44 protein-coding genes (2 of these 44 cut by a window edge) are annotated in these 57671 nt (G+C 44.2%); 31 read left to right on the forward strand and 13 right to left on the reverse strand.

What is annotated here, in order from left to right; genetic code table 11:
* The 9 genes from CALK_RS02795 to CALK_RS02835 all read left to right on the forward strand — a co-directional run.
* On the forward strand, window positions 1-934 hold the 3' portion of the coding sequence (locus tag CALK_RS02795; RefSeq protein WP_022636129.1) for a 1-acyl-sn-glycerol-3-phosphate acyltransferase. It extends 209 nt beyond the left edge of the window; 934 of the gene's 1143 nt are visible here — the last part of the coding sequence; its start codon lies off the left edge, out of view; it ends in the stop codon at window positions 932-934.
* Window position 935: 1 nt separating this feature from the next.
* Window positions 936-2321, forward strand: coding sequence for a diadenylate cyclase (locus CALK_RS11975; protein ID WP_022636130.1), 1386 nt, complete (start codon window positions 936-938; stop codon window positions 2319-2321).
* A 1-nt stretch (window position 2322) separates the two neighbouring features.
* A complete protein-coding gene (locus CALK_RS02805) occupies window positions 2323-2616 on the forward strand; it encodes an FtsB family cell division protein (RefSeq protein ID WP_022636131.1) in 294 nt (97 codons plus the stop codon).
* Window positions 2616-4415: a DNA primase gene (dnaG, locus tag CALK_RS02810; RefSeq protein WP_022636132.1), complete on the forward strand. Its 1800-nt coding sequence runs from the start codon at window positions 2616-2618 to the stop codon at window positions 4413-4415. The genes CALK_RS02805 and dnaG overlap by 1 nt, the downstream gene beginning before the upstream one ends.
* Window positions 4402-5940: a sigma-70 family RNA polymerase sigma factor gene (locus tag CALK_RS11980; RefSeq protein WP_022636133.1), complete on the forward strand. Its 1539-nt coding sequence runs from the start codon at window positions 4402-4404 to the stop codon at window positions 5938-5940. The genes dnaG and CALK_RS11980 overlap by 14 nt, the downstream gene beginning before the upstream one ends.
* Window positions 5941-6047: 107 nt before the next feature.
* Window positions 6048-7172, forward strand: a complete 1125-nt coding sequence (gene proB, locus CALK_RS02820) for a glutamate 5-kinase (protein WP_022636134.1) — start codon at window positions 6048-6050, stop codon at window positions 7170-7172.
* Between the two features lie 50 nt (window positions 7173-7222).
* Window positions 7223-9367 (forward strand): cation:proton antiporter domain-containing protein, encoded by a 2145-nt coding sequence (locus CALK_RS02825; RefSeq protein ID WP_162146694.1) that lies wholly within the window; start codon window positions 7223-7225, stop codon window positions 9365-9367.
* A gap of 80 nt (window positions 9368-9447) precedes the next feature.
* Entirely contained in the window at window positions 9448-9618 is a 171-nt protein-coding gene (locus tag CALK_RS02830) for a 4Fe-4S binding protein (protein ID WP_022636136.1), read from the forward strand.
* Window positions 9619-9900: 282 nt separating this feature from the next.
* A complete protein-coding gene (locus CALK_RS02835; protein WP_022636137.1) occupies window positions 9901-10137 on the forward strand; it encodes a hypothetical protein in 237 nt (78 codons plus the stop codon).
* Between the two features lie 63 nt (window positions 10138-10200).
* On the opposite strand, the gene CALK_RS02840 is transcribed toward CALK_RS02835, so the two are convergent.
* From CALK_RS02840 to CALK_RS02850, 3 genes are all read right to left on the reverse strand, one after another.
* Window positions 10201-11583, reverse strand: a complete 1383-nt coding sequence (locus CALK_RS02840; RefSeq protein WP_022636138.1) for an aspartate kinase — start codon at window positions 11581-11583, stop codon at window positions 10201-10203.
* 101 nt (window positions 11584-11684) lie between these two features.
* Window positions 11685-11948: a flagellar motor switch protein FliN gene (fliN, locus tag CALK_RS02845; protein ID WP_022636139.1), complete on the reverse strand. Its 264-nt coding sequence runs from the start codon at window positions 11946-11948 to the stop codon at window positions 11685-11687.
* A 50-nt stretch (window positions 11949-11998) separates the two neighbouring features.
* Window positions 11999-12820 carry a YIP1 family protein gene (locus CALK_RS02850; RefSeq protein WP_022636140.1) on the reverse strand — a complete coding sequence of 274 codons (822 nt, stop codon included), beginning with the start codon at window positions 12818-12820 and terminating at the stop codon, window positions 11999-12001.
* A 131-nt stretch (window positions 12821-12951) separates the two neighbouring features.
* On the opposite strand from CALK_RS02850, the gene CALK_RS02855 reads away from it, so the two are divergent.
* From CALK_RS02855 to CALK_RS02910, 13 genes are read left to right on the forward strand one after another with little or no spacing between them, the layout of a single operon-like run.
* Window positions 12952-14847, forward strand: coding sequence for a tetratricopeptide repeat protein (locus CALK_RS02855; protein WP_022636141.1), 1896 nt, complete (start codon window positions 12952-12954; stop codon window positions 14845-14847).
* Window positions 14837-15217: a flagellar export chaperone FlgN gene (gene flgN / locus CALK_RS02860; protein ID WP_022636142.1), complete on the forward strand. Its 381-nt coding sequence runs from the start codon at window positions 14837-14839 to the stop codon at window positions 15215-15217. The genes CALK_RS02855 and flgN overlap by 11 nt, the downstream gene beginning before the upstream one ends.
* Window positions 15192-16457 carry a two-component system sensor histidine kinase NtrB gene (locus CALK_RS02865; protein ID WP_022636143.1) on the forward strand — a complete coding sequence of 422 codons (1266 nt, stop codon included), beginning with the start codon at window positions 15192-15194 and terminating at the stop codon, window positions 16455-16457. Before flgN ends, CALK_RS02865 begins: the two co-directional genes overlap by 26 nt.
* Before the next feature lie 2 nt (window positions 16458-16459).
* Window positions 16460-18634 (forward strand): replication restart helicase PriA, encoded by a 2175-nt coding sequence (gene priA / locus CALK_RS02870; protein WP_081697963.1) that lies wholly within the window; start codon window positions 16460-16462, stop codon window positions 18632-18634.
* Between the two features lie 7 nt (window positions 18635-18641).
* On the forward strand, window positions 18642-19610 hold the full coding sequence (locus CALK_RS02875) for a lysylphosphatidylglycerol synthase domain-containing protein (RefSeq protein WP_022636145.1): 969 nt from the start codon (window positions 18642-18644) through the stop codon (window positions 19608-19610).
* A 27-nt stretch (window positions 19611-19637) separates the two neighbouring features.
* The gene (locus CALK_RS02880; RefSeq protein WP_022636146.1) at window positions 19638-21623 is read left to right on the forward strand and encodes a hypothetical protein; all 1986 of its coding nucleotides are present in this window, start codon (window positions 19638-19640) and stop codon (window positions 21621-21623) included.
* Between the two features lie 33 nt (window positions 21624-21656).
* Complete coding sequence (gene asnS / locus CALK_RS02885) at window positions 21657-23030, forward strand: asparagine--tRNA ligase (RefSeq protein ID WP_022636147.1); 1374 nt, start codon at window positions 21657-21659, stop codon at window positions 23028-23030.
* 14 nt (window positions 23031-23044) lie between these two features.
* Window positions 23045-23191 (forward strand): hypothetical protein, encoded by a 147-nt coding sequence (locus CALK_RS12760; RefSeq protein WP_022636148.1) that lies wholly within the window; start codon window positions 23045-23047, stop codon window positions 23189-23191.
* Window positions 23181-23621 (forward strand): hypothetical protein, encoded by a 441-nt coding sequence (locus CALK_RS02890; RefSeq protein WP_022636149.1) that lies wholly within the window; start codon window positions 23181-23183, stop codon window positions 23619-23621. The genes CALK_RS12760 and CALK_RS02890 overlap by 11 nt, the downstream gene beginning before the upstream one ends.
* Window positions 23602-25986, forward strand: coding sequence for an FtsK/SpoIIIE family DNA translocase (locus tag CALK_RS11985; RefSeq protein ID WP_022636150.1), 2385 nt, complete (start codon window positions 23602-23604; stop codon window positions 25984-25986). The genes CALK_RS02890 and CALK_RS11985 overlap by 20 nt, the downstream gene beginning before the upstream one ends.
* Window positions 25987-25997: 11 nt before the next feature.
* Window positions 25998-27338, forward strand: a complete 1341-nt coding sequence (locus tag CALK_RS02900; protein WP_022636151.1) for a GH1 family beta-glucosidase — start codon at window positions 25998-26000, stop codon at window positions 27336-27338.
* Between the two features lie 16 nt (window positions 27339-27354).
* Window positions 27355-28437 (forward strand): histidinol-phosphate transaminase, encoded by a 1083-nt coding sequence (gene hisC, locus CALK_RS02905; protein WP_034636537.1) that lies wholly within the window; start codon window positions 27355-27357, stop codon window positions 28435-28437.
* Window positions 28434-28955: an adenine phosphoribosyltransferase gene (locus CALK_RS02910; protein WP_022636153.1), complete on the forward strand. Its 522-nt coding sequence runs from the start codon at window positions 28434-28436 to the stop codon at window positions 28953-28955. The genes hisC and CALK_RS02910 overlap by 4 nt, the downstream gene beginning before the upstream one ends.
* Here CALK_RS02910 and CALK_RS02915 read toward each other — a convergent pair.
* The 6 genes from CALK_RS02915 to nifJ all read right to left on the reverse strand — a co-directional run bounded on the left by CALK_RS02915 (window position 28927) and on the right by nifJ (window position 37145).
* The gene (locus CALK_RS02915) at window positions 28927-29700 is read right to left on the reverse strand and encodes an SDR family NAD(P)-dependent oxidoreductase (protein WP_022636154.1); all 774 of its coding nucleotides are present in this window, start codon (window positions 29698-29700) and stop codon (window positions 28927-28929) included. The two genes, CALK_RS02910 and CALK_RS02915, sit on opposite strands and share 29 nt — an antisense overlap.
* A 13-nt stretch (window positions 29701-29713) precedes the next feature.
* Window positions 29714-29902 (reverse strand): hypothetical protein, encoded by a 189-nt coding sequence (locus CALK_RS13175; protein WP_022636155.1) that lies wholly within the window; start codon window positions 29900-29902, stop codon window positions 29714-29716.
* A 132-nt stretch (window positions 29903-30034) separates the two neighbouring features.
* Window positions 30035-30598, reverse strand: coding sequence for an SPFH domain-containing protein (locus CALK_RS13180; RefSeq protein ID WP_022636157.1), 564 nt, complete (start codon window positions 30596-30598; stop codon window positions 30035-30037).
* Window positions 30595-32562, reverse strand: a complete 1968-nt coding sequence (ligA, locus tag CALK_RS02925) for an NAD-dependent DNA ligase LigA (protein WP_022636158.1) — start codon at window positions 32560-32562, stop codon at window positions 30595-30597. The genes CALK_RS13180 and ligA overlap by 4 nt, the downstream gene beginning before the upstream one ends.
* A gap of 54 nt (window positions 32563-32616) precedes the next feature.
* Entirely contained in the window at window positions 32617-33483 is an 867-nt protein-coding gene (gene nfo / locus CALK_RS02930) for a deoxyribonuclease IV (protein ID WP_022636159.1), read from the reverse strand.
* A gap of 116 nt (window positions 33484-33599) precedes the next feature.
* Window positions 33600-37145 carry a pyruvate:ferredoxin (flavodoxin) oxidoreductase gene (nifJ, locus tag CALK_RS02935; protein WP_022636160.1) on the reverse strand — a complete coding sequence of 1182 codons (3546 nt, stop codon included), beginning with the start codon at window positions 37143-37145 and terminating at the stop codon, window positions 33600-33602.
* Between the two features lie 228 nt (window positions 37146-37373).
* Between nifJ and CALK_RS13260 the strand changes: the two genes are divergently transcribed.
* The 4 genes from CALK_RS13260 (at window position 37374) to tsaE (ending at window position 41946) form a co-directional block, all read left to right on the forward strand.
* Entirely contained in the window at window positions 37374-38387 is a 1014-nt protein-coding gene (locus tag CALK_RS13260; RefSeq protein WP_034636540.1) for a peptidylprolyl isomerase, read from the forward strand.
* Window positions 38388-38599: 212 nt separating this feature from the next.
* Window positions 38600-39955 carry a sensor histidine kinase gene (locus tag CALK_RS02945; RefSeq protein WP_022636162.1) on the forward strand — a complete coding sequence of 452 codons (1356 nt, stop codon included), beginning with the start codon at window positions 38600-38602 and terminating at the stop codon, window positions 39953-39955.
* Window positions 39939-41510: a T9SS response regulator signal transducer PorX gene (porX, locus tag CALK_RS02950; protein ID WP_022636163.1), complete on the forward strand. Its 1572-nt coding sequence runs from the start codon at window positions 39939-39941 to the stop codon at window positions 41508-41510. The genes CALK_RS02945 and porX overlap by 17 nt, the downstream gene beginning before the upstream one ends.
* Before the next feature lies 1 nt (window position 41511).
* Window positions 41512-41946: a tRNA (adenosine(37)-N6)-threonylcarbamoyltransferase complex ATPase subunit type 1 TsaE gene (tsaE, locus tag CALK_RS02955; protein WP_022636164.1), complete on the forward strand. Its 435-nt coding sequence runs from the start codon at window positions 41512-41514 to the stop codon at window positions 41944-41946.
* On the opposite strand, the gene CALK_RS02960 is transcribed toward tsaE, so the two are convergent.
* The 3 genes from CALK_RS02960 to clpB form a co-directional block, all read right to left on the reverse strand.
* The gene (locus CALK_RS02960; RefSeq protein ID WP_022636165.1) at window positions 41928-42758 is read right to left on the reverse strand and encodes a response regulator; all 831 of its coding nucleotides are present in this window, start codon (window positions 42756-42758) and stop codon (window positions 41928-41930) included. The genes tsaE and CALK_RS02960 overlap by 19 nt on opposite strands.
* A complete protein-coding gene (locus tag CALK_RS11990) occupies window positions 42649-45783 on the reverse strand; it encodes a PAS domain-containing protein (protein ID WP_022636166.1) in 3135 nt (1044 codons plus the stop codon). Before CALK_RS11990 ends, CALK_RS02960 begins: the two co-directional genes overlap by 110 nt.
* A gap of 83 nt (window positions 45784-45866) precedes the next feature.
* The gene (clpB, locus tag CALK_RS02970) at window positions 45867-48452 is read right to left on the reverse strand and encodes an ATP-dependent chaperone ClpB (RefSeq protein WP_022636167.1); all 2586 of its coding nucleotides are present in this window, start codon (window positions 48450-48452) and stop codon (window positions 45867-45869) included.
* Between the two features lie 304 nt (window positions 48453-48756).
* On the opposite strand from clpB, the gene CALK_RS02975 reads away from it, so the two are divergent.
* The 5 genes from CALK_RS02975 to leuS all read left to right on the forward strand — a co-directional run bounded on the left by CALK_RS02975 (window position 48757) and on the right by leuS (window position 57319).
* Window positions 48757-49971, forward strand: a complete 1215-nt coding sequence (locus CALK_RS02975) for a family 8 glycosyl hydrolase (RefSeq protein WP_022636168.1) — start codon at window positions 48757-48759, stop codon at window positions 49969-49971.
* Window positions 49972-49999: 28 nt separating this feature from the next.
* A complete protein-coding gene (locus CALK_RS02980; protein WP_022636169.1) occupies window positions 50000-51490 on the forward strand; it encodes a family 8 glycosyl hydrolase in 1491 nt (496 codons plus the stop codon).
* Window positions 51403-52203 (forward strand): hypothetical protein, encoded by an 801-nt coding sequence (locus tag CALK_RS12765; protein ID WP_155851775.1) that lies wholly within the window; start codon window positions 51403-51405, stop codon window positions 52201-52203. The genes CALK_RS02980 and CALK_RS12765 overlap by 88 nt, the downstream gene beginning before the upstream one ends.
* 114 nt (window positions 52204-52317) lie before the next feature.
* Window positions 52318-54630 (forward strand): glycoside hydrolase family 9 protein, encoded by a 2313-nt coding sequence (locus CALK_RS02990; protein ID WP_022636171.1) that lies wholly within the window; start codon window positions 52318-52320, stop codon window positions 54628-54630.
* A 136-nt stretch (window positions 54631-54766) separates the two neighbouring features.
* Window positions 54767-57319 carry a leucine--tRNA ligase gene (gene leuS, locus CALK_RS02995; protein ID WP_022636172.1) on the forward strand — a complete coding sequence of 851 codons (2553 nt, stop codon included), beginning with the start codon at window positions 54767-54769 and terminating at the stop codon, window positions 57317-57319.
* A gap of 39 nt (window positions 57320-57358) precedes the next feature.
* Here leuS and CALK_RS11995 read toward each other — a convergent pair whose 3' ends face one another.
* A protein-coding gene (locus CALK_RS11995; protein WP_022636173.1) for a DUF1573 domain-containing protein crosses the window boundary here: on the reverse strand, window positions 57359-57671 show its final stretch. The gene runs 629 nt beyond the window's last position; 313 of the gene's 942 nt are visible here — the last part of the coding sequence; its start codon lies off the right edge, out of view — the gene reads right to left on this strand; its stop codon occupies window positions 57359-57361.

Raw genomic sequence — 57671 nt, forward strand, 5'->3', positions numbered from 1 at the left:
GTTTATTCGAGAGGGGGTTCAGAATCTTCGTTTTGCTGCGGGAGATAATCTCACAGGACTTCCTTTTATTGGTATTCTCTTTCGTAAGGTCGGCTCTTTTACAGTACAGAGAGGTCGTGTACATAATCGACAGTATCTTTTTCGTTTGGCAGAGTTTGTAAAACGTCTGTTACAGCGGGGACAGAATGTACTTGTGTACCCAGAGGGGGGGCGAAGTTATTCTGGACGTATGCTGGAGATAAAAAGTGGTCTTATTGGTTCCACGATTATGGCGCAAAAGGAAAATCCCGAACGAGACTACTATATTTTGCCCATGGCTTGTTCCTATTCAGCAGTTCCTGAAGCGCAGTACTTTCATATTCTTCTTCGGGGTAAGGAGTGGCGAACCAAGAAGGGCTTTTTTATGAAAAGCCTTGGTTCACTTTTGTATTATGGTGCTGATGTGTGGACCTTTTTACAATTATGGTTATTTCCGCCAAAGAAAAATGAGATATACATAGATGTGGGTACTCCCGTTCGTGTAAAAGATATTACCGATGTTGAAGGGTTATATCGCAAGAATGCAAAGAATGAATTCTTTGCGAATGGGCGAGCAACCAAGGAGTGCTCGGTTTTTATTAGGAAGCGTCTCTTACAGCTTTATCGAGTCCTTCCCCATAATATTGTTGCATACCTTATGGATACAAAGCTATATTACCAGGGAGAGTCAGCATCAATAGAAAAGATTGAAGAGATTATTTCCTTCTTATCAACAAATGAGTGTAATACAAAGGGGCTTGATCATTTGTCTCCACAAGAGATTCTTTTGCAGGGGGGAGAGACGTTACGCTCTATGAAGGTTTGTCGAGAGAGAGGCAAGAAGGGTGTTGTGGTAAGAAAAAAAGACTTACTGCGGTATTATGCTAATACAGTATATGATGTAATGGGAGAGTAGCATGGGGTTTAGCGAGTTTATCAGTTGTGACGATATTATTGAGTTGGAGTCGGAAGATAAGGTTTCCGCCATAACCGAACTTGCCGAAGCCTTTTGTGAGATCCAAAAATGTGACAAGGCAAAACGTCTTATCAAAGATATCATTGCGCGGGAAGAGGCGGCATCGACCTTCGTTGGACAGGGTGTTGCCATACCACAGGCTGTAATGAATATGAAAGATGAGTATGCCATTATGGTGGGACGGAGCGCCATAGGCATCGATTATGGTGCGGTGCGTAATGCTCGGGCTCACATTATTGCCTTGGTTATTTCTAAGAAAAACATTGACGATGATGATACCTTTGAAGTTCTTTCGGAAATTTCAACATTCTTCCGTAATGAGACGGTAAATAAGCTTATTCGGAGTGCAGAAGTTGAACGCCTTTCTGAGGTGATTTCAGAAGTTCGCAAAGAGGGTGATGATGACAAGGTACTGCCCGGTAAGAAAAAGACGACTACCAAGGGTAAGAAAGAACCGTTACTTTCTGCGGCAACAGCTCTTGCACGAGATGTGAATGCAAAGGCGGTAATGGTTTATGCCGATGCAAAAAAAGATAATGAATTTATAAAAAATTTACGTACCCGTCGTCAAGTTATCGTTGTTACTTCAAATAAAACGCGTTTTAAAGATGAAGATTCGAAATATTATTTAATTCAAGCCCCGCCTGCCCGTGGAGGATTTGGGTATGGGCAGGCAAAAATTGGGGTTCTTCTTGGGGTGTCAAAGGGCTTTTTGGGAAAAAATGATACGGTTGTGTGTGTAACAGGGGACGAACATCAGGGGATTTTTAACTCCGTGGTTGTGATTGATATCGCTCATGAATTTGATTTCTTCTTCAATGCAACCAGTTCCATTGTTCCTGATGATGTAAAACCGGAAATTTTGGAGCGTGTACTCGGGCTTGCCTCAGAGATCAGTCTCGAAGGGCGTGAAAAACATCCTGTGGGAACTATTTTTGTTGTCGGTGATACAAACCGCGTAAATACCTACGTGACCCAGCTGATAATTAATCCGTTCCGCGGACTGAGCGAGTCTGAACGGAATATCCTTGACCCAGGCCTGCAAGAAACGGTAAAGGAGTTTGCCGCTATTGACGGGGCTTTTGTTATTACCGGGGACGGAGTTGTTGTTTCTGCGGGAAGCCATTTGCGCCCCGAGCTTTCATCGGAGCAGAAAGAGAATCGTCGTGATCTTCCCAGTGGACTCGGTGCACGCCATGCTGCAGGTGCAGACATTACAGCTTGTTCTAATTCAATAGCTATTACCATTTCCGAATCAACCGGTCAAATTACGGTGTTTAAAAATGGGGATATTGTACTTACCCTTCAGCGTCCTTTGATACCATAATATGAAGTCCCTACTCAAATATATACGTATTCGGGATATTCTCTTATTATTGTTCCTTTTATGGGGGGGGAATTTTATATTCGGTACTCGTGGTGTTATTGCCCTCCAGCGTATTGAGAGGGCGAATGAACGGCGACAACAAGAGATACACCGGTATACTCAGAAATTAGACTCTCTTACAACTTATGCAGAGCTCTTAGAAAAGGATACAACCTATATTCGACGAATGGTGAAACAAAACATGGGGTATATCGATTCCGGAGAACGAATAATCCGCTTTGTTGACGAGGAATAGTGGATTCATCCCGCTTTCATGAAGTAAAAGAGCAGATTCGCGGCTCCATTGATATTGTATCATTTATTGAACGATACATTCCCTTACGGCGAGCTGGAGAAAACTACAAGGGCTTATGCCCATTTCACAATGAAAAATCCCCCTCCTTTGTGGTAAGTCCGCATAAGGAGATTTATCACTGTTTTGGCTGTGGAGCTGGGGGCGATCTTTTTGCCTTTATTATGGATATTGAAGGGTGCTCTTTTCGGGAAGCCTTAGAGATTGCTGCCAATGAAGCCGGGATCGATTTACAAAAACATGAAATTCCGGGACGGAGAAGGGGGGATTCCCCCAATTATGCCAGTACCGTACCTAAAGACTTTTTGTATCGGGCAAATTCCTATGGGGCGCATTATTTTTATGCCAACATACGAAAGAGTGAACGGGCTATTTCCTTTTTCAAACACCGAGGTCTTTCAGCAGAAATTGTACGTGAGTTTAAGCTTGGATATGCACCAGATCACTGGTCTGACTTTTCACAGGTAGCACAGGAAGACGGGTATTCTCGGAAAGTTCTTATTGCAGCTGGTCTTTCTTTGTCCCCCGCTCGGGGCAGCAGTATTTATGATCGCTTTCGTCATCGTATTATGTTTCCTATTTTTGATGTATCAGGGAGGGTGATTGCCTTTGGAGGAAGGGCTTTGGAAGACGATCAGCAACCCAAATATGTAAATTCTCCGGAAACAGAAATATATCGGAAGAACAAGACGCTCTATGGCCTTAATTTTGCGCGTCCATTCATCCGCGATTCCCAAGAGATACTGATCGTTGAAGGATATATGGATATGATATCTCTCTATGCGCGGGGCGTGTGTAATGTTGTTGCCACATGCGGCACTGCCCTTACAGTAGAGCAGGGCCGAATCTTGCGCCGCTTTGCTCCGCGGGTGTATCTCATCTTTGATGGTGATTCTGCGGGGATTGCTGCAGCCAAGCGAGCCATAGAAACTTTGATATCCCTGGAGTTGGATCTACGTATCGCCGTTCTTCCGCAGGGAGAAGACCCTGATACGCTTATCCAAGAAAAAGGGAAAGAGGGGTTTTTATACTTTGTACATAAATCGCAAGAGGCTTTAGGGTTTTACATGGAATTTCTTAAAAAATCTCTTGATACGACGACTCCCCAAGGTCGATCTCAAGCGGTAGAACACTGTATTAGCCTCATAAGCCGAGTGGATAACCAAATTTTGGCATCGGAGTATGCACGCGAGGTCGCATTTATGTTTTCGGTTGATGAATCTCTTGTGATATCACGACTTACCGGAAAAAAGCAAAGTGGAAATATACGAAGAGTGTCCTCTGAAGATGTTTTTCAACACAATGAGGGTGAGGGTTTTGAGACAACCGAAGAGGGGTCTTTGCTCCATTTTCTCGTTCAATATCCAGAATACGTCGAGCGCTATGCCTACCGTATTCAAGAAAATTTATTTATTGACCCTACCCATAAAGAGGTGTTTTCATGTATCTTGAAACATGGAAAAGAGTTAAATAAGAATGTGGGTGCTGTTGAGAAGGAGTCTTTGCGGAAACTTCTTTCATATTTATTTATGAAAGAAATAGCAGTACAGCAAGATCATGATGAGTGGATAGAGTATAAACTTTCACGCTTGGAGAACTCCTTGGTGGCACGAAGAAAGAATCGTTTGGTAGAAGAGATTGCACGAGCTCGTGATGCAGATACAAAACAGGCGTTACTAGCAGAATTAAATTCACTGACCGTACGGAAAAGCAGCGAGGAAGATATTCGTGGTGAGCAATAATACCAGTGGGAATGAAAAGATTATCAAACATTTTCGTAAACAGGCTCGGGTACAGGGGTTTGTCAGTGAAATAGAGATTAATGAGAATATTAGTTCTGAGGAAGAACGAACTCGCATTAAAGATCTTCTTACTGCTGAGGGCATAGAGATTAATCCCTTTGTTAAACGCCATAAATTGCGGAGCCCCAAAGATAAGCCGTATAGCGGGGGTGGTCGTGGGAGTGCATCAAATGCTGCAATTATGTCCTATTTAAACCAAGTGGGGAATATTCCTCTCATGGATAAGGGACAAGAAATACACTATGCTCGGCAAATGGTCTTTGCAAAGAATAAGCTTCTCGAAAGTGCCTTTGGGTCCTTGGTTATTCAAGAATTTCTTTTTCGTCTATACAATGAAATGCGTGACGGTGTCCTTTCATGGTATGATATTTTTGACCTTGATAGGGTTGCTCCCGATGGAAATGATGCGACGGAAGAAGAAATAGAGCACGCTCGGGAAAATTTCTTTGCCCGCATAGAACAAATTGATGAGCTATCTGAACAAATCACCGCCCTACGTCGTGACGCAGAGGAGGTTACAACGCCCGAAGAGCGGCACGAGTGTGCAGAGAAAACTCGGGGGCTTCTTGATTCTCTTGTTGAACATTGCTTCTTTCTCCACTTAAATTATAAGCAGAAAGAAAGTATTATTGAAAAATACCGTCAATGGTTATGTAAGAACAGTTTCTCTACAGAGCTTCGCAATTTTGAGTCGTGGCAGAAGGTATACTTTGATGCCAAATACTCCATTGTTGAGGCGAATGTGCGGTTGGTTATCAGTATTGCAAAGAAATATTCCTATAGCGGTATGGAAATGCTTGATATCATCCAAGAGGGGAATGAAGGGCTGATAAAAGCGGTTGAGAATTTTGATTATCGGAAAGGGTATAAGTTTTCTACCTATGCAACGTGGTGGATACGGCAGTCTATTACGCGTGCTATTAATGATAAGGGGAAAGCCATTCGCATACCTGCAAACACCCTTGAACAGATAAATCGTGTGAATCGTTATATCCAAAATTGCGTCATGCGCACCGGCTCTGAGCCGGCTATTGAAGAAATTTCCCAGGAGTTGAAGATTCCTGAGAGAAAAATCCGTATGATTCTACAGTACAATGGAGACCCCATATCCCTCGACTGGCAAATTTCTGAAAATGGAAATTCCACCATCGGAGATTTTATACCTGATGAACGAATGGGTGATCCCAGTACTTCAGCAACGATAAAATGTTTTAAAGAAAATATCCATGCCTTGCTTGAAGAGCTTGACCCTTATGAGCGAGAGATTCTATTCCGTCGCTTTGGCCTTGATGGGGCAAAACGTAAGACCCTTAATGAGATTGGTGAAATGTTTAACATTTCCCGTGAGCGGGTTCGTCAGATTGAAACTGGTGCTCTGGAAAAGCTTCGTCACCCCAGCAGAAACAGTGTGCTTCGTGACTGGGAGCATAGCCGTGATGAGTTTGAGTCACTCCCGGATTATTAAGAGAATTTATCCTCCTCAGATATGTAAATCCCTGATTTTATGCACCATTTACGGTCGGTGATATACTATATTTACTCTTTTGTAAAAAGGGGCCCACTGTTTTAATTATGAAGATACCGGGGTGCATCATAGATACGGATATTAAGCGTGTTGTCGTGAAGATTGGCAGTAAGATTCTTACACCAACCTCACAGGGAGAGCACATTGGGCGTATATCAGCTCATATAGCAGATATACTCTCTCTTATGGAACAAGGTGTTTCTGTGGTTCTGGTTTCATCGGGAGCTGTGTCCCATGGACGTGTAAAGCTACAGCTTTCCCAACGGCCTCGGACAATTCCCCTAAAACAAGCCTGTGCCGGTGTCGGGCAGATAGAACTGCTAACTCTATACTCTCGACTGCTCGAGAAAAAGGGTGTGCAGTGTGGCCAGATTTTACTTACGTGGGATGATATTGCAGATAAAAAACGCTATAACAACTTACGTAACGCCTTGTTCACCATGCTTGATAACGGTATTCTTCCTATTATAAATGAAAATGATAGTGTTGGTGTTGAAGAGATTACCTTTGGGGATAATGATACCTTGGCAGCGCAGATTGCAACAATACTGAATGCTGATCTCTTTGTAATGCTTACAGATATCAATGGCGTGTATACGGCAAATCCGCAGAAAGATCCTGAGGCTCAACAACTTCAGCAAATAGAAAAAATAGATAACTCCCTACGTGCCATGGCCGATGCAGACGGAAGTGATGTAGGAACGGGGGGGATGGTGACCAAAATAAATGCTGCAGATATGGTGACTCGAGCCGGTATTGCCGCGGTTATTGGGAATGGATACGATTACTCTTTGCTCTCTCTTTTGCGTATGTCCGGGGTCAGTACGTTTTTTGTGCCGACGCAGAAACGAATGAGTGGCAAAAAAAGATTTCTTGCCTTCACTGATACCCCTACGGGAACTGTTTACGTAGATCGCGGGGCGTATACCGCCATTGCGACCAAGGGGAAAAGTCTTCTTCCAGCGGGAGTACTCTCTGTTTCAGATGGCATTCAACCGGGAGATACTGTTGATATCTGTTGTGAGGGGCGTTCTTTTGCCCGGGGGATATCAAACTATGCGACGGAAGATATACGAAAAATCAATGGAAAGAAAACAGAGGATTTAGCTCGTATTTCCGGTGAAGGAACGTATAATGAAGTAGTACATCGAAATAATCTCGTTGTATTATAATCATTGTCCTATAATTTTTTCGTAAAGAGGTACGTAGGATGCGCTTAGTTTTGGCGATAGTTCTCGGGATTCCTGTTATCCTTTCAGCAACCACCTATGGGGGGAATGGCGCTGAGGTGCATACGCATGACCTAATGACTCTTCTTATGATACAGCTCGGGATTATTATCTTTGCTTCGCGAGTTGGGGGAGCTCTCTTTACACGTTTTCGTTTGCCCTCGGTACTGGGAGAAATATTTGCAGGTGTATGTATTGGTCCCCACATGCTTGGGGGGGTACCTCTTCTTGGGTTTCATAATGGCCTGTTTCCTCTCAGCTCATCTAACGGGATTCCTGTTTCGCCTGAGCTGTATGGTCTTGCTACGGTTGCATCAATTATACTTCTCTTTATGGCGGGGCTGGGTACAGACCTGAAGATGTTCTTGCGGTTTTCCCTTGCGGGAAGTGTGATTGGAATCGGAAGTGCTCTTATTGCCTTTTCTGCTGGTGCGGGGATTGCTGCTTTTTTCTTAAATTTGCCTATTACAGCTCCTTTACCGCTTTTTCTTGGTGTGGTATCCACAGCGACCTCCGTTGATATTACCGTGCGAATACTGTCAGAAAATAAAAAGCTTGATACTCCCGAGGGAGCAACTATTATTGCCGGTGCAGTGGTTGATGATATTTTCAGTATTGTTTTACTTGCCATGATAACCGGGTATGCCGTGTTGGAGGGGGTTCATGTCTCTTCGCAGTGGTTTCATGTTGGTATTATCGGGATTCGTGCTGTTTTTGTGTGGATCTTTTTTACTGTGCTGGGGCTTCTTTTCTCTGAAAAGATAGCTTTGTTTTTAAAGAAAAGCAAAAGTATTGACACTATTGCCATACTGAGTTTTGGTTTGGCCCTTATTCTTGCAGGGGTATTTGAGCGTGCCGGTCTTGCCATGATTATCGGGGCCTATATCATGGGTCTAACTCTTTCTAAAACAGATCTCAGTCTTTCAATTCAAGATAAATTGCAAAGTTTAGAACATTTTTTTGACCCCATATTCTTTACGACCATTGGAATGTTTGTAAATGTGTTTAGTTTTTTGTCTCCCACGATACTTCTTTTTGGTATTGTTTTCTCTCTGGGAGGTATTATTGCAAAGCTTGTGGGATGTAGTATTCCCTCCTATTTTCTCAATTTTACTCACTTAGGAGCCGCACGTATTAGTTTTGGTATGATTCCCCGGGGAGAAGTGGGCTTGATTTTTGCGGGCTTAGGGTTATCCACGGGCATTTTAACACAGGATACCTTTGCCGTATCAGTTATGATGGCGGTTTCATCAACGGTTGTGGGGCCTGTTGTTCTTGAACGTCTCTTGCGTAAAGATAAAAAAGGTACGCGTCATGATATTGTTCTTGTGGAAAAAGTGCAGGTGCGGTTTCATTGTAGTAGTAGTGATTTAGCAGACTTAGTAGAGCGTAATGTTATTGATGCATATAGCAGTGAAGGGTTTTATGTTACCCGTCTTGAATCTGACCATGGGACGTATCACTTTCAAAAAGAGGATAGCTTAATTACCCTGTATCGTGATGGAGTTGAAATGATTTTCGAAACTCCCGTGGATGATGAATCCTATGTTCGCAATATTCTCTATGAGACCATGGCAGATTTAAGTAGCCTTGTAAATACGGTAAAAAAGCTCGTGCGTCCAGAAGAGATGAAAAAGGAGTTTGCTCAAACTGCACAGCGGGTTAAATTTAATTTGGGCCATGTCTTTCGCCCTGAATTAATTGAGATGGATCTTCGAAGCGATACAAAGGAAGGGATTTTGCGCGAGCTTGTACACATCCTCACTCTCAATGGCTATATTGTTGATGAAGCGGGAGCTTTAAAGGTTGTGTGGGATCGTGAACATGCCGTGAGTACAGGTATGGAAAATGGCGTCGCCCTACCTCATGGTCGGTTTTCTGGAGTAAATGAATTGACTTCAGTTATCGGCTTTCATCGGGAGGGGGTTGATTTTAACTCCATGGATGGTAAACCAGCCCATGTTTTTGTTCTAACTCTTGTTCCTTCAGAAGTACAGGCTCCATATGTTCAATTTTTGGCGGCCATTGCCTCAGCACTAAATGGACCGCAGCGAGTAGCAACACTCTTAGAAAAGAAAACAAAAATTGAAGTTCTTGACTTTCTTAAAGAGTGCAACGATGATTCAAGAGAAAAATAAGAGCCTTATCATTCTCTGTGTGGCATGTTGTATATTCTTGATACGGTCTTATATGTGTTTTTTTAAAGGAGTGTCTTAGTATGGCTCATCTTATTAATGACGAATGTCTTTCCTGTGGGGCGTGTGAACCGGAGTGCCCAGTAAGTGCAATTAGTGAAGGTGATGGTAAATACATCATTGATGCTGATACTTGTACAGACTGCGGTGCATGCGTTGAAGTTTGCCCTGCTGATGCTATTGAAGCAAATTAGTGCACAGTGTTGCACAATCTAAAAAGGAGGTTCTTAGGAGCCTCCTTTTTTTGTTCTGTATAGTTGGTTACATATTGCTCTCGTAGTCTTGGTCTCTCCATGCGTGTCTCGGTTGTTTCCTATGAGGTTTCCACACAAAGGGGTGTTTTCTTATACGATTCTTATGTGCATACGGTCAGAATGTGTTTCGTGTTTTTGTTGTCTGAGTTTAAAAAAAATGGAAAAAATTGCATATGTACGATATACTAATCAAAGAAGACTACTTCTTTGATGAGGGTAATGATGAACTATGTTACATATATACAAGCTGAGCGAGAGTTTATCTTACGAAAAAAAGGGCAATACGGGGAGCAAATTAACCAAGATCCTGGAGAATCCTTTGTTATGGAGTGGGTACGAAACCATGCAAAAGATTTTCGTGCCGCGTGGGTTACATATAATTGCGAAACCTGTATGAATAAAATGAATTGCCCCACAGATTTCCAAGGCTGTACTCGACAAAGTCATAATAGAGGGTAGGGGCCTACTGCATAGCAGATAGCCCCCGCGTATCGCAGGGACTCCCGTAGTTATTTAATCATCTTACTCGTCATCTGTGTCGTCGTTAAAGAAAGAGTCGTACAGAACACGTACGGCCTTATCTTCGTCTGCAGAGTCAATTCCAAAGATAATACTGATTTCAGAACTTCCCTGGTTTACTATGTTAATATTAATACCTGCATCAGCAAAAGCTTGTGCGGCTGCAGCGAGAACCCCAATTTTGTGCAAAAGTCCTTCACCAACAACCACAATTAAAGAGAGTCCAAACTCTGTTCTGATACTGTCTGGTGAGAGCTCATCCTCTATTTTACGAATAATTGAATTTACCGTTCCCGGTTGCAGCTGGTTTTGATCCAGAACAACGGAGAGATCATCTACCCCCGACGGCGAGTGCTCGTAGGATAGTCCCAGCTCTTCAAATATCTGCAACGTTCTTCGACCAAAACCTTTTTCACGGTTCATGAGGTACTTTTGAATATTGAAAAGGCAAAATCCCGAAGCCGCGGCTATACCAATAACATCGCGCTCGTCGGGAAGACGATCGGAAACAATGAGGGTCCCTGGGTTTGATAGATTATTTGTATTACGCAACCGTATGGGGATTTTCTTTTCAGTAACAGGTTTCACTGCTTCCTCATGAAACACGTTAAAGCCCATGTAGGACAGCTCTCGCATTTCTTTATAGGTTAAGGCTGGTATTTGTTCAGGGTCTGAAACCACCTTGGGGTTTGCGCTCAGAATGCCATTTACGTCAGTCCAGTTTTCATACTCAATTGCACCAATAGCTTCTGCAATTAGGGCTCCTGTAAGGTCTGAGCCGCCGCGCGAAAAGGTGGCAACACTCCCATCTTCGGCGATACCATAAAATCCGGGAAAGACGACAACTTTTCCTGAATCAGCAATGGCAGCAATTTCTTCAAGGTTTTTCATTCCTTCTTCTGTCGGTTGAGCATCTCCATATACAGAGCTGACTCGCAGTCCAATGGATTGTGGACAGACAAATTCAGCGGGAGTGTCGCAGAGATTGAGATATTGGCTGAAAAGATTTGCGTTAAATTCTTCGCCGCAGGCGACAATTGAGTCGCGTAGCTTTTCAGGATGTTCTTTATTTTGGGTAATACGAACGTCGAGCTCTGAGAGAACCTCCAGAATCACCTCTTCTGACAGTCCCAATTCGGTATAATTGGTAATAAATCGTTTTTTTACAGCTCCCACGTCGCGGCGTACATCCTTGTTTTTGAGGGTTTTTTCCGCAATAGTAATAAGGTGATCCGTCACTTTTGTTACAATGCCGGAAGAAAGTCCCGGTGCAGAAAGTACAAGGATTTTTCTCCGAGTGTCCAGGTCAAGAATTTTTTTTATCTGTGTTAAAGCTGACGCCGTGGCAACTGAAGTACCGCCGAATTTACATACAAGATAGGACATCTTCGTGTCTCCTCAAATGGATATTGTAGTATGAAACATTTCGTTGTAATATATACTATGAAGCGCTTATTTTAAAGATGTGCGTAAATAAATATGGTAGATTAAAGGTGTTGAAACCGCTCTTTTGAGCTATAGAGATTACTGATTCTCACATTTATTTTATCACTATCAACGGTGATCTCGCCTTTTGCAAGAAGCTTGTTATTTACTAGTACGTCAACGCTTTCACCGGAAAGGCGGTTGAGGAGTACAAGCTTCCCCTTTTTCAATTTCAAAAGCTTTCGAACACTCATGCGGGTTTGGCCGAGTTGTACAGAAAGTTTGACTGGTACATCAAGGAGCATATTAATTGAGTTTTCTGACATGACACCTCCTCTCTCTCTTTCGTATCGGTGTATTTATGGAAAATATTTAGTTATGACGTAAATAAAAGAGAAACTATTCCTGAAAATAGGTTCGTACTAATGCTGTTTCCACGAAATAGCGCTGTTTGTACCGTAAAGGAAATGCAGAGAATCAAGGGGATCCCTAAGGGAAGAATCATCCGTCGCACTACGGCTCTAACCGGTTTGTCGAGAAGTATCGATAATCCTTTAAAGTAGTATATAAGAGCCCCCCCTATGGCGATAGGCGGGCCCAAAATCGGTATAAAGGAAACGAGCATGGGCATACTACCATATGCATACACAGCAAAGAAAGCGGAGAAGGACAGTTGTGATTTTGCTGGTTTGAGGAATACAAATGTAATGAGGCTAAGCAGAAACAGAGAGAGAATACTTCCGGCAAGAGTCAAGGGGATGTTGAGTATGTAGAGCCCTGTTTGTATTTCTTCTGGAAAGCTCGAAAGCCCGATACGGTGTTCTATATCATAGGCAGAAACGTGCGGGCTTTGCTGGTGAATACGTTGATGAAATCGTCCTTGGGCAGATTCCGTGAAAAGCGTATTTCCGGAAAGAAGCCATGCATTGGTATGAAAAGTTAGAATAAGAAGAAAGAAAAATAAGGGAGGGGTGATACGTTGTACCGATGAAAGGGGAGAAAAAAAAGAAGAGGGCGTTTTGAGGAGACTCAGTAGTATGGAAAGAAAATCCTGTGAGCGAGAAACCGTTGTAAGACATGATGCAGATGCCTGAGGCTGGGTGGTTGTGTGGCAATGGGTGAGCGTTGTTGCCGTTCCACAGGTAGGACACTGAGAATGCGGTTCAAAAAAAGGGGTGTCGCATTTACAGCATTTCATTGTGATTACTATACCTTTTACTTATTGTATATACTATTTTCTTGTACGCAGGTTTGTGAGTAAAATACTACAATTTCAAAGGCAAATTGCCTTCTTTTCTGCGGAATGGCCATTTTTATGTTGGAGTACCTATGATTGTAAAACTCTTTATGATTCTTCTTTTCGCAGGGCAGATACTCTTTTCCCAAGGGGCTATTAATTATCGCCTCGGTAAGCAATATTACAATTCCGGAGAGTATGATTTGGCCTTGACTGAGCTTCATAGGGTGGTTACAGCATATCCTGATCACTACAACGCACATTTGACTATCGGGGAAATTTATGTTGCAGAAGGGGAGTATGACTTAGCTGAGCAGAGTGTAAAAAAAGCTCTACGACATAATCCGAATTGGTCTACGGCCTATGAGTTACTTGGATCAATTTATGAAGAACAGGGGAGCATTGATCAGGCAATTCAAGCCTATGAAGGTGCCTTGGGAGGTGCCGATTCCCTTCAGAAAGAACAAATAGAAGATGCCATTGATCGTTTATCTGGTCGCCGTACGGTTTCAGAGGGAGAGCTTGAAGAGCCTGCGGAGGATACTGTCGCAGAAAAGCTTCCTCGGTCGGAAGAAATTTCCGTGGATCGTCGTGATATACCAGCTCAAGCACAAGAAAAACTGGAAAAAGCAATCGACCTCTATCGGCGTGGTGTACGTGAGGATAGTCGCAGCGATTTGGAAGAGTCATTACAATATATCCGCCGTGCCATTGCACTACATCCAGGATATCCCGCGGCATATTATTATGGTGGAGTGATTCGTCGTCGCTTTGGTCAAAATGACATGGCACGGGTGAATTTTGAGCGGGCGTTGCAAGATCCTGATATGGGGTATAATGCTCACTTTTATCTTGGCAGAATTCATGGCGATATGGAAAACTACGATACTGCTATTGATCATCTGCAGTCCTATATCTCCCTTACAGACTATGCTCCGGGTATTCGTCAGGCTCGTGCACACATAGAAGAGTATGAAGAAGCTCGGCAGGATCGTTCTCGCCGTGAAGATAAAGAGCGCCAATCGGTGTTTCGTGATCCCCTGGATGATGAGATCCGACGAGTACCACCACAGCGATCTCTCCCACAGTATTTCCTGCGTATTGACAGTCTATTGGCAATGGTTGTTGTGGATACACTTACTGATGAGGGCCAAGCTATGTTACGCGGGTATCGTGCCTATCATGATGATAAGCTTGACACAAGCATAGAAGCATTTTATGAAACCCTTGATGAGCATGCCAGCGGACAAGTTGCAGAATATTCTCTTTTTAATATTGGTATTGGGAGAATGTTGTTGCGTGATTGGGCAGAAGCAGCTCGAGTTTTTCGTGATTATCGAAACCGATTTCCCCAAGGTGAGCTTTTAGAGAAGGCGTCCTTTCTTGAAGCTCTCGCCACATATGAGATGGGCGACTTTGAGCAGAGCAGAACGCTTTTTACAAACCATGTGCGAAGTTTTTCCGAAGGATCCTTTGAAGGGAAATCTCAGGAAAAAATTGGAGATATTTATCGTCGTTTAGACGAGCCTGCAGATGCACGTACGGCCTATAGGAAAGCCGTGCAACATGCAGTGGGAACACACGATACGGTACATGCTCTCTACAAGAAGGGGTATCTACTTGAAACAATGAAAAATTCAGAACAAGCTCGTCATTTCTATGGAAAAGCAATCGCTGCTGCTGATGCTGGAGGTATCTCAGAACGGGTTCCTCACTCTTTATACCGCATGGCTGATCTCTATTACGATGCGGAAAATCTTGAGCAGGCAAAGTTGGCCTACACCCGTGGAGTTCGCGAGTTTCCTGAATATCCCGATACGCCGTGGGGGTATTTTCAACTTGGTAATATTGCCTTAAAACGGCAAGAGTATGAAAAGGCTATTGAGTTGTATGAACGGGTAATGCGTGATTTTCCTGATGACTACTGGTCTGAGCAGGCTGAGTGGAGAAAACGCAATGCCATTTGGGAGTATCAGTATGGGCGATAAGCACATAAATGCATGTGGAGAGCGTTTGTGTACGGTTTTTTCAGAACAGGTTTCCTGTTATGAAGCACTCTTACATATCACGAAAAAACTATCCGGCTCCATTGCTGTATCCAAGGGAGATCTTACTTCTCTTATGTCTGTCATGGAGGAAAAGCAGCAGCTCATGCAGCATCTTGATACGTTAACGTCTGAGAATCAGACTGAAATGACCCTGTGGCAGGCAGAGCGGGAACATGCTTCTGAATCTGTGAGAGAGCAGGTGAATTCCTCCTTGGATAGAGTAACCCAGGCCATAGAACGATTTCTTCAAGCGGAGAAGCAATTACAAAAACAACTGGAGTTTTATGGAACAGCCGGAAAAACAGAATAACTCCACACCCCAGGAAGAACAGTTAAAGGAAATTATCCGTGATTTTGAAAAGCAATCACAGGTATTAACTCAGGCGTATCGTTCCATGGAGGAACAGTTTGCGGCATTAAATCTTGAGCTTGATTCAAAAAATAAAGCCTTAGAGAGTGCTCTTGCAGAAAAAGATGCGACATATACTCTGCTAAATTCCACCTTAGAAACAATGCATAATGGGGTGATTGCCATTGATGTTGATGGAGTGGTAACGGTATTTAATTCAGCTGCAGAGAATATCTTAGGATATGCGCGGGATGAGGTAGTAGGGCAAACTATTACCACGGCGTTTTTGCATCATACCTTCTCAGAAAATTCACTGTGCGACACCTTTGATTCAGGATGTAATCATGAACTCGATGAGAAATTTATCTGGGATAAAGAAGGGCGTCCGGTTCCAGTGAAATTTCAAAGCTCTCTTCTCTATAGTCCCTCAGGGGTTCTTCTTGGTGCTGTGGAGATATTTAGTGATCTTTCCCGGGTAAAGCAACTTGAAGAGGAGAATGCTCAAAACAAAACCCTCGCTGCCTTAGGGGAAATGGCTGCAACCTTGTCCCACGAAGTTAAAAATCCTCTTGGTGCCATGGGCACATGGGCACGTCTTTTGGATAGAAGTATTGCCTCTGAAGATACTAAAAGCCGCACTATTCTTGCTCACATCACCGATGCCTTAACGCGATTAAATAAAATTGTCTCCAGTATGCTCATATTTGGCCGTCAGAGTGAATCAAGCCAATTACAGCGATGCAATTTGAGAGATCTAATGTGTGAACTGGCTGATAGTATGGAGGTTGAAATGGTATTTACCTCCGGGAAAGATATAACCTTTCTCCGTGAGTGGGATACGCGTGATCTTTTTGTTCGTGTTGATCCGGAAAAAATACGCCAGATTGTAATGAATTTAATGATTAATGCTATTCATGCCATAGATGAAAAGGGTACCATTACGTTGAAAATGGAAGGGATTGATAAACGGGGTGATTCCTATGCAAAAATAACCCTTTCGGATACGGGGTGTGGGATCGCCGAGTCCACAAAGGAGCTTTTGTTTCGTCCCTTTCATACTACAAAGGAAAATGGTACGGGCCTTGGTCTTGCTATTGTGCAGAAGTTGGTTGCCTTCCATAAGGGAACAATACAGGTTGATTCAACCCCGGGAGAAGGAACAGCAATGCACCTGTTTCTTCCCGTTGATATCGTACAGTAAGTATGGTTGCAGCAGTGGTGTTTCCCATGTCACTTCATGGGGTTTTTGATTATGCTATTCCTGAAACTATGCGTTCACGGGTTCAGGTTGGAATGCCGGTGCACGTTTCCTTGCAAAATCGTACCCTTTGGGGAATTGTCTTGGAGATTCGCGCTTCTTCTTCTGTATCTCGGCTAAAACCCCTATTACAGCTTGATGAAGAGTCGTGGAATGAGTCTTCCTGTTCGTTGATTACCCTGTATTCCTGGATAAGTACGTATTATCATACCCCTGTGGGAGATGTCTTTAAACCGCTTCTCAAGGGGGGTGTACAATCTGTTGCTCCAAAAACCAGACAGGTCTACTCTCTTTCTTCTTCTCCTCCAGAACAGATGACCCCACGTCAAAAGGAGATGTATGAACGCGTACGAAAGTACAGGGGAACTGTTTCACGGCAGGAGCTTCGAACAATTCATGGTTTGTCTGAATACATGATTCGCAGTTTTATTACAATGGGCGTTCTTCGTGCTCATACAGAACAGGTGTATCGAAATCCTTCTGTAAAAAGCGGGGCATCCTTTGAGCCTGAGGGGGTCCTGTCTACACAGCAGCAGCAAATTTATGAAGGCATTATCTCCGGGGACGGCCGCCCGGCTCTCATTCACGGTGTTACGGGCAGTGGAAAAACCCTTTTGTATCAAGAATTAGCACGATATGTGCTTCAGAAAGGAATGGGCGTACTTATTCTTGTTCCTGAGATCTCCCTGACTCCCCAGACAGTATCTCGTTTTGTGTCTGTTCTGGGAGATACGGTGGCCGTATTTCATAGTCGCATGTCTGCCGGTGAACGTCGTGATAGTATGGACCAGATTTTGCAAAAGAAGAAACGGGTACTTATCGGTGCACGAAGCAGCATTTTAGCTCCTCTTCCTTCTCCCGGCTTAATTATTGTGGATGAAGAACACGATGGGTCGTATAAGCAGGATGCTCCTGCCCCGCGGTATCATGCGCGAGATGTTGCGGTGATGCGCGGGCATCTACAAGGCGCGCAAGTTGTTTTGGGAAGTGCCACACCGTCTATTGAAAGTTATGAAAACGCTCAATCTGGAAAATATTCCTTGTATACCTTGTCTGAACGATTTGGAGAGGCGGCGTTGCCTCAGATTGATGTTGTTGATATGAAACCCCTGATTACCCAGGGTGAAGCAGCCCCTCTTTCTCCGTTGTTGCGTCGTGAAATGGAATACGCCCTGTGGAATAATCGTCAAATAATACTCCTGTTTAATCGCCGTGGTTTTTCCCGTTCTCGTATTTGCAGTTCATGCGGTGAAGTACATATGTGTCCGCATTGTTCGGTGAATATGGTTTATCATCGTAACGGTGATCAGCTTCGGTGCCATCATTGTGGATTCGTAGAAACACCGGAAGGCAATTGCCCCACTTGTGGAGCGCAAGAAATGGTTCTTGCAGGAACGGGAATTCAAAAAGTTGAGGAGTATCTTAGCCAGTATTTTCCTCATGCAAGGGTGTTGCGCATGGATCATGACACAACGCGGAAAAAAGATGGGCATTCTCAGATAATTTATCAATTTGAAAGTCGGAAAGCAGATATTCTTTTGGGTACTCAGATGGTCGCAAAGGGGCTGAATTTTCCCGGGGTATCACTTGTCGGTGTCTTACAGGCTGATACCGCACTTTCTGTTCCTGATTTTAGGGGGTCTGAGCGTCTCTTTCAGCTCCTTATGCAGGTGGCTGGACGCGCTGGGCGTACGGATAATCTGGGAAAGGTTGTACTCCAGACCTTTTCTCCACAGGCCCCGGCTATAACCTATGCGGCGGCTCATGACTATGCAGGCTTTTTCTTTCAGGAACGCGCTGATCGTTCTCATATGAGGTATCCACCATTTTCATATTTAGCTCGACTGCTTTTTGTGTCAAAACAGGAAGATTCTCTCATGACAGTGAGTGAAGCCATGGCACGCATGATACAAAAAGAGGTTTCTCATAAGACTGCCGTTCTTGGTCCTGTTGCGGCAAGTATTGCTCGCATAAAAAAAGAGTTTCGAGCAACAATCCTTTTAAAGAGCAGTGATAGACAAGAGCTGCATCGTGTTCTTACTCGAGTGGAACAGGCACGTGTATCTACGGTAAAAAATGTTCGTATCGCCATTGATGTTGATCCCAATTCCATGGAGTAATTCTACTATGAGGCCCGTAAAGCTATTTTTTCTGCTCTTAAAAATAATTATAACTGTGTTGATCCTTCGTATGGTGCATCGTTCTTTCTTAGGAAATATGCAGGATCTTGTTTCGTTTTTTTCAGGGTTCCCTCTTCCATTTCATCGCTTTTTCTGGCCATTGTTTTTTGCCCTTTGCATGCAACTTCTTTTGGTAGTTCGATGGCGACAAACCTTGGCGCTTTTTGGAATTCATCCTCCTCTCTATGTTGTTATAAAAAGCTACTTTGTTGGAAGTCTCTTTGCATTTCTAACTCCGGGCCGTATTGGTGAAGTGTTTCGTGGTGCAGGGATGAATGAAGGGGGGCGTTTTACTGCGGGAGCAGCGGTTCTGTTTGAGCGTTTTTTTTCTACGGGGGTTGTTTTTCTCATTGCGTTACTTCTGTTTCATGTATATCCTGCTGCAGCAATTGACGTATTAGCTGAGGGGCAAAAACGGGTATTTTCTATATATGCACTTTTTTTACATGTCTTAGGAGGTGTGTTTTTTATTTGTATGGTTCTTACCCCGCTGGTTCTGTTTACGTATATTCGTCGTTTTATGCAGAAGGGTAAACTATTTATTCATATACTTCTTCTCTCCTCTGGTATTCATTTGTTTCTTCTTATGCAGGTGGGCTTTCTTTTTCACGCCCTTGTTCGCACCTCTTTTCGAGAGGGGATGCTTGTGGCGTCTCAAACCTTTGCTGCGATTCATTTTGTCCCTGTGACCGTGGGTAACATGGGGGTACGCGAATATTTTCTGCATCTTTTTGGGCTCTATTTTTCCGAATATGCCGATGTTCATTTTCAACATAACATACTTGCCGTTTCTTTGGTTATCTTGGCGTGTAACCTCATCTTACCAGCCTTGATAGGTCTTTTCCTTTTTATTTTCATAAATTTAATACAAGAAATTAGACAGTTCTTTAATTATATTGTAGGGTGTGACGCATAGGGACGCCGTTTCAGAAATGAGGTTATTATGGAAGATGCTTTTACCAGCAGTGGCGTGGCATTTGCCTTTGGTGTTATCACGGGAGGGTTTATTGCGGTACTCCTCTCCATACTCTTTTTTATTATAGAAAACAGAGTACGATATGGACGGGAGAAGGAAAAGGAGCTTGTTGCTAAGACCGTGTCCGGACTCATGCGTCGTGTAAATCATATTTTTATCAGCTATCGCTTGGGGGATATATCTTTCCGGCAGATGGAGGCAGAAAGCCGTGAGGTGATCTCTCAAATAGACGAGGAAGTTTCGGAAAATTCAGTCTTTTTGAACAATTCCTATGTTTCTATTATTCAACAGTATATCGATGAAAAAAATGAGAGCCTTGTAACAATTAAGGAGAGTTTGTCCGCTTCGTCAACCCAGGCAGCGGCCACAGATTACATACCCGATGGGGCTTCTTTCCAGAATGAATATGCACCTCGCATATCTTCAGCCACAGAGAATACAACTACCCAAGAAGAAGAGGGGAGAGTTTCTTCTACAGATACTCAGGAAAAAGAAGCCCCCTTGGTATCACGCGAGTCTGAGACGATGGAAGCTCCCTCCACGGAGGACAACGCCTTCACAGATCTTACAGAATATATTGCCGGAGATGCTACGGATGAACCTCAGGATACAGAACCGGCTGTTTTTGAAAAAGATGATCGCCGAGATACTGGATTAGAAGAACGGACGGTTACGGAGCAAACATCCGATGCGGCGTCTGGCGATATAGAACCTACTTATGCGGCGTCTGAAGATTTGAATGTCAGTGGTACAGAAGTGCTTAAGGACGATGCACTGTTACATGAACAAGATACTTCTGGTGTACATGGTTCTCATGATGAGGATGAGTCTTTCTCTCTTGGTGATTTTATGGAAGAGAAATCTATGAAGGAGACAGTGGATACTTCTGCCGTAGATGAGATGGACGAGTCTGAATCTGGGGATGGTTCGAAGGAGCTTTCCCTCGATGAAGCTGAATCTACGCCCCGTGATGCTACTGAGGATGCCTCCTTCTCCTTTGCGGGAAAACAAGATTTTACCGTCGAGGAAGAAGACGACTCTCATCCTGAGACTGAAGACGGTGCTTCATTAGGCCAAGAGCAGGAAACACCACACCACGAAAATAACGAGGAAGAGTTTGTTGATCTCCATTCTTCCGATCTTGCAACTTCTGCTGCATCGAAGGAAAATTCCTCTTCGATGGAAGAACAAAATCAGGAGTCAGATGTCTCCTTGGCGATTGACGAAGATGATTTTAGTTTTGCTATTGATAAGGCGTTTAATCTCACCTCGGAGGATGAGGAAGATGCGGTGGAGCAAGAGAACACATCCTTAGATGCAACCATTGAGCTTTCATCGGATACTCTCATGAGCGATGATACCTTGGCAGAGGAATCCCCCTTTGACTTCTCCTTTCATAGTGGGGGTGAAACCGAACAGAGGCAGACCGGAGATGAGGCTCCTACTGATCTTTCTGATCGTTCCCTGGATAGTATTGGCTTGGACGTATCTGAAGATACGGATGAAGCGTTTCCTTCTTTTCAGCATACTGATGAAGGCACATCCTTAGATACAACCATTGAGCTTTCGTCGGATACTCTCATGAACGATGATACCTTGGCTGAGGAGTCACCCTTTGACTTTTCCTTTCGCAGTGGAAGTGAACCTGAAAAGACTCAAGCTGATGATGAGTCTTCTCCTATTCCCGCGGAAAGTCCCCTTAATAGCATGGGTTTTGATTTTTCTGAAGATACAGAGGATGATTTCTCTTCCTTAGAAAGTCCCTTGGAGCGTACGCAGGAATTTAATCTTAATGACACAAGTGTACCCCTAGATCAGATAGATGTGGAAGCAACGCAGGAGTTTAACCTCAACGACCTCATGTCTCAAGCAGAAGAGAGTAATGACTTGGATGATCAAGATATGGTGAGTGGGGACGATGTGGCGAATAAACTGGATGATCTATTTAAATAAAAGTGCAGGTGATACGTGGGGGAGAAGATAGGCGTGAGTAGACGTCAAGATATTTGCGAGGTGAAAGCTCTTGAAAATCTACCCTGTAATGTGTCTGTTGCGGGATGGGTTCGCACGGTGCGCCGGGGCAAGAATATCCTTTTTATAGAGATAAATGATGGTTCCTGTCTGGAAAATCTTCAGGTTGTGTGTGATCATCGGGTGAATTCTTTTTCGGAAATAGCAACGGTAAAAACAGGGGCATCGCTCAGTGTTTCGGGGAAATTGGTTATGTCGCCTGCATCGGGACAACGGGTTGAGTTGCAGGGGCAGATTGTACATATCTATGGCAGAGCCGATGCCACGTTTCCCTTGCAGAAAAAGGGGCACTCCATGGCATTTCTTCGAACCATGCCACATTTGCGTCCACGTACAAATACCTTTTCCGCGCTTACCCGGGTTCGTTCCGCCTTGAGTCAGGCCGTGCATCGTTTCTTTGATCAGCGCCGTTTTGTGTATCTGCATACTCCTATCATTACAGCCAATGATTGTGAAGGTGCAGGAGAGCTTTTTCAGGTAACCACACGAAAAGAAACTGAGGTAGCAGAGAGTCCTGACTCGTATGAACAGGACTTCTTTGGAAAAAAGACTTTTCTAACCGTGAGCGGTCAGCTTGAGGGTGAAGCTTATGCCACGGCCGTAGGAAAAATTTACACCTTTGGGCCAACATTTCGTGCAGAGAATTCCCATACCTCGCATCATTTGGCAGAGTTTTGGATGATAGAGCCTGAAGCGTCTTTTTATGAGTTGGGTGACGTGATGAACTTGGCGGAAGACTTTTTGCGTTTTCTCTGTGGAGAACTTCTTTCGGTTTGTGCGGAGGACCTTTCTTTTTTTGATTCACGTATCTGTCCCGGAGTGCGAGAACGTCTTGAAAAAATACAGGAAACCCTCATTTGTCGCGTGTCATATACAGAGGCTGTCGCATCTATTCAAGAGGCTGATACAACCTTCGAAACAGCTTTGTCCTGGGGCATGGATCTCCAAAAAGAACATGAGCGGTATTTAACGGAAGTACTCTACGGCGCTCCTGTGATTGTGTATGATTATCCCCGTGAATTAAAACCGTTCTACATGAAAGTTAATGATGATACAAAAACCGTAGCAGCCATGGATCTTTTGGTTCCTCACGTGGGTGAATTAATTGGTGGGGCTGAGCGGGAGTCTCGCCTCGAGGTGCTTGTCGAACAGATGGCTCGTTGTAAGATTGATCCCAAGGCCTATGATTGGTATCTTGATTTGCGACGATATGGTTCTGTTCCCCACGGCGGTTTTGGTGTTGGTTTTGACCGACTCGTACAGTTTGTAACCGGTATGAAGAATATTCGTGATGTTATACCCTTTCCCCGATCAGCGGGATCTATTTAAGAAAAGAGGTTCCTATGAAGTATGTTGTTCTCCTCTGTATGTTTGCCCTATTTGTTTCCTGTTCCTCTGGATCTCTTCTTTCTCCCGGAACCGGAGACGACTCAACTGTTTCCGATGAGTGGGTTCCCGAACGGTGGGATGATGAGGATAATGACGAATAAAGACACGGCAGACTATTTTCTGTATCGTATTCTTGATGCCAATATGAATCGTCTTCGTGAAGGAATACGTGTGGTGGAAGAGTATTTTCGTTTTTTTTGTGAGGCTCCCAAGGAGACGCATCTTCTCAAAAACCATCGGCATATGCTGCAGGAGTTAGAAGAGGTTATTGGTGTCAATAATTTGCTAAACGCACGAGACGTTGCACGAGATATCCTTCGTGATGGTGCAACGGGAACAGAGCTTTCCCGAAGCTCTGTAGAACGGGTCTTCACCGCAAATATTCGTCGTGCCGAGGAGTCGGCTCGTGTAATAGAGGAGTATTGCAAGGTTCTTTCTTTGGAAGAGGCTGTGGTGATGGCAAAGAAAATTCGTTTTGATTTGTATGATTTAGAAGCAACTGTGGGGCTGAGTGGTTCGAAAAAAGACTAAGGCAACGGTGAAGAAAGAGTCAGCTCCACGAGAGCAACGTGTTCGTATCCAAATATGGGGGTTGGTGTATCTGTCTGTAGCCATTCTTACTTTTGTGGCCCTTTTTTCCCACTATTATTCCCTTGACTCTGGTGTTATGGACAATGTACTTGGGCCGTATATTGGCACGTACCTCTCGCTTGGTTTAGGAGCTCTCTTTGCGCCGTTTCCCGCTGTATTTGTTCCCGTTGCTATTGGGGTAGTGGGGTGGAATATGCTATTTCAAAAACCCATACCGGTTCGGTATGTCTTTTTGACAACCCTTTTTATTCTGTTGCTTTCCACAATTGCGTTTATTCCACGAATGCCTGCCATGGTGGGGGATGAGGTGTATCAGCTTGGAGGGGAAAATCTCATGGGGTATTTTATCACCCGGGTTACCCTTCTGCCTCTTTTTGGAGATAAAATATTTGGTGCGTATTTTATTGTGTTTCTCCTGCTTATTATTACTATTATGAGTTTCTTTCAACTTGATATTGTGCTTTTTATGCGACGTATATACGGGTGGGTAAGATCCCGTCTTGCTGTGCAAAAAAAGAAGGGGGCGAAGAATAGGCCACGGGATTTTATAAGAAATATTATATCCCGTATTCGTTCTCTTCTGCGTCCAAAAAAAACTGTCACGCGTCATGATACACAGGAAGCTATAGACATAGTACAATTTGAGCCGCCCCATGAAAATGAAACAAGAACAGACGCACCCGCCACGGCACCTTCGGAAGATCTCATTGTCTCCCCTGAAAAGGATGAACAGAATCATGCCGGAAATGTTCCGGGATCTCATTCTGATGGTACTCCTCAAGAAGAATATGAACCTTCTCAAGCAGAGCAGTTCACAACCAGCTCGCGAGAACATGCGCAGTATGTAATTCCTTCTGGTACAGTAATCCCCAATCCACCACGAAAAGACAACTCCATTGATCGTATTGCCTTGGAAGAAAAGGGACGTGTTCTGATACAAACGCTCGAAGAGTTTAATGTAAAGGGGTGTACCATTGCTTCTATTCGCCCCGGTCCGGTAGTAAGTCGGTTTGAAATAAATCCGGCCCATGGTGTGCCGATTCGAAAAATATTGAAATTGCAGGATGATCTTGCTTTAAAGGTTGGGGGGCGTTCTATTCGTATCCAAGCGCCAATCCCTGGAAAATCCCTTGTGGGCATAGAGATTCCCAATGATACACGGGAAATTGTCTATTTTAAAGAGATTTTAGACTCCCGAGATTTTAAAAATTCCTCTGCAGCGCTTCCTGTCATTATTGGGAAATCTATCTCCGGGCAACCCTTAATTGAAGATATTTCGAAAATGCCTCATCTTCTGATTGCAGGACAAACGGGAGCGGGGAAGTCTGTCGGTATTAATTCTTTTATTGCCTCTCTTCTTCTCAGCAGAACCCCTGATGAGTTACGACTGATACTCATTGATCCGAAAAAGGTGGAAATGGCCTGTTATGAAGGTATCCCTCACCTCATGTCTCCTGTTGTTACGGAGCCCGAAAAAGCAGTTGCTGCTCTTCAGTGGGGAGTTCGTGAAATGGAGTCTCGGTACAAGCTTCTTTCGCGGGTTGGCTCCAAAAATATAACCTCCTTTAACCAGAAATTTGACAGCGGACGTCTCTCCTCTTATGTTGAGCGGGGGGTGATTGAAGCAGAGGATGCAGAGAAGCTTCCCTATATTGTAATTATTGTTGATGAGTTAGCTGATCTGATGATGACGGCATCCAAGGATGTGGAGAAGTTGGTACAGCGTATTGCGCAGCTTGCCCGGGCTGTGGGAATTCATCTCATCGTTGCTACCCAGCGTCCATCCGTAGATATTATTACCGGGCCAATTAAGGCAAATTTAACCTCCCGTATCTCCTTTCGAACCATTCAGTCACAGGATTCGCGAACGATTCTCGGGTCGGTTGGTGCAGAAAAACTGCTGGGTATGGGAGATATGCTCTATTTAAAAAATGGAGCGCCAGCTATAGAACGGTATCATGGTGCTTTTATTTCGGAAGAGGATGTGGAAAATCTGGTGGCAGAAATTGCTGCGCAAGGTATTCAACCAGGCACTGTTGAATTTGATGAAGAGGAAGATACTGCTGCAACGGGAATTGTCGATAATGCTGATGACCTCTTTGAAGATGCGGCCCGTTTAGTGGTTTCCAATGGTTTGGGTTCAACATCAATGATACAACGGCGTTTGGAGGTTGGCTATGCCCGGGCTGGGCGTATTATGGATCAGCTTGAAAAAGCGGGTATTGTGGGCAAACCTAAGGGTAGTAAACCACGTGAACTGCTTGTAACAGATATGGAAGTACTTGATGAAATGTTCAATGCATAAGGAGAGAGGCCATGAGTTTTCCTGATTCTTTTCTCTGGGGGGCATCCACTGCGGCGTATCAAATTGAGGGTGCTGCTGCAACAGATGGTCGAGGTGCCTCTGTGTGGGATGCTTTTTGCCGAAAACCCGGAGCGGTGGTTGGAGGAGAAACGGGAGATGTGGCCTGTGATCATTACAATCGATATGCTGATGATATTGCCCTCTGGGCGTCTTTAGGGCTACAATCATATCGCTTCTCCCTTTCGTGGTCACGCCTTTTTCCTCACGGCCGGGGACGGGTAAATTCCAAGGGGGTCGATTTCTATAATCGCGTAATTGACACGTTGCTGTTCCACAATATTACTCCGGTCATAACGCTCTTTCATTGGGACTTTCCCCTTGACTTATTTTATCAAGGGGGATGGCTTCATCGTGATAGTGCCTATTGGTTTGCCGACTACGCAGCCTTCGCAGCTCAAACCTTTGGCGATCGGGTTACATGGTGGATTACTCAGAATGAACCTCAGTGCTTTATTGAACTTGGGCATAAGACTGGCTATCATGCACCGGGGCTTTCTCTACCGCAACGTGAGGTTTTATGGGCTGCTCATAATTCCCTTCGGGCCCATGGCTGTGCCTACGGACAAATGAAAGAGGTGCGGAATTCTCTCATGGTTGGGTATGGTCCCGTTGGCGTAACGTCTATCCCACAGGAGGAGACTTCAAAAAATATCATGCAGGCACGCCACCACATGTTTTCACATACAGATGAGTCTCTTTTTACCAATACATGGTTTATGGACCCTGTTTTTAAGGGGGAATACCCTGAAGATGGGTGTCATTTCTATGGTACAGATATGATTGAGTTTCACAGCAGTGATATGGAGGAAATTCATCAAGGTGCAGACTTCCTCGGTACAAACATCTATCACGGTACCTATATTAATGATACAGGGGGTGAAGTAGCACCACCGCAAGGACATTCCACCACAGCCATGGGGTGGCCCATAACTCCCCGTGCGCTCTATTGGGGGCCTCGCTTCCTCTCTGAGCAGTATGGAGTACCCCTCGTCGTCACCGAAAATGGTATGGCCGGCACAGATTACGCAATGCCAGATGATACCATTATCGAAGACCCGTATCGAGTAGCCTATTTACGGCAGTATCTTCAAGAGCTTCGTCGGGCGTGCCGTGAAGGTGTTGACGTCCGTGGATACTTTGTGTGGTCAGCCCTTGATAATTTTGAGTGGGCAGAAGGATACGGAAAGCGCTTTGGTATTGTCTATGTCGATTATGAGACCCAAGAGCGTTTCTGCAAAAGGTCAGCCTTATGGTATAAAGAGGTTATAGAGAGCAATGGAAGAAATCTTTAGGAAGGAAGATCGGTATATGAAAAATATGTTCTGGAGTGATACGATTCAAGGATTGGAGCCGTATCAAGCAGGTGAACAGCCACAGGATAAGGCATATGTAAAACTGAACACTAATGAGAATCCCTATGGGCCTTCTCCGCGTGCTCAAGAGGTATTACGCCAGATTCCCTTTTCTGATTTACGTTTGTATCCTGATCCTGAATCTTTGAAATTACGACAAAGTATTGCCACCTATTATGGGCGTTCTGTAGAAGAGGTTTTTGTTGGTAATGGTTCCGATGAAATCCTCGCGTTTGTATATATGGCTTTTTTTCAAGGAAAGCGGCCAATCCGTATTCCCAGTATCACCTATAGCTTCTACCCTGTGTATTGTAATATGTTTAATGTAGATGCTGTTCTTGAGCCCTTAGAGGATGATTTTACCCTGAATCTTGATTCGTACAGTACGGACAACGGCGGTATTATTTTTCCTAATCCCAATGCCCCCACGGGCCGAGCAGTTCCCTTGGAAGAGATACGCCAGCTTCTCCAAAGAAACACCGATTCTGTTGTGGTGGTGGATGAAGCATATGCCGATTTTGGTGCTGAGTCGGCGGTAGATCTTGTAGAGGAATTTCCGAATCTCTTGGTTGTGCAAACCTTTTCTAAATCCCGTTCTTTGGCGGGGCTTCGTGTTGGCTTTGCCATAGGAAATGCGGATCTTATTGCAGGGCTTTCAACAGTAAAAGATTCCTTTAATTCTTATCCTGTCGATCGGATTTCTCTGGAGGTGTGTGCCGCAGCCATGGATGATCATGACTACTTTGTTGAGTGTTGTGAAAAGATCAAGGCAACACGAGAGCGGGTGTCACAGCAACTTAGTTCCTGGGGTTTTTCCGTACTTCCTTCACAGGCCAATTTTATTTTTGTAAAACCTCCCGCCCCTATAACGGCAGAAAAAATGTACCTTCAGTTAAAAGAAAAAGGGGTGTTGGTTCGATATTTTCATAATAAACCGGGAATAAAGGAATTTTGCCGGATTAGTATAGGATCTGATGCAGAGATGGATATCTTTATGGAGAAGATGTCTTCCATTCTTTCTTCGGTGGGGGTCGTATGAATCTTGATACAGTTATTGCTAAAATTCCTGATTTTCCCAAACCGGGAATTCTCTTTTATGATATTACGACCGTGTTTAAAACCCCGGCGGCACTTCGCTTTTGTCTTGAGCAAATCTGTTCACACTTCCCAGCAGAAGAAATTGACGGGGTCGTGGGAGTTGAAAGCCGTGGGTTTATCATGAGTTCCCTCTACGCTCATGAGACTCAGACCCCGCTTCTTCTTGCTCGTAAGGCGGGAAAATTACCTGGGAAGACAGTGTCGAAGAAGTATGCCCTGGAATACGGTACGGCAACCATGGAAATGCATGTGGAAGATATTGTTGCGGGAAAAAGATACCTCATTGTGGATGATTTAATTGCCACAGGCGGAACTCTTGCCGCCGTGGCACATATGATAGAACAACAGGGGGGAGAAGTGGCAGGGATTTTTTCTATTATCGGCTTGCCCTTTCTTCAATATGAGGAGAAAATAGGTCAGTATCGAATCATTACCTTGCAGGACTATCACGGTGAGTAGTCGTTCCTTGTGCTCCCATGAGTTTGGCATACTCATGGGGCGCATCAAGGCTTCTAATATCCACAAATTCTCCCCGAGGACACTCTCGCAGGGCTGTGAGTTGGGTTAATATGCGCTCAGCAGCCTTCCGTGGAGAGAGCATTACTCCTGTGGCGTGTGCTTCTGCTATGCGTTCTACGGCATGATATTTGTTTCGATCCACATCCGTACGCAGATAATGCGTCATCTGTGTGTCTATCAAGCCGGGGGCGAGGGCGGTGAGTCCTGTTTCCTGTGGAAACTCATGGGCGTATAACTTTATAAGCATATTACCTGCTGCTTTTGAAAGTGCATATCCTCCCCAGCCTCTATTTCCCACCACAGCGGCTCCGGAAGAGATCAGTATGATGTGTCCCACGGAGTGTATATGGTGGAGAAACCAATCGAGAATACTTTTCTGAGCCCATACATTCACATTGAAGATGTCTTGGAGTTCTGAAACCGCTGTTTCAGAAAGATCTGCAATTCTTCCCAATACCCCCGCATTGAGAATGACAAGATCCACATGCTTCAAATCTTTCATCAGAGTGGTGAGGGTTGGGTGAATCGTTTCTCTTTTACGAATGTCACAAGTCGCATGTGTAATATCTGCGCGGGGGCAGTTCCGTCTGCTTATTCCATACACATCCCAGCCGGCATCTGTTAAGGTTTCGCCGAGCCCAAGGCCGAGACCACTGCTTATTCCACTAATAAATGCCTTTTTCATTGTTCCTCCTGTGTTATTGTCCCATATTCATGAGAGGAAGGGGAGATGGACTCTCACCGTTCATAAAATAAATCTTAGATCCTTCATCCTGTGATATCTCTTTCAGTGCTTCCATGGCCTGTAGTTGAATATAGGCAGGATTGTCTTGCATGGCTTCATTGATACGAGCTATTTCAAGAGCGCGTGCTTCTGAAAGTATCATGATTTTCTCTGCTTCTTTTTCTGCGGCTTCACGTTCTGCCTCAGCTTGAGCAACTTTCTGTTTTTGTTCTGTACGAAATCTTTGGAGCTCTGCCTGTTGTTGAAGGGCTCGTTGTTCATGCTCTTTCTTCAGTTAAATGGCTTTAACAATAAATTCTGGTAGATTGATGTCCCGAATAAGAACGTCAGTCACAATAATACCGCGATGGGTAAGGTAGGTTTGAAGATCGCGAAGAATTCCGGTTTTTAATTGTTTCTGTGTTTCCGCGGTGAAAAAGTGTTCAGCACGTTCAATATCTTTTCCCTGTTCACGAACGATTGAACGGATTGCTGGGTTGATATGGATACGAATAAGATCATCAATGGTTCCAATATTACGGAGAATAGCCCCAGCTTTCTCTGTGTTAATACGATATTGTACACTCACATCGATAACTGTTTGGAGTTGATCTTGCGTTGGAACCTGTATCGTTTCTTTTATGGTTTTTTCTCTTCCATCGTAGTGCACCCATGAGAGAAGGGGGTTTACGGGAAAGTGAAGCCCCTCAGAATATGTTCGTTCAAGGACTTTCCCAAAAAGAACTGGTACTCCAACGTGCCCCGGTGAAACAACAACAAAGGTTTTGTTTCCAAGAACAAGTAAGAAAAGAATACATAGTACTGAAAGGGTGAAAAGAACTTTCTGTGGTGTTTTCAATGTGGGGTCTTCTTGGTAAGATTCTCTAAAAAAGTTTCAGTATAAATGGGTATCCCGAGGGACTCCGCTTTTGTATATTTTGATCCACTATTTTCACCCGCAATAAGTGCAGTGGTGGAGCGGCTCACAGAAGAGGTAACTCGTGCCCCCTTTGATTCAAGAAGCTTTTTTGCTTCAGCCCGAGTGAATTCCGAGAGGGTTCCGGTTATGACATAGGTTGAGCCTTCAAGAGAGGTGTCACTGTTTTTTCCTGATGTTTCTTCCGTACGGAGGCCCAGATTTTTCAGTTCTGATATAAGGGATTTATTTTCCGGGGTGGAAAAATATGAGAAGAGTGACGCTGCTATTTCTGGTCCAACCGTATGAATTTTCTCCAGCTCCTCACAGCTCATATTCATAAGTTTTTCAAGGGAGCCTGTTTCTGCAGCAAGCACCCGTGCTGTTTCACTTCCAACAAGGGGAATACCCAAGGCATGCACGAGAGAGGCGAGACCTGCATTTTTGCTTTTCTCGAGAGATTTGAGTAGCTTTGATGCTGATCGTTCACCCATACGGGGAAGGGGGACGAGCTCTTCTTTAGTGAGTTTAAAGAGATCTGCCGGGGTTTCTATCATTTTTCTTTGCAGAAGCTCTTCGAGAATGGCTGGCCCAAGACCGTCAATATTCATGGCAGCTCGTGAAACAAAATGTTTGAGAAAAGAGAACCGTTGTGCCGGGCAGGCTGTATTAACGCAGCGAAGTGCTACTGTATGCGGCTCTTTAACAAGAGGTGAGTGACATGATGGACAATGAAAGGGGAGTTCGAAGGGAGTGGTGGTACGTTTTTCTGCAACGGAGATAACCTTAGGAATAATTTCCCCACTCTTTTCCACGGTTACCATATCTCCCACATTCACAGAAAGCCGATATATTTCGTCATAATTATGGAGTGTGGCATTTTGAACGGTCGTGCCCGACAAGGATATTGGCCTTAGGCGAGCAACGGGGGTGATTACTCCCGTTCTTCCCACCTGTGCATCAATGGCGGTAATTTCCGTAATACCGCGATCCGGGGCAAATTTATAGGCTCGTACCCATCGGGGAGATTTTGCCGTAAGACCGATTTCATCATAGCGATTTATTTCATCAACCTTAATAACCATTCCATCTATGGGGTAGGGGTGATTTTCTTTTTTGCGCTCCCATTCTGAACAGAATGACAGTAAGGGGGCTGGTTTTGCAAATGGTTCAGAATGAATGACCGTATGAAATCCCAGGTGCTTCAGTTTTTCAAGATTCTTGCTATGCGAGAGCTCGCTTCCTTCTGCCAAGAGTGCATAGGCATGGAAATCAAGTCCACGTCGTGCAACCTTCTGCGGAGAAAGCAGTTTTATTGTTCCTGCGGCTGTATTACGTGGGTTCTGCATGGGAGGCTGCCCGTTTTCTTTCAGTTCCTTATTGAGGTGATGAAAACGTGGATAGCTCATAAGAATTTCCCCGCGCACCTCCAGAAAACCGGGGGCGTCAATTTGTAGGGGGATTGTGCGTATGGTACGAACATTCTCTGTGATACAATCCCCCCGGGTACCGTCGCCACGGGTCACAGCACGAATGAATCGTCCGTCTTGGTAGTGAAGGGCACAGGCGACACCGTCCATTTTTAATTCTGCAATACAACTTAGAGCACCGTATTTTTGTATATCATGAATCCATTTTTCCAACTCTTCTTTTGAGTAGGTATTGGTGATACTCAACATAGGGGTGGCATGGGTGTATTTGAGAAAACCCTCTGTGAGGTCACTTCCTATGCGCTGAGTGGGAGAGTTTGGCGATACAAGATGGGGGTACTGCTGTTCTAACTCCACCAGCTCTCTATACAGAAGGTCATAGTGATAGTCAGAGATCTCCGATCTCCCAGTGCCGTAATAGGTTGCATCATAGTATGCAATTTTTCGATACAGCTCATTCATACGTGTTTGGCTCATGACAGACCCTTTCTGCGTCACTGCATATGGAAGAATTAAATCGGTGAAACACGATTATGGTTGCGGCGGTAGACAGAGTCCGCCGGCTAGCTCCTGAAGGTGGGATATCTCCTGTTTCCAGAGTTCTGGGCGAGGAGTTTCCAAAACAAGGGGGATTTTCGTAAAGGTATCGTTTTGGGCGATATATTCAAACACAGCCATGCCGAGCTCCCCTGCTCCCAAAATTTCATGCCGATCTTTTCGTGATCCAAAGGGGGTTTTGGAATCATTCAGATGAAGTCCACGAAGGTATGAGAGGCCGATGCGAGCGTCGAGCTCTTCAAAAAATTGTGCAGCACCCTCTTTGGTAGAGAGGTCATATCCAGCCGAAAAGGCGTGGCATGTGTCGATGCACACACCCATGCGATTTTTTTTATTCACTTGGGAGATAATCTCGGCTAGATGCTCAAGGCGATATCCGAGGTTGGTACCCTGGCCGGAGGTGTTTTCCAGGACAAGGGTGACATCTTCTGTTTCTGCTAAGGCACTGTTTATAGATTCAGCAATAAGGGCTAAGGCTTGCGACTCACTATTTTTGTTGAGATGACTTCCGGGATGAATATTTAAGGTTGCAAGAGAGAGGAGGGAGCATCGTTGTAATTCATCAATACAGCAGCTCAATGACTTTATACGCTTTTCCCGTTCTGGATTACATAAATTTACCAAGTATGTTCCATGAGGGAGAACCATGTCAGACGTATACTCTGCTGCATGCATATTTTCCCAGAAGGATGAAATTGTATCAGGGGTAAGGGGCTTTGCATGCCATTGACGCTGGTTCTTAGTAAACATTCCAAAGCCAGTCGCGCCAAGTTCACTGGCACGTTCAGGAGCATTTTGAACTCCTCCGGTAATTGACACATGCGGGCCAATGTATTTCATGATGTATCCTTTTTCTTGAAAATACATTGTGATGAAGGTCGGTACAATCATTAATTCATAGAAAAAGGGAGTATCCCGAAGGATACTCCCCTGTATTCGACAAGCTCAGAATGCAGTTACTGAGAATCTTTCTCAGCAAGCTTTTCTAGAAGCTTGTACCGATTTGCCACTTCAACAGCAGAACTCTCAAGAAGGGAGTCAGAAAGATCTTTCTGGCTTTGCGCAAGAGTTCTAAACCGGTTTTCACTTAAGGCAAACTCCTTATAATCCATGGTAGGAGCCTTGCTATCGATGGAAAGAGGATTCTTTCCTTCTTGAGCAAGTTCAGGGTTGTACCGGTAGAGTTGCCAGTGTCCTGATTTAACTGCCGCGTCTTGGTGTTTCACACCGTCCTTGAGGTTAAACCCATGGGCAATACAGTGTGAGTAGGCAAGTACAAGAGATGGGCCGTCGTAGGCTTCAGCCTCACGCATGGCCTTAACCACTTGGTTTGGATTGGAAAGAGACACCTTGGCAACATAGATATTACCATAGCTCATGGCAATCATACCAAGATCTTTCTTTTCCGCTGGTTTACCGCTGGCAGCAAATTTTGCTACGGCTCCCTTAGGAGTAGCCTTCGATGACTGACCGCCCGTATTTGAGTACACTTCCGTATCCATGACAAGAACATTTACATTCTTACCGGATGCAAGGACGTGATCCAAACCGCCATAGCCAATATCGTAAGCCCAGCCATCACCACCAAATGCCCATACAGACTTATCTACAATATAGTCTGCAAGGGTTTGAAAGTCTTTCTTGAGGCTCGTGTCATTGCCAATCATCTCTTTCAAGTCTTCAATATCTTTGCGAAGAGATGCACGCTCCTCATTTGTCGCCTGTGGCGCTTCAAGTACAGCGGCTATCTTTTCAGATATTTCAGGAGAACTGCTTTCTTCTTGAAGTTTACGGGAAACTTCAAAGGCTCGCTCTCGAAATTTATCAACGGTCATGCGCATACCAAAGGCAAGTTCGGCATTGTCCTCAAAGAGAGAGTTGTTCCATGTAGGCCCGCGACCATCTTTGGTTGTGGTGTAGGGAGTTGTGGGAAGGTTTCCACCATAGATTGAAGAACATCCCGTGGCATTGGCAATAATTGCACGGTCGCCAAAAAGCTGTGATATGAGTTTCACATACTGAGTTTCACCACAGCCGGCACAAGCACCGGAAAACTCAAAAAGAGGTGTGACAAACTGCGTGCCTTTAAAGTTGCTCATGTCTTTATCATCAACCACCACATCGGGAAGTTTGTTGATAAAGAAATCCCAGTTTTCAGACTCTTTAGCGCGCATCTCATCAGTTAAAGGAGTCATTTTAATGGCTTCCTTTGCCTTCATGGGACATGATTCAACACAGAGTCCACATCCAGTACAGTCAAGAGCTGATACTTGCAGGGTATACTTCATATCCTTATATTTTGCTTTACCGTCACACGATTTAAATGTGCTTGGTGCATCTGAAAGCTCTTTTGCATCGTACACCTTGGGACGAATAACCGCATGGGGACACATAAAGGAACAACGATTACACTGAATACAGGTTTCGCAGTTCCAAACGGGGATATGAACAGCAACATTTCGTTTTTCGAACTTTGTTGTTCCCGTCATCCACTTCCCGTCAGCGGGCATTTCCGATACTTTTACCGTTTCACCTTCTTGACGGATAAGTTTAGCCGTAACGTTTTTCACAAACTCAGGAGCCTCACCGGGCACTGTATCCAGATCCTCTGCCTGCTTTGTTATTTCCGCATAGTTTACTTCTTCAATACGGGAGAGTGCTGCGTCAACTGCTTGGTAGTTCATGTTGACAATTTCATCACCCTTCTTGCCGTAGGTCTTTTTAATTGCGTCTTTAATGGCTTTTACCGCATCAGCTTCATCCATAATACCAGATATTTTAAAGAAGGCTGTTTGCATTACCATGTTGATACGAGATCCTAAGCCAATTTCTTCAGCAATGGTGACTGCATCTATTACATAGAATTTTAATTTCTTTGCAACAATCTCTTCCTGTACTTTTCCGGGAAGCTTATCCCATACTTCATCTTTTCCATAGGGAGAAGTAAGAAGAAAGGTTCCACCCTCTTCAAGGTTTTTCAGCATGGCATACTTTTCAAGAAACGAAAAGTTATGACAGGCGAGAAAATTTGCTTTTGAAATAAGGTATGGAGCACGGATCTTCTTGGGACCAAAGCGGAGGTGTGAGGTCGTGAGGGAGCCAGATTTTTTTGAGTCATACACAAAGTACCCCTGAGTGTAGTTCTCTGTCTCCTTAGCAATAATTTTAATTGAATTTTTATTTGCCCCAACTGTACCATCAGAACCGAGGCCGTAAAAGAGCCCACGAAATACATCATCGCCTTCGATATTGAAGTTTGGATCGAAAGGAAGAGAGGTATTCATAACATCATCATTGATACCGATGGTAAAATGATTTTTAGGTGCATCTGCAGAAAGGTTGTCAAAGACAGCCTTTACCATGGCAGGTGTGAATTCAGCAGAACCAAGACCATAGCGACCACCAACCACACGTGGCCAATGGGTAAAATGCGCTTGCTGTTGTTCTTGCATTTCTCCAATTGCAGTGCGAACATCTTCATAGAGAGGTTCTCCTAAAGAGCCAGGTTCTTTGGTGCGGTCAAGAACTGCAATTTTTTGCACCGTGGCGGGGATCTCCTTAACAAAGAGTTCAGCACTAAAAGGACGATACATTCGTACTTTCAAAACCCCTACTTTTTCACCAGTATTGTTCAAGTATTCCACAGTCTCATGAATTGTTTCGTTACCGGCACCCATGGCAACAATAACTTTTTCGGCGTCTTCTGCACCAAAATATTCATACAAACGATAGTTTCGGCCGGTTAGCTTTCCAAATTTGTCCATCTGATTTTGAAGGATTCCGGGAAGTTTCTCGTAATACGCATTTACGGTTTCACGGCCGGTAAAGTATACATCAGGGTTTTGTGAAGTACCCATTATTTGGGGATGATCGGGAGAGAGGCCACGCTGGCGATGTGCGCGAACCAAGTCATCATCAATCATTTCTTTCATATCATCGTAGGTAAGCTCTTCAATCTTCTGGATTTCATGGGAAACACGGAATCCTTCAAAAAAGTGAAGAAAGGGGATGCGTGATTCCAAGGTCGCTGCTTGAGAGATAAGGGCAAAATCCTGCGCTTCTTGAACCGACGCGGAGGAGAGCATGGCAAAACCCGTTTGGCGGCATGCCATAACATCGGAGTGATCTCCAAAGATGGAGAGCGCTTGGCATGCAAGAGATCGTGCACTTACATGAAATACCGTTGGCGTGAGCTCACCGGCAATCTTGTACATGTTTGGAATCATCAGGAGTAGTCCCTGAGAAGCCGTGAAGGTTGTTGTCAAAGCACCCGTTGAAAGTGCTCCATGAACCGCACCAGCGGCTCCGCCTTCAGATTGTAGTTCTGAAACATGTGGAACTGAATCCCAAATGTTTTTCTCATGCATTGCCGATTTGGCATCGGATATCTCCCCCATGGGAGAGGAAGGAGTAATCGGGTAAATTGCAATGACTTCGTTAGTGGCATGAGCCACGTGAGCCGTTGCGGAGTTACCGTCATGGGGCACCATATTCCTTGCCATATAATTCTCCTGTTTTAGTAGTAGTAAAACTTAGTATACCTCGACCCTTAAGATATATTTTTATTTATATCTTTTGATAAAAAAGAGTGAAAGTTTTGTCTTCTGTAGCAGTGCCTAACAATGTTTGTTCTTGTTTTTTGCGAGAGTTCTGTAACTCTACACAGGAGATATACTATTTTTGTGAAAATCGATTTTTCCCATATGGTACTGTCACAAAAAGGGGGACGAATGAATAAAATAGGTGTAACCATACTGTTGGGGCTACTCAGCTTTGCAGTTTTTTCAAAGGAGTCGAGTGTGAACGAAGGTGTATTTGCGCAAATGAAGACATCGAAAGGGAGTATCACAATACAGTTGTATTATGATAAAACTCCCCTAACTGTTGCCAATTTTGTTGGGTTGGCAGAAGGGAACATATCTAATACTGCCCAAGATGAGGGGGATCCTTTTTATGATAGAGTAGTGTTTCATCGTGTTGTTGATGGCTTTGTTGTTCAGGGCGGAGATCCAACTGGTACAGGACGCGGTGGTCCGGGGTACCAATTTCCTGATGAAATTGTACCTGGTTTAACCCATTCAAAGGCGGGTATATTATCTATGGCGAACGCTGGTCCTGGCACCAATGGAAGTCAATTTTTTATTACCCTCGATGCACAGCCACATCTTGATGGAAAGCATACCGTGTTTGGCGAAGTAGTGTCCGGTATGGATGTGGTGAACTCCTTACGGCAAGGTGATACGATTCGTTATGTCGATATAGAGCGTGTTGGCAGTACGGCGCAGGAGTTCTCTGCAGATCAAGACCATTTTGATCAACTTCTTGCAGATGTGAAAGAGGAGGAGACGCGTCGGCAGGAAAAAGAGCGGGATGCTCAGGCAGCTTCCATTGCAGAAAAATATCCCGATGCACAAAAATCAGAGGCGGGCTTTTTCTATATTCGTGAGGCGGAAGGAACGGGAGATACTCCCCAAAAAGGAGCAACTGTATCGGTCCATTATACGGGAAGTTTTCTTGATGGACAGGTTTTTGATAGTTCAAGACGACGTGGTACTCCCCTCGAATTTAGCCTTGGCATGGGAGAGGTGATTTCAGGGTGGGATGCTGCTCTGTTAGAAATGAAACAGGGTGAAAAACGAACAATCATACTTCCTCCGGAGCTTGCCTACGGTGAGCAGGGTGCAGGAGGCGTTATTCCTCCCAATGCATGGTTAGTATTTGAGGTTGAACTTATCGATTTTTAAGGTCGTTATTCTCACGGAAGTAGTCAATGGATTCGTGATATATCCGTTGACTGCTTGGTGAGTAATGCTGTTCCCATGCAGGTCTATTCTGAAATATTTTGTGTATACGCGGGGTGGGCTGGCGCTGTTGCATCCTATATACTATATTTGAAATACGAACCCCTCTTTGTCGTTGCTATGACTGCGTATTTTACCCCCGGTGAGGAGTGTCTGTGAGAGAAAAAGGTTTTTTTCAGCGGATTTACGGATATGTACGGAGTGTGCATCCTGAAACGCATATATACCTCTATATAGCCCTAGTCATTCTTGGTATTATTTGGTATGCCCTTTATACTTCCTACATGCTTGAGCGACTCACAACCTACTCAAAAGCTTCCACCCAAGCTCACGCTGAAATGGTGAGTGATGTTCTTTTTAGTGACTTAAGTCAATACCGAAAACATAGTATTATTCAAGGTATTGTGGAAGATTTTGATATGCCCATTATTTTTACCGATGAATATGGTGAGCCCCATATTTGGTGGAATATCTACCGACGAAAAGGGTTGTTCCAACGCGAGAAGATAGCCTATGACGACGATTCTTACGAGACTATCCAGTATCTACGTCAGAAGGTTCGTGAGTTTGAAAATACCTATGCGCCTAAGTTGGTGTATGCAGGCAACTCAGCCACACGCATGGGGTGGCTCTACTTTAGTGATAGTACCTTTCTTTCTGGGGTTCGTCTGCTTCCCTTCTTTGAGGTTTTCTTTGTCTTAATAATTATTCTTGCTATTTATATTGTATTGAAATCCATACTTTTTTCGGAACGACGAAGCTTATGGATTGGTCTTGCCAAGGAGACGGCACATCAAATGGGAACTCCCATTACATCTCTTTTAGGGTGGATTGAGTACTTAAAGCTAGAAAGCACGAGTTATGAATCAGATTTTACCCTTGATTACGATACCATGGAAGAAGACAGCTTTCCCAATAAAGTCAATGATATCGCCAGTGATATGGAACGGGATATTGCTCGCTTGAGAAAAGTGGCAAATCGCTTTGAGCTCATTGGTTCAAAGCCTTCCTTGCGTCCTAGCTGTTTACGAAAGCTTCTTGAAGATCACGGTGCATATTTTTCGCGGCGTGTTCCTGTCTTTGGACGAAAGGTGAACGTCGCTGTTGATATTAAAAATGATCTTCCCCCGGTACTTTTAAATAGCGATCTTCTGAGCTGGGTTTTTGAAAATTTGTTTAAAAACTCCCTCGATGCCATGGATAAAGCAGAGGGTGAGATATATATTAGCGCTGAACATGTAAAGGTTGATAGGGTTGTTATTGTACGACATCGTGATAATGGCTGTGGTGTTGGCAAGGACAAGCGTAACACGGTTTTTTCTCCGGGCTATACCACTAAGAGAAGAGGGTGGGGCCTTGGTCTGGCCTTGGCACGAAGAATTATCCAAACCTATCACAAGGGTAAAATCTATATTTCCTGGACAAAAAAGGGGGAGGGCACTGAAATTGTGATTGAATTGCCCGTAGCACCCCAGGCAAAAAAAGGAGCAGTCCATGCCGATGAAGCGTAAGCGCGTACTATGGATTGACGACGAGGTCGAATATCTTCGTTCACATATCATGTTTCTTGAAACCCGCGGCTATGCCGTAACCCCTGTCTTTAGTGGTGATGATGGGCTGTATCAGTTGCAAAAAGGGGAGGACCGTTATGATATTGTGCTCCTTGATGAGCAGATGCCCGGTAAGGATGGGTTAACTGTTCTTGTGGAAATAAAAGAGCTCTACCCAGATCTTCCTGTTGTTATGGTGACAAAAAGCGAGGAAGAAGAGCTCATGGAAAAAGCGATTGGCAGAAATATTGATGGATATCTTACCAAACCGGTGAATCCAAGTCAAGTGTTACTGGTTTGTAAAAATCTGCTTAATTCCGGAGAATATGTTTCGAAACAGGCCAAAACACTCTTTGTAAAAAGTTATTCTGACATCCAAACATCGCTGAACCGTTCTCTCGGATACAAGGAGTGGGTAAAGCTGTATCACAGTTTAATAAAACGAGAAATGAGTCTTTCTGATATCGATGATGAGTCCATCCGGCAGGGACATCACGGACAGTTTAACGACGCAAATAAGAAATTTGGTGACTGGCTTATTTCAGTATATCCGAAATGGGTTGAGGAATCTGTGGCTCGCCCTACCATGTGTCACGATATCCTTAAAAAATTCATTATACCAGAAATCTCTTCTGGGCGCCCCATTGCCTTTTTGGTTCTTGATTCTCTTCGTATGGATCAATACATTACCATTCAACGGATTATTAAACGAAATTTTCAAGTAAACAACTATTTCTACTACTCCCTTATTCCTACGGCGAAGGAAATTGCCCTTTCTTCACTTTTGACAGGTGCACTTCCGCGTGATATCAAAAAAGAGCATGAAAGCCTTTGGAGTGTGGTGGAGCAGGGAGGTACTGTGTGGGAAGAGTTGGTAAAAATAGGTCTTGAGCCAAGTGATATTCCTCACGAAAAACGAACCTTTTACGATTTTTCCGCAGGGGCTATTGATATAGACTCTATTGCTTCCTCCATTGTACGGGATGGCTGTGTTCCCACCATTCATGCTGATTTTCTACAGCTTTTTGCTGGATTTGACTCTTCTGCAGCGTTGGGTGAAATGGCTGCAAATGGAACAGCCTTTCGTGAGATGCTTGAGTCATGGTTTCGTGGTTCTCGTTTGTATGAGTTACTACGGAGACTGAGCAGTGAAGAAGTTACGGTAATTCTCACATGCAGCTCTGGGAATATCCTCAGCACGCGTGGTACGGAGTACTATGGGCAAGATCAAAAAATATATTCGGGGCGTTTTCGTTATGGAGAATCTGTTTCGTGTGATGAGCGTTTTGGCTATCATCTCACAGAGCCTGAACGATTCGGCCTTCCCGTACGAAGTGATTCCACCCTGTATATTTCATTGAAAGAAAACTATTATTTCACTGAACATGCGTCCTATCAAGAGTATAATCGGCATTATAAGAATAGCTTTGAGCGTGGGGGAGTCAGTATGGATGAGGTAATTCTGCCACTTTCTGTACTAAAGCCAAAGGTTCTTGATTTAGACTTGGACTTTTAGTATGCAATTTACGACACATTCTGCGCAGGAGACTCGTCTAATTGGAGAACGCTTAGCTTCTTTGCTTTCTCCCGGTGCAGTAGTTGCTCTTGAGGGCGATTTAGGAAGTGGTAAGACCGAGTTGGTTCGTGGCTATATGAGTCGTGTCTTTCCGGGAGAGATCGTTCATAGCCCAAGCTTTTCTATTGTTAATACCTATGGCTCAGGGGAACAGTATGTGCATCATTTTGATTTTTATCGGCTTCATTCCCCAGATGAACTATTCGAAATTGGGTTTTCAGAATATCTTGAGAGTACTGCCGTTGTGTTTATTGAATGGGCCGACATGTTTCCCCACGTTATTCCTCCCCATGCAGAGCATATACATATGCGAACGGCTGGAGAAGAGTCTGGTCGGATTATTGAAACAACCCTGTCTCAACTCTGTCCAAAATAGTTGCTGCTGATTGCCTCTTCTATGGCCTTTTTCGCTTCTGCGTACAAACTGTCTATACGTTGTGACTCCGCTTTGATACGATCGCTGTTATGCTCCTTTGCAGCATCCTCCATGAAGGCACTGCAGAGATTGAGCTTTTCCACTCCGAGGTTTGATGTTGCTCCTTTCATTGTGTGGGTGTGATGACGCAGGGCATCCCAATCTTCTGTATTCACAAGGTCGTGGAGTTTTTCTAGATCACGAGGAAAACGTTGGAGAAATGCCGTAAGTATTTTAAGAGCAACGTCTTTTTCGTAATACCCGTGTAAAAACGCTTCCTTGTTAAAGATGAGGGTGGTTTCGGGAATTGGAATCTCGCTGCTCGTATGGGTAAGGATATTCTCAATTTTTTCCTGTAACACATTCATATCTATCGGTTTTGTAATGTAATCATTCATACCAGCTTCTATGGCTTTTTCTTTGATATCTGAAAGAGCGTGGGCAGACATGGCAATAATGGGCGTCTGTTTATTTTTGTCAACATAGTTTCGAATGTACTTTGTTGTTTCAAAGCCATCCATCTCAGGCATTTGTATATCCATAAGTATCACATCATATACCGTTTCTTCGGTCAGTTTTATCACCTCTTTCCCATCCTGTGCTAAATCTGTTTTAACTCCCATTTCTCCAAGTAATGCTAGGCTTACTTCTTGGTTGATCTCATTATCTTCCACAAGAAGAATGGTTGTGTTTTTCAGTGTTGTTTGTGTTTCTTTTTCTGTTGTTTTGGGCGTTGAGTCTGTAGAAAAAACAGAAAGGAGCTCTTGTCCCATCTCCGTAATAGGAGCGTCTTTGTGGATACTGTGGGTGTATTCTGAGTGCACAGGGGGAGCCACTTTCTCGGGTAAGGAGAATTCGTTTGCAACACGAAAAGTCATCGATAGTAGATATTGTTTTTGCAAATTGTGCGGCACTCATCCCTTTCAAGTCATCAGAGACAACAACTCCTTCGTATGCGATCTCTTTTGTATAGAGATGATTAATTGCTTCTGGGGCACTCTCACATCGATCGGCTGTGAGGCGCATATCCTTGATTTTGTTCCACACATACTCTTCATGAGTGGGGATAATAAAGAGTAATGTTCGTTCCCGCAGGGGAGAAAGGGTTATGTCTTTTGGTTGCTGAAGAGGGAGGCGTATCCAAAAAATAGCTCCACGGGGAGAGTTGTCACGAACACCAATTTCTCCTCCCATAAGGGTTGTTAATTCTTTTGAGATTGCTAAACCCAGGCCTGTTCCACCATATTTTCGGGTTGTCGATGTGTCCGCCTGGGAGAATTTATCAAAGAGTACTTCTTTCTTTTCATCCCGTACTCCAATGCCGGAATCTTCCACAGCAATATGTAGGGGAGTATCTTTTGCTGTGGTGACCCGAATAAAAACCCCTCCTTGGTGGGTAAATTTTATCGCATTTGATACAAGGTTTGTTATCACTTGCCGAAGGCGGATTGGGTCACCACGGAAAAACTCCGGTACATCTGAGGCTATGTCATATTTTAGGGAAAGCCCCTTCTCTTCAGCTTTAAAGGAGAGACTGAGCATCGTTTCCGAAAGTAGCTTATGAATACTGAAGTCGATTGACTCTAAATCAAGACGTTTTGCTTCTATTTTAGAAATATCAAGAATATCATTGACTAAGCTGAGAAGAATTTGGCCACTACTACTAATACTCTCTGCAAATTTTTCTTGTTTGTCATCTAAGTTTGTCGAGAGAAGAAGTTTTATAAGACCAAGAATACCGTTAAGTGGGGTTCGTATTTCGTGAGACATGTTTGCAATGAAGTCACTTTTCGCTGAATTGGCAAGTTTTGCCTTTTTTGCAAGTCTTTGAGCAATATCTTTTTGTTTGGTAAGGGCAAGGGTATACTCCTCGGCCTTCTTTCTCATACGCTCTTCATCTTCGGCAATACTTAAGGCATTTCGACTTGTTTCGTCAATGGATTCGACAAGAGTATAGATAGCATGCTCAAGGGTGGTACTTTCTTGCGCAAGACTTTCTTTGAGAGAAAGTAGTTGTGAGAAGAGAGAGGAACATTCAGAAGAGGCGTCTCGTGGATAATTTTCCTCTAAATGTGCGACCAGTTCGAAAAGAGTATCCTTTGCTTCATGGAATTGTCGTATCTGGTTTGAAATATCAATACGAGAGGTTTTCTCGGCAACTTTATTTTGCGTTTCCTGTATATCGATATCAGTGAAAAAGCCCTTTTCCGGATTATATTTTTGTTTTTTATTAAGACGGCGAAGCAGGGTGTTTACCTCTTCCTTAAGTTCACGGATTCGGGTTTCACGACCGTTCATAAGGTGATTCATAATTTCCAGTTCGCGGTACTGTCTTTGCAGTTTCTTTTCTGCCAGCACTTTCTCGGTAATGTTTTCTTTAATAGCAATGTAGTTTGTAATTGCGCCTTGAGAATTTTTTATAGGAGAAATAGTTGCAACTTCATAGTAAATATCGCCGGATTTGTTTTTATTTTCGAATTCACCATGCCAGGTTCTACCGGATGAAATTGTTTTCCATAGTTCTTCATAGTAGCTTTCATCCATATGTCCTGATTTTAATATGCGCGGATTTTCCCCAATAGCTTCTTCGGCTGTATAGCCCGTAGAAAGGGTAAAGGCTGGGTTTACATACTCAATGATTCCTTCAAGGTCTGTAATAACAACGGTCGATTTTGTTTGTTCTATGGCAATGTTAATTCGTCGATTTTGTTCTTCTGTTTTCTTCTGCTTGGTTACCTCTATATGGGTACCAAACATGGTTACGGGGGCGCCTGTTTCATCCCACTCCAAAATCTTTCCCTTCCCATGAATCCACACCCAATGTCCTTTTTTATGATGCATACGAAATTCAATGTCGAGTTCTTCTGATTCTTTTTTAAGGCATTGATTCACGGCGTGCAGTGTTTCGGAAACGTCATCGGGATGGAGGAGGTTTTTCCATGTATCAAAGCCGGTTTCTCCCAATTCTTCCGAGGTATAGCCGATAATATTGACCCATCCCGTATCGAAATACGTTTCGTTGGTTTTTATATTCCATTTCCATGTACCGATGTTGAGAGATTCCGTGATGCGGAAAAAATATTCTCGCTGTGCGTCTGCATAGGCAGATCGATGAATTTGATCTGTAATATCTATTATATATGACACGCAGTCTGAAAGAGCTCCCTCTTCATAGGTGAAGAGGGTGTAGTGATCAACCCAGATGTATTCTCCCACATGAGTTTCAAGGCGGTAGGGGGTATGGTGCAGGGTTTCTGCTTTATGTGATATGGCTTGAGTAATTTCTTTTGTATAGGTGTCTCGATCCTGTGAAGAGATGAGAGATGTATACAAAATTCTATTCTGAAGAAAATCTTTGGGGAAATAGCCGAGAATGGATTGGGTATTCTCAGAAACAAAAGACAGGCTATGAGTATCGATGTCCTTCCAATGAAACAACATGACAGGACCATTCATAAAGAGGACTCGTTCATACTCAAGTTCTTGTCTCTTTTTGTGTGTGTCAGTTATATCAAGGGCAGAACAGAGAACTTGTGAGGCCCCCGCTGATGGTGGGAGATTGGGAATTAAATGCACACAAAAAAAACGCGATTCTCCCTGAGAGTTTTCCATGGATGTCCACGTACACAGGGCCTCTCCAGAGGAGAGAACCTGTTCAATTTCTTCGTATAAGGGGCTTTCTTCGGTGAACATATTCTCCTGCTCTTCTGCAAGATGGAAAAACTCTTGTGTTGCCCTGTTTGCATATTGATACGTGCGCTGTATATCGATTGCCCAAAGTAGAACTGTTTTTCCCATACACACTCCGGAGGTATTTTATGTGTAATTACACTTGATATGTAAGTGTAGCATCCTCCGGAGGTATGCGCAATTCTTTTTTCTTATTTTCGCACTTCGTAGGAGAGAGTGTCCGTATTATTTCGGGTTACTACTACGGTTTGAGTAGCATCCAATTCGCCTGATATGAGCAATTTAGAAATATCTGTTTCTACACGACGCTGGATAAGACGTTTGAGAGGCCGTGCTCCAAAATGGGGGTCATATCCTGTTTGTGCTAAGTATGTCAGGGCAGAGTCATCTATTTCTATTTGAATATCTTGTGCAGCAAGCCGTTTTCGTAGTCGCTCTATCTGTAGACGAGTAATTTCACGTATATGCTCCGTGGAGAGGCCGTGAAAAAGAATTGTCTCATCAATACGATTAAGAAATTCCGGCTTAAAATGGTTATGGAGTAACCCTTCTATGGTTGTTCGTAGGGAGTCCATGTGTGCTGTTCCCTGTTCAAGAATCTTGTCTGAACCAAGGTTGGAGGTCATAATGATAATGGTATTTTTAAAATTTACCACTCGACCCTTTGAATCCGTGACATGCCCTTCATCCAGTATTTGTAGAAGAATATTGAATACATCAGGATGCGCCTTCTCGATTTCATCAAGCAGAACTACCGCGTAGGGTTTACGGCGTATCGATTCGGTTAGTTTTCCCCCTTCATCATACCCAACATATCCCGGAGGTGCTCCAATTAGTTTTGACACAGAGTGTTTTTCCATACACTCAGACATATCAATTCGCACCATGGCTCGTTCATCATCAAAGAGATTTTCTGCCAAGGTGCGGGCGAGCTCTGTTTTCCCCACTCCCGTAGGTCCGAGGAAAAGGAATGAGCCAATAGGTTTGTTGGGGTCATTTAAACCAGCTCGGGCACGAAGGATTGCATCAGAAACGTGATGTACGGCATCGTTTTGACCCACAACTCGTTCATGCAGTCTGTCTTCCAAATGAAGCAGTTTTTCCCGTTCGCCCTGCACGAGTTTTTCAACAGGAATTCGAGTCCATTTGCTTACCACTGTGGCAATATCCTCTTCAGTAATTTCTTCTGAGAGAAGTTTGTTTTCCTCATTATTTCGTGAATGCTCTTCGGCCCGTTGAAGAGCTTCTTCGGTTTGTGGGATACGGCCGTGTTTCAGCTCTGCAGCACGGGTGAGATCGTATTCCCGTTCTGCCCGGGCAAGTTCTGATTTATATTGATCTAAGAGGGCCCGAAGCTCACGTTGTCGTGAGACGGTTTGCTTTTCTCGCTCCCACCGTGTAAGGAGAGTATTTCGTTTTTCTTCAATATCTGCGAGGCGCTCACGGAGTTCCCGTAATTTCTCAGAATTTTGAAATTCATCATCTTCCTGCAGCCCGCGTATCTCTATTTCAAGTTGGAGTTTTTTTCGTGTTAATTCATCTATCTCAATAGGAGAGGAGTCGATCTCCGTACGGCGTAATGCCGCAGCCTCATCCATGAGGTCAATGGCTTTATCCGGAAGAAATCGAGCGGTAATATAGCGATCGGAAAGGGTCGCCGCGGCAATGAGAGTGTCATCACGAATCTTAACCCCATGGTGCACTTCATAGCGATCACGAAGCCCCCGGAGTATGGATACAGTATCTTCCACCGTAGGTTGTTCAACCATTACTGTCTGGAATCGTCGCTCCAGAGCGGCATCTTTCTCAATATGCTTTTGGTATTCGTCAAGAGTTGTGGCTCCAATACAGTGAAGCTCTCCCCGCGCCAACATCGGTTTTAAGAGGTTACCAGCATCCATGGAACCCTCTGTCTTTCCAGCCCCGACAACGGTGTGGAGCTCATCGATAAAAAGGATGATAGAACCGGCGTCCTTTACTTCTCGAAGAACCTCTTTTAAACGTTCTTCAAATTCTCCACGATATTTGGCTCCGGCAATGAGTGCTCCCATGTCAAGAGAGACGAGACGTTTCTCTTTTAAGCTTTCCGGTACATCTCCCTCTATGATACGCCGGGCAAGTCCTTCTGCAATAGCTGTTTTTCCTACGCCGGGTTCACCAATTAACACAGGATTATTTTTGGTTCGCCGTGAAAGAATTTGGATTACCCGACGAATTTCTTCATCGCGACCAATGACTGGATCAAGGTTTCCTTCACGGGCACGATTGGTAAGATCTTGACCAAATTTTTCCAGAGCATTCATGGTATCTTCAGGAGTATCCGTGGTTATTTTTTTGTCTTTGCGTAACTCCTTTACAGCAGCCTCTACTGCTTCTGCGGTTATACCGTGGGAGGTAAGTATCTGTTTCATGGGGGGACTTTTATGGAGAATTCCCAAAAACAGATGATCCGTAGATACGTAGGCATCTTGGCTTTTTCGAGCTCTTTTTTCAGCATCAGCAAGCACCAGGGTGGATTCTCGTGACAGGTATGGGCTTTGTGCACCGGTTCCACTTACAGAGGGGAGTTTGGCAAGTTCGCGATCAAGGGCCTTTTGTAACATGTCCCGATCTTTCCCCATGGTGGTTAATAACTCTGGTATAAATCCCTCTTCTTGAGAAATAAGGGCATGGAGAATGTGGACAGGGGCTATTTCGCTGTTGTTTCGTTCAAGGGCAGTAAGTTGTCCTTCCTGTATTGCTTCTTGGGCTTTCTTGGTAAATGTTTCAAAATTCATGGGAAACTCCTTTGTATTTTGAATACGATTCTTTTCATGTGGTCTAAAACAAAAAGTGTGCCAATCCGTATGTAAGACAATTTCGATCGCTTTTGCAACAATTTGTTTGAAATTTTAACAGAAATCGCCTATGATGTGGCAAAAGGAGTGGTAAAACTTCGCTTTTTTTTAAAATTGGAATCTCCTGTCCATGGGGTATTAAATGAGCAAAAATGTCAAAAGATAAATATGAAATATGAACAGTTTTGTATATACTATACAGTAAGCAGTAATAGGATATACCACCGTGACAAGTGAGTTGTGTATGGGCCACGTCGTTTTCTTCCTTCTATGGATTCTTTGTGCAGGTTGTATTGGTGCTGATACTGTGCCTCACCGCCCTTTTCCACAGGAGGAACGGTGGGGGCATGCGATTCGTCCCAGCCAGTACTCTCAAGAAGAGTTGAATAACCACGTGGTTGATCTGTATGAGTACTACCGTGATACGTATTTGCGCCCGTCTCAAAGAACTGAAGGAGGGTATTATATCCACTCAGGTGGAACAAATGTTAATTTTTCTACCACGGCAACCGTTTCGGAAGCTCATGGATATGGTATGATACTTTTTGCTCTTATGGCTGGGCATGATGTGGAGGCAAAAGAGTATTTTGATGGTATGGTTGCTTTCTTTCTGGATCATCCCAGTGGTGCCAATCCTTATAATATGTCATGGGAAATTGAGGGGCAAGAACGTCGACGCCCCAGAAATTCTGCTACCGATGGAGATTTAGATATTGCCTATGCCCTTATTTTGGCGCACAATCAATGGGGTTCCACGGGGCGGTATGACTATCGTCAAAAGGCATACGACATGATTATTCATGGGATTTTGGTGGATAATATGTCTCAGCGTACAAAACGAACCCTTCTGGGTGACTGGGATAGGGATCACTATACCTCTCGTACATCCGACTGGATGCCTGCTCATTTTCGCGCATTTGCAGATGTTACGGGGGATGACTTTTTTCTTGAGGCTATTGATACTGTGTACGCCTTGATAGAAAGTGTACAGAGTGAATTCTCTCCTCACACCGGCCTTCTTCCCGACTTTATTACGGGGCGGTTCCCCGAACCGGATCCCCGTGGTGGTGGAACCTATGAGAATAATTCTGAGAAGTATGATTGGAATGCGTGTCGAGTTCCATGGCGGATTGCCACGGAGTATCTACACCATGAATCTCCTGCGGCGCGAGAGTTTTGTAGTACCGTTATAGAGTGGCTTATTGCCCACACTGAGGGGGATCCCCGTCGTATTACGGCAGGCTATACCCTTTCGGGTGAAGAGTTAGTAGATTACTCTTCTGTAGCATTTCAGGCGCCTTTTGCCCTTGCGGCAACGGTTGATGAGCGATTCCAAGACTATCTTGATGCATCGTGGGATATCCTGCGTAAAGATCGTGGTAATGGTGTGTATGTAACAGCGATTAATTTATTTTCCATGCTTTTAATTTCGGGTAATTGGTGGGCCCCTCAAGGATAGTTAGGTACTGTAACCAGATGGAGTTGATATGCCGTGTATAAAACTGTTATTCTGTCTTTTTGTTCTCAGTGTTCAGCTGTGGGCAGGGCCACAAAGACCGTTTCCGCAAGAGGTTTCCCCTGAGCATGCAATTCAGCCTGATAGATATACCCAGGAAGAGATGAACGAAGATGTTATTGCTGTCTATGAGCATTACAAAACCTTTTTGCGTGAGTCTTTGCGTACCCCCGGGGGATATTACATGCTTGCTGGCGGAACAAACATTGGCTTTGATACCACGGCAACAGTTTCCGAGGCTCACGGGTACGGTATGATTGTTTTTGCTCTTATGGCAGGATATGACGAGGGAGCTAAGGAATATTTTGATGGAATGTATCAATTTTATCGAGACAATCCAAGCTATGTTAATTCCTATAATATGGCATGGGAAATTGAGGGGTTGGAGCGTGAACGTGGTGAGCGTTCCTCAGCCACCGATGGGGATATGGACATTGCCTATGCTCTTCTTCTTGCGCATCGTCAGTGGGGTTCAGATGGGGAAATAGACTATTTGCAGGCGGCACAAAATCTTATTACCCGGGGGTTAAAAGAAGACTGCATGTCTCCTTATACGGCTCGTATTATGCTGGGAGATTGGGATCAATGGAGTGATAATTATCACTATACCACACGGAGTTCAGACTGGATGACTGCTCATCTTCGGACCTATTACTGGGCAACGGAAGATGCGTTTTGGCTTGAAGCGGTAGACACCGTGTACAGTATTATGGATGCCATCACCCAAAACTATTCTCCCCAGACGGGGTTGATGCCTGATTTTGTTGCCGGCAGAGATCCCTATCCCGACCCTGATGGAGGAGGTACTGGTGAACCAAACTCACATAAATATGACTGGAATGCATGCCGTGTTCCTTGGCGTATCGGTATGGATTATGTTCATTTTGAAAGCCCGGAGGCACGAGAAGCAGCAAAAAATATGATGACATGGGTCATGGAAAAGACCGGAGGAGATCCTGCTGAGATAGTGGGAGGCTATCATCTTGATGGTACGCCAATTGAGGGGCGGGCACCAACGATTGCCTTTCAAGCACCCTTTGCAGTAACAGCCATGATTGATGAAGAATATCAGGACTTTTTAAACAAAAGCTGGGCCCTAATGCGAGAAGGGAAAGAGACAAGCGTATATCGAACAGCACTCAACCTTCTATCTATGCTTGTGGTATCGGGTAACTGGTGGAACCCTGTGGAGGAAAGACCGGGGCAGAGGGAGTTTCGACTAAATGTGCATAATGGCACCGGTGGTGGTGTCTACGAAGTGGGGGATACGGTGACTATCCATGCGGACGATCCTCCTGCCGGTACGGAGTTTTTAAGTGGGGTGGGGATGTTTCTTTTCTTCCAACGTCAACAGAAAAGACAATCGTCTTTACTATGCCACGTCAAGATCTTTTCTTTACTGCATTTTATAGAGATCCCTCTGCAGAAAAAGATACGACGGGACTTTCCCCGTGTCTTATAGAACATATTTCCTGGGAGGTCGATGCCGATCTTCTTGGTTCGGAGGTTCGTTATACTACGAATGATGAGTTCCTTGAAATTTCACTTTCTCTTCTTGAGGATGGCTATAGTAGTTACTCATGGATAAAAGCGGTAGGCCGTGCAGAGGGGGCATATGATGCGGTTGATTATATTGCTGTTTCCTACTCTGCAGACAGAGATTTCAATCTTGTCCTTGACCAAAGACAATTAACTGATAGAGGAGCCTCTCATTTTTACCAGCTTCCTGCAACGGACACCGTAACAACCCTCTTTATTCCTGTTGGAGATTTTGTCCAGCCAGACTGGACACCTTCGTATTTACAACGAGATACCCCCCGTATGGAAGATGTCTATGCCCTTTCATTTCAAGGAAGAGAGAAAGGGAGTACCACGGATATCTCCTTGTATAGCCTCCGACTAAATTATTTTGCTCCCTATACAACAGAGACGATTTCTTCGTCTGTAGAGTCATCTTCTTACGGTATACGACATGCTCCGGGGCGAATACTCTTTCCACGGGAAATTTCCCATGGATTGTTTACTCTGTATACAACACAGGGGCGTCGGGTTCATGAAGAGCAACTATTTCAAGGAAATACGGAGCTGCGGATTGATTTTCTACGCAGAGGTACGTACATCGGTGTTCTGGAGACATCTGATGGAAGAATTGTACATACTTTCAGCGTAAAATAGTGGCAATTATGTCAGAAATGTATTAAATTACTACGGAGATGAAACAGAACAGGAACTACTCCTGGGTTGGTTTTCATAGAGGATATTACGGTGTTTTACAAAAAGAGGTTGTGTATGAAGGTTACAAAACGTACTATGGTATCTGCTCTTATGTGTATCACCCTTGCGGTGATGACATTTGGACACGATTATCAAAAAGCTTTAAATATGTCTGTCCGTTTTTTTGGTGCCCAGCGATGCGGTAGTGACGTACATTCATGGATTGGACATGAGTCATGTCACTGGCACGATTATAGCATTGATGGGGTTGATTTGGGTGGTGGCTGGCATGATTGCGGAGACCATATTAAATTTGGTCTTACCGGTGGCTATTCAGCAGCATTGCTTCTGCACGCCTATTTAAATTTTCCAGATGCCTTTGAAGATAATTACTCCTACGAAAATTCAGCCGGTAGTCCCAATGGTATCCCCGATGTGTTAGTTGAGGTTAAACATTACACGGACTACGCGTTAAAGATGCTTCAAGGCGACACTTTTTACTACCAGGTGGGAGATATGCAGAGCGATCACCACCAGTCCTGTTCTCGCCCCGATTATCAAACAAACAATGAGACCGGAGGCTCCCGTCGGTATTATTCTGTAGATGGAGGGGGGGCTTCCAACGTTGCGGGTACCCATGCTGCTGTGCTTGCCATGATGTCACGGGCATATCGTGAATTTGACGAAGAGTATGCGGACTTATGCCTGGAAACGGCCAAAAAGATGTTTGCCTTTGGTGATGCAAAACATGAAGCCTTAGGTACAATGGATGGTCAAGAAGAAAACAGTCCCTATGAAGATGATACCTTTGCTGACGACATGGCCTTCGGTGCTATTGAGCTGTATAATGCAACGGAAGAGCAAGACTACTTACTGGCAACTCGTTCCTTTGTAGAAAATGGTGGAGGTCTTCCCACGTACTATGTTTTAAATTATAACCGTGTAAATCCTCTTGCTGTGTATAGTTTTGCGCAAGTCCTTTCGTCTCAAGGAACTGGTCTGAGACGTGAAGTAGATAATTATCTTGATAAAATGACAGATCTTGGTTTTGCTTTCTGGAATGGATGGGGTAGTTTAAAGTATACTGCGGCCGGCTCGTATGTTGCCTTATTAGCCTATGATCTTTTTCCTGATAGCACGCATTACCGTGATTTTGCAGAGGCAAACATCGACTTTATTCTTGGAGATCATGGCGGTTCTGCTGGTAATTTCAGTGCGGGATATAGTTTCCTTTCTGGATATGGGGATGATTACCCCATGGATTTAATCCACCACAAGGCTGCTTTTGGTGGGGCACCATGTGCCTTTGGTTCCGGATGGGGCCAGTTTGGCAGTGATGCTGCAAATGAGTATCGTCTTGAGGGAGCTCTTGTTGGTGGTCCCACCGATGAAGGAGGGACGTATTGGGAACAACGTGGCGGAGATGGCGGGTATTACACAAGTGAAGTGTGTATTTACTATAATGCTCCCTTTGTAGCTGCTTTGGCGGCATTCCTGCATGAAGGTGATGATGACGGTGATGACGGCGATGATGACGGCGATGATGATGGCGATGATGATGGCGATGATGATGGCGATGATGATGGCGATGATGATGGCGATGATGATGGCGATGATGTAAATCTTTCAGGGTATCTTGGATGGTATGTATATCACGATGATTTTGGATCATCCATAGATACATCAGGTGGTCTCCTCCAAGATGATAGCTTGGTAGAGATAACGTTTGATATGGTTGAAGAAAATGCAGATGATGAAATTTGGCCGTATGGTGGGTTAGCTACAGCTCTTTCTACTTCCTTAGCAATGCCAGAGTATATCACTTTTAGCTATTCTGCAACCAACGATTTCAACGTTGTCCTCCCCATGGATGCGGTATCACAAGCTGGAGGTGATTATCGAGCATCTCTTCCTGCTACAGGTGGATCATGGGAGACTGTTACCTTGTCCTTAAATGCGAACACCTTTTCTCAGCCGGGGTGGGCAGATAACGTAGACTTTGATAAGTCTACGGTTGAGTCCTTTGAAATTACTCCCGATTTTGATGGAGCCACCGGAGAAATTGCAATTCGTGGAGTCTATATTGACGGTTTCTCTCCTGACCAGGTGCCCCTTATTGGTAGTGGCCGTTCTGTCTCTTCAGGCACGGGAATATCCTTACTATCTGTAACAGAACAGTCTTTGGGGATTTCTGTGCCTGATGCTGGCATGTATACAATTAGAGCATTTACTCCTGATGGTCGTAAGGTTGGACAAATCGTAAATCGTATGGAAGCGGGTGAAAACCGTGTCGGTTGGTTCGGTCAGAATACCTTTGCCAGCAATGTAATATTGTTGCAGGTACAAGGTCAGGGGTATTCTCAAGTGTTGCGAGTTAATATGCGTTAAAACTACGTGTAGTATCGGTAAAAGTTGAAGCGGAGAAGGGGTTACTTCTCCGCTTCTGTGTTCTCATAGGATTGAGTAGAGAATAATTGTAGCAGGATATATATTAGGGAAGAAAACCACCAAATCAGGAGGAGTTGTGAGCGAATATATCCCCGCTAACATAGAAAAATACTGGCAAGATACATGGGAAAAAGAGGGGCTTTTTTCTGCTAAAACCGATGAGACAAAGGAAAAGAAGTACATTCTGAGCATGTTTCCTTACCCTTCCGGCGCACTGCATATGGGACATGTGATGAATTATACAATTAACGATGTTGTTGCTCGGTATTATATGATGAAGGGGTATAATGTCATGACTCCTATTGGGTGGGACTCCTTTGGCTTACCCGCTGAAAATGCGGCAATTCGTTTGGGTATTCACCCGTCAGAAAATATAGAAACCAATATTGCACGCATGAAAGATCAGATGAAAATGGCCGGTTGGGGCTTTGATTGGAAACGCGAGCTTGCCACTTCATCTGAAGCGTATTATCAATGGACGCAAGAACTCTTTCTCCGTTTTTATGAAAAGGGATTGGTAGAGAAAAAAGATGGAACGGTAAATTGGTGCCCCAGCTGTGAAACCGTCCTTGCCAATGAACAAGTACAGGATGGTAGTTGTGAGCGGTGCGGCACCACTGTATCTCAGCGTGATCTTGCACAGTGGTATTTTCTCATGTCTCAATATGCTCAGAAACTTCTTGATGGACATAAAAATTGCAATGAATGGCCAGAACGGGTTATTAAAATGCAAAAGGAATGGATTGGCCGTTCTGAAGGAGCAACAATTCGATTTCAAGTGGAGGGGCATGATGAGTCGGTAGAAATCTACACGACTCGTCCTGATACACTGTGGGGGGTTACTTTTATGTCTATGGCTCCGCAACACCCCTTAGTTGAGACCTTGGCTGCACATGCTGATGATCCTGATTCAGTGTTGGGAAAAGTTGCTGAAATGCGATCTTTAGGAACATCAGAAAAAGAGTTACAAGCGCGAGAAAAAGAAGGGGTGTTCACCGGTGCCTATGCCATAAACCCCGTCAACGGTGATCGTATTCCTATCTATGTGGGGAATTTTGTTCTCATGAATTATGGAACAGGTATCGTTATGGCTGTTCCAACTCATGACCAACGAGATTTTGAATTTTCTGAAAAATATGGTATTACGCGAAAAATTGTCATCCAACCTGAAGATGCGTCAGAATCATTTACTGTTGCGAATATGACAGAGGCATATACCGGTGATGGCGTACTCGTCGATTCAGGCCCCTTTACGGGACAAAATAATCGCCATGCCATGAACGATATCATTTCATGGTTTGAAGAGAAAGGATATGGGCGACGGGAGGTTAACTTCCGTTTACGTGACTGGCTTTTATCACGACAACGATATTGGGGCTGTCCCATTCCCATGATTCATTGCCCCAGTTGTGGCACGGTTCCGGTTCCCCGCAAAGATCTTCCTGTGCAACTTCCCGAGAATGTAGAGTTTCAGTCCGGTGGAGATTCACCCTTGGCTTATTGTGAAGACTTTGTCTCTGTAGCGTGTCCAGAGTGTGGTGAAGCAGCACGTCGGGAGACTGATACCATGGATACTTTTGTCGATAGCTCGTGGTATTATTTGCGATTTTGTTCTGCTCAATGTGATGATGCGCCATTTCATTCAGATGAGGTGAACTATTGGGGCCCCGTTGATATCTACATTGGGGGTATTGAACATGCAACTATGCATTTGATTTACGTGCGCTTTTTTGCTCAGGTCTTGAATGAAATGGGGGTGATTGATTTTACAGAGCCGGCAAAGAAGCTCTTCACGCAAGGGATGGTCTGTTCTACCGCTCATTATTGTACTACCCATAAGTGGCTTCATGAGAGCGATGTCAAAGACGGAACCTGCGTCCATTGTGGAGCGGTTGTTACCAGTGAAGTAACAAAAATGAGCAAAACAAAACTGAATGTGGTTGATCCAGAAGATATTATTTCAAAGTACGGTGCAGATACAATGCGTATGTACATCCTTTCCGATACCCCTCCCGTCAAAGATCGCATTTGGAGTGAAGAGGGAGTTCATGGTATTTACCGTTTTATCAAACGGTATTGGGCTGTTGTTCAAGATGCCATTGCGCACCTTATGGATCCTGCAACTCCAGATGAAGGAGCAAGTGATGCGGCTATTCGTTATGCTGCTCATTACGCATTAGAAAAATCTATCGCCTCTTTCGAAGAGAATTGGCAGTTTAATACCGCCATTGCTCGAGCGATGGAGTTGACGACTACGATTAAAAAATTGACCCCGAAAACAGGGAAAAGATCCTTACGAGAAGCAGTCTCAATACTTGTACGGACAGTTGCTCCAATTATTCCTCATGCTTCGGAAGAGCTCTGGCAATCACTTGGGGAGACTGGTTCTATCTTTTCTGCCAGCTATCCAAAGGTAGATCCTTCGGCCCTCATACAGGACGAGGTAACTATTGTGGTACAGGTGAATGGAAAGATGCGGGGTAAATTTACCGCCGCCAAAGATTCTGCCAAAACAGATCTTGAGAAGCGTGCCTTTGAAGAGCCAAATGTGCAGAAGTTTACCGAAGGTGCTACGGTACGAAAAGTGATTGTGATCCCCAATAAAATAGTTAATATTGTGGTATCCTAACTTTACGGGGGGGGCTTTTCTACCGTTTTGAGGCTCCCCCTACTCTTTTCCTTCCAAGGTCACTACTGCTCGGGTAATTTCCCCATGAGGTCCGTAAAACAGAAGTTTTCCTCCCGCATATCCTTCTACGCTACTGTAAAACGAAATTGGTACGGTGTGCCGTTCAAGTTCAGATGGATAGCGTTGTTTTAGTCTACGGTGTATTTCTTGAGCCGGTCGAGCTGATGGACCGAGTAAGTTGGCTACATACTCCATGATTGCTTCTCGTTCATCCAGTATGTGCATACATTGTTTTGCGTAGTCTGAAGCCGGACATACTTCTTTTAAGGCAGTAAGAGGGGGATCTGTTTTA

This window comes from Chitinivibrio alkaliphilus ACht1 (assembly GCF_000474745.1).
Lineage (GTDB): Bacteria > Fibrobacterota > Chitinivibrionia > Chitinivibrionales > Chitinivibrionaceae > Chitinivibrio > Chitinivibrio alkaliphilus.

Coding starts and splice junctions, on each gene's coding strand:
- CALK_RS11975 (WP_022636130.1), top strand. CDS start 936: ATGGGGTTTAGCGAGTTTATCAGTTGTGACGATATTATTGAGTTGGAG.
- CALK_RS02805 (WP_022636131.1), top strand. CDS start 2,323: ATGAAGTCCCTACTCAAATATATACGTATTCGGGATATTCTCTTATTA.
- proB (WP_022636134.1), top strand. CDS start 6,048: ATGAAGATACCGGGGTGCATCATAGATACGGATATTAAGCGTGTTGTC.
- CALK_RS02830 (WP_022636136.1), top strand. CDS start 9,448: ATGGCTCATCTTATTAATGACGAATGTCTTTCCTGTGGGGCGTGTGAA.
- CALK_RS02835 (WP_022636137.1), top strand. CDS start 9,901: ATGAACTATGTTACATATATACAAGCTGAGCGAGAGTTTATCTTACGA.
- CALK_RS02840 (WP_022636138.1), bottom strand. CDS start 11,583: ATGTCCTATCTTGTATGTAAATTCGGCGGTACTTCAGTTGCCACGGCG.
- fliN (WP_022636139.1), bottom strand. CDS start 11,948: ATGTCAGAAAACTCAATTAATATGCTCCTTGATGTACCAGTCAAACTT.
- CALK_RS02850 (WP_022636140.1), bottom strand. CDS start 12,820: ATGAAATGCTGTAAATGCGACACCCCTTTTTTTGAACCGCATTCTCAG.
- CALK_RS02855 (WP_022636141.1), top strand. CDS start 12,952: ATGATTGTAAAACTCTTTATGATTCTTCTTTTCGCAGGGCAGATACTC.
- flgN (WP_022636142.1), top strand. CDS start 14,837: ATGGGCGATAAGCACATAAATGCATGTGGAGAGCGTTTGTGTACGGTT.
- CALK_RS02865 (WP_022636143.1), top strand. CDS start 15,192: ATGGAACAGCCGGAAAAACAGAATAACTCCACACCCCAGGAAGAACAG.
- priA (WP_081697963.1), top strand. CDS start 16,460: ATGGTTGCAGCAGTGGTGTTTCCCATGTCACTTCATGGGGTTTTTGAT.
- CALK_RS02875 (WP_022636145.1), top strand. CDS start 18,642: ATGAGGCCCGTAAAGCTATTTTTTCTGCTCTTAAAAATAATTATAACT.
- CALK_RS02880 (WP_022636146.1), top strand. CDS start 19,638: ATGGAAGATGCTTTTACCAGCAGTGGCGTGGCATTTGCCTTTGGTGTT.
- CALK_RS12760 (WP_022636148.1), top strand. CDS start 23,045: ATGAAGTATGTTGTTCTCCTCTGTATGTTTGCCCTATTTGTTTCCTGT.
- CALK_RS02890 (WP_022636149.1), top strand. CDS start 23,181: ATGACGAATAAAGACACGGCAGACTATTTTCTGTATCGTATTCTTGAT.
- CALK_RS02900 (WP_022636151.1), top strand. CDS start 25,998: ATGAGTTTTCCTGATTCTTTTCTCTGGGGGGCATCCACTGCGGCGTAT.
- hisC (WP_034636537.1), top strand. CDS start 27,355: ATGAAAAATATGTTCTGGAGTGATACGATTCAAGGATTGGAGCCGTAT.
- CALK_RS02910 (WP_022636153.1), top strand. CDS start 28,434: ATGAATCTTGATACAGTTATTGCTAAAATTCCTGATTTTCCCAAACCG.
- CALK_RS02915 (WP_022636154.1), bottom strand. CDS start 29,700: ATGAAAAAGGCATTTATTAGTGGAATAAGCAGTGGTCTCGGCCTTGGG.
- CALK_RS13175 (WP_022636155.1), bottom strand. CDS start 29,902: ATGATACTTTCAGAAGCACGCGCTCTTGAAATAGCTCGTATCAATGAA.
- ligA (WP_022636158.1), bottom strand. CDS start 32,562: ATGAGCCAAACACGTATGAATGAGCTGTATCGAAAAATTGCATACTAT.
- nfo (WP_022636159.1), bottom strand. CDS start 33,483: ATGAAATACATTGGCCCGCATGTGTCAATTACCGGAGGAGTTCAAAAT.
- nifJ (WP_022636160.1), bottom strand. CDS start 37,145: ATGGCAAGGAATATGGTGCCCCATGACGGTAACTCCGCAACGGCTCAC.
- CALK_RS13260 (WP_034636540.1), top strand. CDS start 37,374: ATGAATAAAATAGGTGTAACCATACTGTTGGGGCTACTCAGCTTTGCA.
- porX (WP_022636163.1), top strand. CDS start 39,939: ATGCCGATGAAGCGTAAGCGCGTACTATGGATTGACGACGAGGTCGAA.
- tsaE (WP_022636164.1), top strand. CDS start 41,512: ATGCAATTTACGACACATTCTGCGCAGGAGACTCGTCTAATTGGAGAA.
- CALK_RS02960 (WP_022636165.1), bottom strand. CDS start 42,758: ATGGGACAAGAGCTCCTTTCTGTTTTTTCTACAGACTCAACGCCCAAA.
- CALK_RS11990 (WP_022636166.1), bottom strand. CDS start 45,783: ATGGGAAAAACAGTTCTACTTTGGGCAATCGATATACAGCGCACGTAT.
- clpB (WP_022636167.1), bottom strand. CDS start 48,452: ATGAATTTTGAAACATTTACCAAGAAAGCCCAAGAAGCAATACAGGAA.
- CALK_RS02975 (WP_022636168.1), top strand. CDS start 48,757: ATGGGCCACGTCGTTTTCTTCCTTCTATGGATTCTTTGTGCAGGTTGT.
- CALK_RS02980 (WP_022636169.1), top strand. CDS start 50,000: ATGCCGTGTATAAAACTGTTATTCTGTCTTTTTGTTCTCAGTGTTCAG.
- CALK_RS12765 (WP_155851775.1), top strand. CDS start 51,403: ATGCCACGTCAAGATCTTTTCTTTACTGCATTTTATAGAGATCCCTCT.
- CALK_RS02990 (WP_022636171.1), top strand. CDS start 52,318: ATGAAGGTTACAAAACGTACTATGGTATCTGCTCTTATGTGTATCACC.